Raw genomic sequence first — 56,160 nt, forward strand, 5'->3', positions numbered from 1 at the left:
ATAGCGGACCCAGCGATAGGGGCCGTAGACCGGCGGCAGGCGGTACATCCACGGATCGTCGAGCCAGTACGAGCTGCCGTAGAACAGCGAGCCCAGCGTGAACCCGATGCCGATGCGCCGATAGGCGTAGCCGCGATAGGGCGCATAGTAGGGCCGTCCGCGATAGATATCGCTGTGGGCACTGCGGTAGTCGCGCCAGTCGTAACGCTGGTCGCGGCGCCAGTTGTCGCGATCCCAGTTGCGGTTGCCGCCGTTGTTGCGGTTGTCCCAGCGATGATCGTCGTTGCGATTATCGTTGCGGTTGTTGTTCCAGTGCGGATCGCGCTGGTCGTTGCGGTACGAGGGGCTCTTCCAGGCGCTGGTCCGGTCGGGGCCGCGATCGGGAATGGCGCCCGGACCACCCGGGACACCGCCCGGAACGGGGCGAACCTGTGGCGGTCCACCGGGGCGGTCGTCGCGGCCCTGTGCCCAGTTGGGTGCGCGGTTGCCTTGCGGAGGACGCGGGTCGTCGCGCTGCATCGGCGGGCGGCCCTGCTGGGCGAAGTTCGGTGCCTGCTGGCCCTGAGGGCGCGCGCCCGGATTCCAGAAGGGCACGTGGCCCGGCTGGCGATCGTTCTGCTGCGGGCGTGCCTGTGCCTGCACGGGCGGGCGGCCCTGCATCTGCATCTGCGGTCGAGGCTGGCCCTGCGGCTGAGCCTGTGGCGCCTGCATCTGCGGACGCGACGGACCCTGCTGCACGGCGCCCCGGTTGGCAAAACCGCCACCGTTGCGGCCGCCGCCACCGTCACCGCCGTGATTGCGGGCTTGATTGTCACCACGGGCGTTAGCCGCGCGTTGGTCGTCTCGGGCCATGGCGGGCGCCGAAAGGGCCGTCACTGCCACCGCCATGGCACCAGCAGCACCCACGCCCTTGAGGAACTTCGCCTTCAATGTCGTACCCTTCGTAATCATTTCCGGTCTCCAAACCGGACTTGCCGCACCCTCTCGCGGCTTATCCTAAGACACTGGATACAGGGGATGGGCTGTCGCATCCGTGAACCGGGCGGTTGCCGTTCGTTCATAATTGCATAAACGAAAATGAACGGGCCGCCGCCCCGGTTTCCCGGAACGGCGGCCCGTGCGGTTCGCGAGGAGCGCTCCGGTCAGAGCGTCAGCGCGTCAGCTTCTTGTAAGCCAGACGGGTCGGACGATCGGCCGCATCGCCAAGGCGGCGGCGCTTGTCTTCTTCGTAGGCTTCGAAGTTGCCTTCGAACCATTCGACATGGCTGTCACCCTCGAAGGCGAGGATGTGCGTGGCCAGACGGTCAAGGAAGAAACGGTCGTGGCTGATGACCACGGCGCAGCCTGCGAAGTTTTCGATGGCTTCTTCCAGCGCGCCCAGCGTTTCCACGTCAAGGTCGTTGGTCGGTTCGTCGAGCAGCAGGACGTTGCCGCCAAGCTTCAGCATCTTGGCCATGTGCACGCGGTTGCGTTCACCGCCCGAGAGCTTGCCGACGTTCTTCTGCTGGTCGGCGCCCTTGAAGTTGAACGCGCCGACATAGGCGCGGGTCGACATCTCGTGCTTGTTGACGGTCATGTAGTCATGACCCTCCGAGATTTCTTCCCAGACGTTCTTCTTCGGATCGAGGTGATCGCGGCTCTGGTCCACGAAGCCGAGGTGCACGGTGGAGCCGATTTCGATCGAGCCGGTGTCAGGCGTTTCCTTGCCGGTGAGCAGCTTGAACAGCGTCGACTTACCCGCGCCGTTCGGGCCGATCACGCCGACGATGCCGCCCGGCGGCAGGATGAACGAGAGGTTCTCGAACAGCAGCTTGTCGCCGTAGGCCTTGGAGATGTCCTTGACCTCGATGACCTTGCCGCCAAGACGCTCGGGGACCTGGATGACGATCTGGGCCTTGCCGGGCTTGCGGCCGGCCTGGGCGTCCTGAAGCTGCTCGAACTTGCGGATACGCGCCTTCGACTTGGTCTGGCGGGCGGCGGGCGTCTGCCGCATCCATTCCAGCTCGTCCTTGAGCGCCTTCTGGCGGCCGGATTCCTCGCGGTCCTCCTGCTCCATGCGCTTGGCTTTCTTCTCGAGGTAGGTCGAGTAGTTGCCTTCGTACGGGAAGTACTTTCCGCGGTCGAGTTCGAGGATCCAGTCCACCACGTGGTCAAGGAAGTAGCGGTCGTGGGTGATCATCAGCACCGCGCCCGCGTATTCCTTGAGGTGGTTTTCCAGCCATTCGACGGATTCGGCGTCAAGGTGGTTGGTCGGTTCGTCGAGCAGCAGGATCGACGGCTTCTGAATCAGCAGGCGCGTCAGCGCGACGCGGCGCTTTTCACCGCCCGAGAGCTTGTCCACCGGCCAGTCGCCCGGCGGGCAGCGCAGCGCTTCCATCGCGATTTCGAGCTGGTTGTCGAGCGTCCAGCCATCGACCGCGTCGATCTTGTCCTGCAGTTCGCTCATCTCGGCGCCGAGTGCTTCGAAATCGGCGTCTTCCTCGCCCATTTCCATGCCGATCTGGTTGAAGCGATCGACCATGTCGGCCGTTGCGCGCGCGCCGTCCTTGACGTTCTCAAGCACGGTCTTGCTGGGATCGAGTTCCGGCTCCTGCTCAAGGTAGCCGACTGTGATGTTCTCACCGGCCCAGGCTTCGCCCGTGTAATCGGTGTCGATGCCGGCCATGATCTTGATCAGGGTCGACTTACCGGCACCGTTCGGACCGACGATGCCGATCTTGGCACCCTGGTAGAACTGGAGGTTGATGTCGGAGAGCACCGGCTTCGGAGCGCCGGTGAAGGTCTTGGTCATGCCCTTCATGACGAAGGCGTATTGGGCAGCCATCGGTTTCCTCTGGAATAGGATCTGGGTCTGGAAATTGGGGTTCGCTCTACAGGGGCGCGGCCCCCTTGCCAAGGCCGCCTCCATAAGTGGGGCCTGTATGGCTTCGTGCGTTGTATCGATGTTGGAGATTGTGTCGGTGGGGGCGATTTTCAAGGTGGTCCGAAGCGGCGGATTCTTCGCGCCATTCGGCCCCGCGGCAAAGTGCGAACGCGCCTGGCTGGTCCCGTCGTGCATGGCCGAGATGGACCGGTTGGCACGAGCGGTGGAGCGCGTTACGTCTCTGTCATGCAACGCAGATTCTCTCGCGCGGCGCTTCTTGCCGCATCCGCCGCTTCGCTCATCGCAGCGCCCGCTTTCGCCACGCCTCAGGAAGGTTCGGGCACGGCCTGGGACATCGTCGAGGGCCTGACCACGGAGATCGGTCCGCGCCTTGCCGGTTCGGATGCGGAAGGCCGCGCGCGCGTCTGGGCCGAGGCGAGGCTCAAGGCATTGGGCTTCCAGAACGTCAAGGTCGAGCCTTTCTCCACGCTCGCCTGGACGCGCGGCGAGGAAAAGGCGACGCTGATCGCGCCTTACACGCAGCCGCTGGCAATCGCCGCGCTGGGCATGTCGGTGCCGACTCCGGCGGGCGGGCTCAAGGCCGAGATGGTGTACTTCCCCACGCTCGACGCACTGCGCGCCGCGCCTGACGGCTCGCTCAAGGGCAAGGTTGCCTTCGTGGACCACGCCATGCGCGCGGCGCAGGATGGTTCGGGCTACGGCCCATATGGCGACGTGCGCCGCAAGGGCCCGGCGCTTGCCTCGCAGAAGGGCGCCGCCGCCATCGTCATCCGCTCGGCCGGAACCGACAACCACCGCAATCCGCATACCGGTACGACCATATTCCCCAAGGGTGTGACGGCGATCCCGGCAGGCGCGGTCTCGAACCCCGATGCCGACCTGATCGCCCGCGTCGCCAAGCGCGGTCAGCCGATGAAGATCGATCTGACACTGATGGGCAAGCCGTTCCCCAACGCGCCTTCGGGCAATGTGATTGGCGAACTGCCGGGCCGCGATCCTTCGCTGCCGAAGATCGTGCTGGCCTGCCATCTCGATTCCTGGGACCTCGGCACCGGCGCCATCGACAATGCTTCGGGCTGCGCCATCGTGACCGCCGCCGCACTTGCCGCGCAGAAGGACGGGCAGACCTTGCGCACGATCCGCGTGCTCTGGGCCGGTAACGAGGAAATGGGCCTCAACGACGGTGGCAATGCCGCCTATGTGCGGATGCACGGATCCGAGCCGCATGCACTGGCGATGGAAAGCGACTTCGGCGCGGACAAGGTGTGGCAGGTGAAGTTCTCGGTCGCGTCGCAGAACCAGGCGATGATCGACAAGGTCAAGGCGGCGCTCTGGCCGATGGGCATTACCCCGCACGAAGGCGCGGCCGATGGCGGCGAGGACGTGTCCGGCATCATTCAGGCGCAGAAGCTTGCGGTGATCGACCTCGGGCAGGACGGCACCCATTATTTCGACCTGCACCACACGCCCGACGATACGCTGGACAAGGTCGATCCGGCCGCGCTTCAGCAGAATGTCGATGCCTGGACGGCCGTGCTCAAGGTGATCGCCAACGAGCCCGGCGAGATCGCCAAGGTTCCGGCGCACTCTGAATGAGCCGGATGATCTGAATTAGGGGAAAGGGGCGGGAGATTTTCCGCCCCTTTTCGTATCAACCTGCCGCTGCGATCCGTTCGGCGACGGCAATCAGGCGCTGCGCCTGATCGAGGTGCAGCAGTTCGGTCATTTTGCCATCGACGCGAATGGCGCCCTTGCCCTGGTTTTCGGGCTGGGCGAAAGCCTCGATCACGCTGCGGGCCCATGCCAGATCGGTCTCGCTGGGCGAGAACACCGTGTTGCAGGGCTCGACTTGCGCGGGGTGTATCAGGCTCTTGCCGTCGAAGCCGAACATCAGGCCCTGACGCGCCTCGGCCTCGAAAGCGTCGAGGTCGCGGAACTCGTTGCAGACACCGTCGAGAATGGCGACGCCATGCGCGCGGGCGGCAGCGACCGCCATCGAGAGGAACGGCAGGAACGGTGTGCGGCACGGCGTAAGCTGCGCGCGCATTTCCTTGGCAAGGTCGTTGGTGCCCATGATCCAGAGCGAGAGCCGCGTCGTTTCGGCCATGGCGGCGATGGCGGGCAGGTTGCCCACGCTCGCGCATGTCTCGATCATGGTCCAGAGCTGCATGGCGGGTGCGGCACCGGCCAGCGCTGCGTTGTAGCGGGCGATGTCGTCGGGGTTGTTCACCTTGGGAACGAGCACCGCGTCGGCCTGCGATCCGGCGATGGCGGCAAGGTCAGCAGCGCCCCATTCGGTATCCAGTCCATTGGCGCGGATAACCACTTCGCGGTGGCCGAAACCGCCTTCCGCCACGGCACGTATCGCCGTTTCGCGCGCGGCATCTTTCGCCTCGGGCGCAACGGCGTCCTCAAGGTCCAGAATCACCACGTCGCAGGGCAGGGTGCGGGCCTTGGCGATGGCGCGTTCGTTGGATGCCGGGAGGTAAAGCGCGCTGCGGCGCGGGCGGTCATTGGGGGTAGCGGTCATCCTGTCGGGCTCCTCGGCGGGGGAAGTTCAATGCGTTGGAGAGGGCGCCCGGGTCAAGCGGAGCACCGCGATGCCCGGGCGATACATGACCGGCCCTTGCGGGGTAATCATGGTTGCTAACCCGTTACCCGCCGGATGAGGGCTTATGCATTGGCCTAAAGTCCAGATGTAATCGATTGTTCGGGGGGCTATACTTGCCCTTGTCGTCAGCGATCGTTTTCAGCCTCGGCGGTCGCGAAAGGGCGGGTTCCCCTTCCCGCCGGAACGATACGATAAAATGAGGGTCGCAACTCGCCGCCCCGTGACCGCGCCGAAGCCGATGCCGCCAATGGCATGGGCGAATGGCGCGGACGCGGGGCGGCAACCTTCCCGGCCTACCTCAGGTCAATTCGAGGTTACGAGAATGCGATCGAGCATCCGTTCGCTTTCGCTCCAGAGCTTCCGGGCGGCATCGTCATCGAGCGCCTGCGACGCCGGCTCTTCTTCCTTCAGGTCATGGAAATAGCGGCCGCCCATTCCGCCCAGTTCCTGCGCCGTCGCCAGCCAGACGATCGTGCGCGCGGGCTGCTCGGGCGGCACGCTGTCGTTGTTCGCCATCCAGGCCTGCATCTGCGCGTCGCCGTGGCTGGCGAAGTTGGAGGCAACGCGCCCCGGGTGCATGGCGAGCGAGACCATGCCCTTGTCCCGCACCCGCCTGTCCAGCTCGCGGGCGAACAGCAGGTTGGCAAGCTTGGCCTGGCAGTAGGCGGCGCTGGTATTGAAAGCGGCGTCCATGTTGAGATCGTACCAGCGCATCTCCTGGCACCCGACATGTCCGGAAGAGGAGACCGCGATGACCCGGACCAGCCCGGGCGCGCTGTCTCCGGCCGCGCGTTCCAGCAGCGGCATCAGCGCGCGCGTGAGCAGGAAAGCCGCAAGGTGATTGGCGGCGAATGTCGCCTCCAGCCCTTCGGAGGTGCGGTACTGGCCGTCGCGCACGCCGCCGGCGTTGTTGACCAGCACATCGACCCGGTCGGTCAGTTCGCCGATCTGGCGAGCGACCGAGAGAACGTCGCGCATTTCGGTGAAATCGCCGCGCAGGAAGTCCACCCGTCCGCCGTTTGCGGCCCCGGCGGCCAGTTCCCGGGCCGCTTCTTCGCAGCGGGCCTCGTCGCGGCCGGTGCCGATGACGTGCCAGCCCATGCGCGCGAAAGCCTGCGCGCTCGCCTTGCCGATGCCCGCGCTGGCGCCGGTGATGACGACGCATCGCTGGCGTGATTGTGCCGTTTCGCCCATCTGCTTACTCTCCCATTTTGTTCGGTCTCAGCGCGGTTCCGCGCCCTTGAGGAATAGCCGCACCGCAAAATCCACCCGGCTGCGCACATCCGTCTCGCTGAGGGCGTTGCCCGAGACGAGGAAGCGCACCGGGCCGCTAACCACCATGCTCATGAAGACATTCGCTGCCAGCATCGGGTCTTCGACCGCCAGCCGTCCGGCCGCGGTTTCGTCGGCCAGGATCGCGGCCAGGAACGTCACTGTCGGCAGCGCGGCGATGTCGTAATAGGTCTGGAAGATATCCGGAAAGCGGTAGGCCTCGGTATTGATGAGGCGCTGCATTTTCAGGCCTTCCTCGGTTCCGGCGAGTTCGATGCGCAGCAGGGCGATGTTGACCAGCGTGGCTTCGAGATCGGGCGTCCGCGTCGCCGCGATCCGCTCGGGCCTGGCGGCGCGGCGCTCTGTCCCCCGGCGCAGGGCGGCGCGGAAGAGGGCGGCTTTCTCCGGATAGCGCGCATAGACGGTGCGCTTGGTCATGGAGACTTCGGCGGCGATCGCCTCAATGGTGGTGGGCTCGTAGCCCTTTTCCAGAAAATTCTCGAACGCGCAGTCCAGCAACTGTTTGTGCCGGGCCTGCGCCTGTTCGCGCGTCGGCCGACCAGCGCGCACGCTGGCGGGGGCGGAAGGGGCGGCGGTTTCGATTACGTCGGCAGGCTCGTTCATCGAGCCATAGGAACCGATCTCGCTTGCCCTGCCAAGAGAATCGTGAATAATGATACGCACAAGATGCTATTAATCGAGTCGAGGCCCGGCGTCCAGTCGCGACCTCCGGCCGACAGGGATTTGGGAGAGAACGAATGGGTGAAGCCGCAGACAAGCTCATGGCGCTGGTCGCCGATCCGCAGCGCTTCAGTTTCAGCGCGGAGGAACTGCGCGAAACGCAGGTCGCTGCGCTCGACGAGCGTTTTCAGGAGCGCAAGGACCGCATCAAGCTGCTGAGCCTGCGTGCCCGCGACGCCGGGATCGAGAAGATCGAATCCATCGCGGACGTGGTGCCGCTGCTGTTCCCGCACACCGCCTACAAGTCGTACCCCGAGAGCTTCCTGATGGAGGAGCGGTGGGACAAGCTGACCAAGTGGCTCGGCACGATCTCGCCCTATCCGATCGAAGGGCTGGACCTCGAAGGCGTCGAAGGTATCGACGACTGGATCGAGCGGCTGGCGGCGCTAGGACATTTCATCTCCTGCTCCAGCGGCACCACCGGCAAGTCGGCCATGCTGATCGCCTCGCAGAAGGACATGGACTGGTCGAAGATCGACACCGTCAATGTCTTCGCCTGGGGTTCGGGGGTGGTTCCGGCGCAGGACCGCGTGATCGTGGGCTGCGCGCCGGTCGCCACCGTGCCCAAGAACGCCACGATTGCGCAGGCGCAGTACGAGGCCTTTGCCGATCCTTCGGCACCGCGCTGGCACTATCCGGTGCCGCCGATCACCGTGGGTTCGCTCACTTCGATGGTGGTCATGCGCAAGAAGATTGCCGAGGGCACTGCCCGCCCGGACGAGATCGCCGCTTTCGAGGAAACCTCGGCCGCGCGCGCCAAGGCCGTGGCCGATGCGATCCCGGCGACGGCGCAGTTCATCATCGAGAACCGCCATCGCAAGCTTCAGCTTTCGGGCCTGTGGAGCGGTCTCTGGCAGGTTGCCAAGGCCGTGCGCGATGCGGGGTATGGCCGCGCCGATTTCGATCCGGACAACTCGATCTACGTCGGTGGCGGGTTGAAGCGCGCGCAACTTCCCGATGATTATCAGGAATATGTGTTCGATACCTTCAACATTCCTGAAGATCGGCACTTCCAGAACTATTCGATGCAGGAACTGAACTCGGGCATGCCCAAGTGCCGCGAGGGTGGGCGCTATCACGTGCCGCCGTGGATCGTGCCGGTGCTGCTCGACAAGTCGGGCGACAATGCGCTCGATCACACCTCAGGTGAAATGGAAGGTCGCGCTGCCTTCTTCGATCTCTCGCTCGACGGGCGCTGGGGCGGAGTGATTACCGGCGACAAGATCTCGCTCGATTACAGTCCCTGCAAGTGCGGGAACCACGGTCCTTCGATCCGCGACAACATCGTGCGCTATGCGGATCTGGAAGGTGACGACAAGATCGGCTGTGCAGGCACGGTCGATGCTTATGTGCGAGGTGTGGCATGAACTCCCTGACACAAACCACTGAAACAGAAGAACTTGTTTCGGCCCCGTTCTTCCTGCGCGGTGAGGTGCTGCACGGCACTGACGTGATCCAGACGTCGCGCGACCTTGGCGTGACCTTCGCGACACCTAAGATACCCTTCGACCGCGCCGTGCCGCCGCGCACCGAAGTGCCGCCGCTGCTCAATGTGCCGCTGGCCGAGATCATCGATTTCCTCGTGGAAACCGGCCAGCGCCTGACCGCTTCCGACAACGATCACATGCAGGAATGCATCGAGCGGATGTGCCGCACGCATATCCTGCCGCGTGCCGTCGTCGAGAACACCGCGCGCCATGCTGCCGCCTATCTCGACAAGCGCGTGCTGATGGCCGAGGTGGAGCAGAACTTCCCCGATCCGCGCGCGCTCGATGAGTGGGTGCCGAAGCAGGACTTTACCGGCCGCAAGAGCTTCGTGCGGGCCTTCGCGCCGCGCCTGATCCATGTGCTGCCGGGCAATTCGCCGGGCGTGGCGGTGAAGTCGGTAGCGCAGGGTTCGATGGTGAAGGGCGTGAACCTGTTCAAGATGAGCAGTGCCGATCCCTTCACCATGGTCGCGATCCTGCGGACCATGGCGGATATCGACGCTAACCACCCGATCGTCCGCTCGATGTCGGCCGTCTACTGGCGCGGCGGTGACGATGCGACCGAGCGCGTGCTCTATCGTCCGCAGTACTTCGACAAGATCGTCGCCTGGGGTGGCGGCGATGCGATCAACAACGTTATCAAGTACTTGGGCCCAGGTTTTCAGCTCGTTTCGTTCGATCCCAAGACCTCGATCTCGATGGTCGGGCGCGAGGGGCTGACCGATGACGCCACCATCGACCGCGTGGCAGACCTTTGCTCCACTGACGTCATGACGCTGAACCAGGAAGCCTGCGTCGCCAGTCGCTTCCAGTTCGTCGAAGGCAGCGAGGAGGAAGTGGACCGTTTCTGCGCCCGCCTGCACCACCACATCGCCCGCCGCGCGGCCGAAAGCGGAGACTTCCGCCCGCTCGACCGCGACATGCGCGAGGCGGTCGATACGATGATGTTGATGGACGACGAATACGGCGTCTGGGGCCGGACCGACGGCAAGGGTCTTGTCATCCGTTCCGAGGAGCCAGTCGACTTCCACCCGATCAACAAGACCGCCAACGTCGTGCGCGTCGATAGTCTTGATGAAGCGGTGAAGTGGATCAATGTCGCCACCCAGACGGTGGGCTTCTATCCCTTCGACCGCATGGCCGACTATCGCGACCGGCTGGCTGCGGGCGGCGCCCAGCGCGTGGTCCATCTGGGAGAGGCGGGCCCTTCCACCATCGGCAATCCGCACGACGCGATGTATCCGCTCCACCGCTTCGTCCACTGGATGGCGCATGAGGACGGGAAGGTGCCGGAATGACCCCATTGCCGGGGCGATAACCGGAAAATGCCTCGTTTTCCCGATGGTCAGATGGCTGGGGCCTGCTACGCGAAGCAGGCCCCAAAGGCCAAGATCAAGGGAGAACGGGAATGAAGGCGACGAAGATCGCGGGCGGCAAGGCCGCAACCGGCAAGATCGTAGCAGGCATAGGCGGAGCGTTCCTGCTCGCCGTCTGCGCCGCGAGCGTGGCATCGAGCGAACCGCAGGCCGCGCCGGCCCCGTCGCTTACCCCTCCGGCGGCAACTTCCGATGCCGATGCCCGGAAAGCGGCCATGGCGTCGGTTATGCGCAATGGCAGCTATCTGCCGCGCGGTTCGGCGCCGAACAGCCTGCTGTTCAATCCGCCGCCGCCGGCAGCCGGCTCGGCCGCCATGGCGCGCGACGAGGAGGGCGCCCGGGCCGCGATCGCGATGCAGGGAACCCCGCGTTGGGAACAGGCCAAGATCGACGCTGACCTCTTCACGCCCAAGGTAACCGATACGTTCTCTTGTGCGGCGGGCTTCAAGATCGGCGCGGATACGACGCCCAAGTTGCAAGCGCTGCTGCTGAAGTCGATGATGGACTTCGGGCTGGCCAGCTACCCGACCAAGAACCGCTATCAGCGGGGCCGGCCATTCATGGCCAATGGCAAGCCGACCTGCACGCCCGATCAGGAGGCCATTCTGCGCAAGGACGGCTCCTACCCGTCGGGGCATAGTGCCATCGGCTTCGGCGCGGGCCTGATCCTTGCCAGCGTGGTGCCCGAGCGGGCCGCCGAACTGGTCGCGCGCGGCCGCGCCTTCGGGGATAGCCGCCGGATCTGCAACGTCCACTGGCTGAGTGATATCGAGGAAGGGCGCGTGGTTGCCGCCGCCGTCTTCGCTCGCCTCAACGCCGAACCGGCCTTTGTCGCCGATCTGGCTGCTGCGCGCGCGGAAATCGCGGAAAAGCGCACTTCGCTGCCCGTGCCGGACTGCGCGCGCGAAAACGCGGCACTGGCGATGTAATCGTACCGGCGAAACCTGCGTTCTCCCGTGCTCTTGGTCCTATGCCGGAGCGCGGGCGCGCGATAGGCACCCTTTCAAAGACATTCGTAAAGGATTGGGACTGACCATGGCCGTTGAAATTCTCCTCCCCAAGATCGGCTTCTCGATGCAGGAGGGCCAGGTCGCCGAATGGCTGGCCAAGGACGGCGATCAGGTGTCCGAAGGCCAGCCGCTGTTCTCGCTTGAGGCGGACAAGTCGACCAACGAGGTCGAGGCGCCTGCTTCGGGTACGCTGAAGATCGTCGCTTCGGTGGGCGAGACTTACGAGGTTGGCACCGTTCTCGGCTATATCGAGTAACGACCTGTAATCGCGGTCGATTATGGCGGGTGTGAAGGGGGCTGGACAGGTTCCCTTCCTGGGTCCAGATTGCGCTTCATGCGCAAGACCCTACCCGCCATCGCCGCCGTTCTGGCTCTCGCTTTTTCCGCCGTTGCGGCCGATGCCGCGCTGCCGGTCGGCGCCAAGGCCCCCGCGTTTTCGACGCAGGGCGCCAAGGGCGGCAAGGTCATGGCCTTCGACCTTAAGGCGGCCCTGAAGAAGGGGCCGGTCGTGCTCTACTTCTATCCCAAGGCCTTCACGCAGGGCTGCACGCTTGAAGCGCATGCCTTTGCCGATGCCACCGACGATTTCGCCAAGCTCGGCGCGACCGTGATCGGCATGTCCAACGACGATCTGCCGACGCTTCAGAAGTTCTCGACCGAGGCTTGCCGCGACAAGTTCGCCGTGGCCGTTGCCACGCCTGACATCATCAAGGCCTACGATGTGGCCCTGAAGCGCGAAGGCGCGCCTGCGGGCATGACCGACCGCACCAGCTATGTGATCGGGCAGGACGGGCGGATCGTGATGGTCCATTCCGATCTCGACTATCGCGATCACGTGAAGCTTACGCTTGAAGCGGTGAAGAAGCTCAAGGGCTGAAGATCGGCAGGTGTTGCGCGGGGTGAGAGTCTCGGCGTGGCGCCTATCACTCCAGCCTTGAACAGTACCCCCATCAGCGAGTAATAGCGCCGCTTCCCGCGCCGACGGCGTTGCGCGCGCTTTACTTATGTCGCCGCTGCGCTATGCGCGGCGTTCGTTTCTTGGGAGTTTCATGTCATGCGTGCCGAAGGGCAGGCCCACATTGCGCGTATCGAGAAGGCCCTCGCGCTGGTCCGCAAGTTCCTCGACTGGGACCGCGCCCTGCGCCGGTTTGCCGAGTTGAACGCACGCGTCGAGGATCCCACGCTGTGGGACAAGCCCAAGGAAGCCGAAGCGGTGATGAAGGAACGTCGCCGCCTCGAAGCCTCTATCGGTGCCGTGAACGACATCAGCCGCGAGATGCAGGACGCCATCGAATTCGTCGAACTCGGCGAAATGGAAGATGACGAAGATACCATCAACGAGGGTATCGCGACGCTTGCCGCGCTGGCCGAACGTGCCGATCAGGACAAGGTCACCGCGCTCCTTTCGGGCGAGGCCGACAGCAACGATACCTATCTCGAAGTCCATGCCGGTGCCGGCGGGACCGAGAGCCAGGACTGGGCCGAAATGCTCCAGCGCATGTACACGCGCTGGGCCGAGCGTCATGGCTACAAGGTTGAGCTGGTGGACTATCACGCCGGTGAAGCCGCGGGCATCAAGAGCTGCACGCTGCTGATCAAGGGCGAGAACGCCTATGGCTATGCCAAGACCGAGAGCGGCGTCCACCGTCTGGTCCGCATCAGCCCTTACGATAGCTCGGCACGCCGTCACACCAGCTTTTCGTCGGTCTGGGTTTACCCGGTGATCGACGACAGCTTCGAGATCGACATCAATCCGGCCGATCTGAAGATCGATACCTATCGCGCTTCGGGTGCCGGCGGTCAGCACGTCAACACCACGGACTCGGCGGTGCGCATCACCCACGCGCCTTCGGGCATCGTCGTGGCCAGCCAGATCGACCGTTCGCAGCACAAGAACCGTGAAATCGCGATGGGCATGCTCAAGGCGCGCCTGTTCGAGGAAGAAATGCGCAAGCGTGAAGAGGCCGCCAGCGCCGAACACGCAAGCAAGAGCGATATCGGCTGGGGCCACCAGATCCGTTCCTACGTTCTCCAACCCTATCAGCAGGTGAAGGACCTGCGCACTGGCGTCGTTTCGACCGCGCCGGGTGACGTGCTCGATGGCGCGCTCGACCCCTTCATGGCCGCCGCGCTCTCGCAGCGCGTGACGGGCGAGAAGGTTGAGGTCGAGGACGTCGACTGATCTGCGGCGGTTTCGGCCAGCGCTTTCGGCAGACCGTTTTGCCAAGCGCGGGCCGAACCGCTAAAGGGCCGCATGCGCTTGCCCCGCTTCATTTCCGGTCGAACCGCGACGCTGGCCCTTCTGCTGGCTGTCGGCGCTTGCCACCAGAAGACGCCTGACGACGGGCGCCCCGAAAGCGTGCGCGCTTTCCCGGTGGCGGACCGTCCGGTCAGCAAGGCCAGCGACACCGATTCCTCCACCGAAATCCAGCGCGATTCCCTCCATGAGGCGGAAGTCGTGATGGATCTGGCCCGTATCGAGCCCGGCATGACCGTGGCCGATATCGGCGCGGGCGAGGGCTATTATACGGTGCGCCTCGCCAAGCGCGTGGGGGCAAAGGGCAGGGTGCTGGCCGAGGATATCGACCACGCCGCGAACGAGCGTCTGGGTACCCGCGTGATACGCGAGCAGCTCGACAACGTCTCGATCAAGCTGGGTCAGCCCGACAATCCGAGCCTGCCGGAAAACAGCTTCGACCGCATCTTCCTCGTGCATGTCTATCACGAGGTGAGCGAGCCTTACGCGTTCCTCTGGAACTTGCGCCCGGCGCTGCGGCCGAACGGACGGGTCATCGTGGTCGAGGCGGACCGGGCGAGCGATCGCCACGGCATTCCGCCGCAGTTGCTTTTCTGCGAATTTGGTGCGTTGGGCTTCCGCTTGACCGAATTTGTTCGTAAGCCGGAACTTCAAGGGTATCTCGCACAGTTCGAGGCTGTGGGAGCGCGGCCGGAGCCCGAAAATATCGTGCCGTGCCGGCTCTCCGGCAAAACCGCGACGCAAAACAGGTGAGCGTCAGTAACACAGGGCGTATAAGGCAGGTCTGATCGACCCGCCGCGCCGGGGGAAAGTTGAAAGAGAAGATGGGTTTCAAGGGTCTCAAGCCGATTGTTTATGGTGGACGCGAAGTCTGGCCGCTCGTTGAGGGCGGCAAGGGCGTTGCCGCGACCAATCACATGAGCTCGGGCGCCTGGGCGGCGGCCGGCGGCATCGGCACCGTCAGCGCGGTCAATGCGGACAGCTATGATGCCGAGGGCAAGATCGTTCCCCAGATCTACCGTGCGCTCACCCGCAAGGAACGCCATCAGGAACTGATCGACTACGCCATCGACGGCGCTGTCGAACAGGTGCAGCGCGCGTACGAGATCTCGAACGGCAACGGCGCGATCAACATCAACGTGCTGTGGGAAATGGGCGGCGCGCAAGCCGTTCTGGAAGGCGTGCTGGAGAAGACCAAGGGCATGGTCACCGGCGTGACCTGCGGCGCGGGCATGCCTTACAAGCTGTCCGAGATCGCGGCTCGCTTCAATGTGAACTACCTGCCGATCGTCAGCTCCGCCCGCGCATTCCGCGCCCTGTGGAAGCGTGCCTACCACAAGGTTTCCGACCTGATGGCGGCGGTGGTCTATGAAGATCCCTGGCTGGCCGGTGGTCACAACGGCCTGTCGAACGCCGAAGACCCGCTCAAGCCGGAGGATCCCTATCCCCGCGTCAAGGCGCTGCGCGAAACCATGCGCGCCGAGGGTATCTCTGATGCCGTGCCGATCGTCATGGCCGGCGGCGTCTGGTTCCTGCGGGACTGGAACGAGTGGATCGACAATCCCGAACTCGGCACGATCGCCTTCCAGTACGGCACGCGCCCGCTGCTGACGCAGGAAAGCCCGATTCCGCAGCAGTGGAAGGACCATCTGCGCACGCTCGAACCGGGCGACGTGCTGCTCCACCGCTTCTCGCCGACCGGGTTCTATTCCTCGGCTGTCCGCAATCCGTTCCTGCGCAACCTCGAAGCGCGCTCGGAGCGTCAGATTCCCTACTCGAAGGTCGAAGCGGGCGAGCACACCGTGCGGCTCGACGTCGGCGTGAAGGGCAAGAACTTCTGGGTCACGCCGCGCGATCTCGACCGCGCGCGTGCCTGGTCGGCACAGGGCTTCACCGACGGCCTGCGCACGCCGGACGACACGATCATCTTCGTGAACCCCGCCGAACGCGACGTGATCCGCCAGGATCAGGCCGATTGCATGGGCTGCCTGTCGCACTGCGGCTTCTCGTCGTGGAAGGACCACGACGACTACACCACCGGTCGCCTCGCCGATCCGCGCAGCTTCTGCATCCAGAAGACCTTGCAGGACATCGCCCATGGCGGTCCGATCGACGAAAACCTGATGTTTGCAGGCCACGCCGCCTACAAGTTCAAGCAGGATCCGTTCTACTCGAACGGCTTCACGCCGACCGTGAAGGAACTCGTCGACCGCATCCTGACCGGCGACTGATCGCTATTGGGCAGAATTCAAGAAAAGGGCGGTCCTCGGGCCGCCCTTTTCGTTTGTGCGGGCGGGCCGGTCAGCGGTTGTAGACGCGGGTGACGGTAACTGAAAACTGCGGAACCAGCGCGCAGTCCGCGGGCGGCTTGCCGAGCGCGGTATGGTCAAGGCAGTAGGCGGCGGAGGCGAAGTTCGATGCGATGGCCGCGCGGACGATTCCATTGTCGCGCATGCCGGCATCTCCATTGCCCGAGCCTTTCATCGACGTGGTGATGTCACGCTCGAACAGGATGTGGCCGTTGTCGATCCGCACCAGTCGATAATGCAGCGTCGCCGTGGCTGCGTTGGAGGTGGCGATCCGAAACGGCGTATGGCTCCCGCCCCAGCTAACGATGAGCCGTCCGCGCGCCTTGCTATCCTTCGGGGCCAGCATGTTCATGCGCTCGAAGCTTTCGCGCAGCCCGGCGTTGATGCTGGAGCGCTTGGCAGCGGCTATGAAGTTGAGCGCCGAACTGCCGACCGTCGAGGGAAGGCCCTCGATCTCACCGATCTCGATGCTGTGGTATAGCGGATGCGTCGGTGCCACGGGCCTTGGCGACTCCGGCGCAAAGGGCAGTCCGATTGCCACCAGCGGAATATCTCCCGGCCCGGCCTGCAAAGGCACGGTGGTCAGGGCAAGGGCGGCGGCGATGAACACGTAGCGCATGCCGCGTTTCTGTACGGGCTCTGGTATGGATTGAATTAACGCCGGGCGCGCGGGAGTGTGTGATGAAGCGGTTGTGGACGATCATTGGCGTCGCGGACGTCGTCAGCAGTTTCGGCTGGTACCGGCACTTGCTGGGCCTGCCGGAAGCATCGCCCGCCCATGACTGGTTCGGCCAGATCGTGGACCCGGACGGCACCGTGCTGCTGTGCCTCCACCGATGGGGCGATCATGAGCATCCCTCGCTGATCGGGCCAGAACCGTCACCGGGCAACGGTCTGTTGCTGTTCTTCCGGGTCGACGATTTCGAACAGGCGCTGGAGCGCGCGCGTTCGCTCGCGCCGGAACTCGACGAAGAGCCGCATCACAACCCGGCCACGGGCACGCTGGAATTCGCCTTGCGCGATCCGGACGGTTATCGGGTGATGGTGAGCGCGCTGGAAGCCTGAGCGCCACTCGAGGGAAGCGCAGGGGGCACGAGGCCCCCTGTCGCAAAAAGTCAGGGACGCGCGGCGTTGGCGGCGCTGAGCACGGCGCGGACCGAGGCCGTGGCCACGTCCTCGTCGATGCCGACGCCCCAGATCGTGCGGCCATCCGGCGTCACGCATTCGACGTAGGCGGCGGCGCGCGCGTCGGTGCTCTTGCCCATCGAGTGCTCGGCATAGTCGCGCACGTCGAGGGTGACGCCGAAGCTTTCGGCCAGCGTTGCCGTGACCGACGAGATCAGGCCATTGCCGCGACCCGAAACGGTCTGTTCCTTGCCGTCGACACCGATCTTGCCCGCGAAGACGCGGGTGCCGTCGGCCGCCTTGGCTTCTTCCCAGTCGATCAGCGCGAAGTGCTGCGGATCGTCGAGGCGGTAGGCCTTGCGGAAGACTTCCCAGATGTCAGCGGCCTGCAGTTCGCGGCCCAGTTCGTCGGCCAGTTCCTGCACGTGCTTCGAGAAGTGGGCCTGCATGCGCTTGGGCAGCTTGAGGCCCTGATCCTGCTCGATCACCCAGGCGAAACCGCCCTTGCCGGACTGCGAGTTGACGCGGATCACCGCCTCGTAATCGCGGCCCAGATCGGCCGGATCGATGGGCAGGTAGGGCACTGCCCAAATCTGGTCGTTGCGCTTTTCCTGCGCCGCGAAGCCCTTCTTGATGGCGTCCTGATGGCTGCCCGAGAAGGCGGTGAAGACCAGTTCGCCGCCATAGGGATGGCGCTCGGCAACCTTGAGCTGGTTGCAGTACTCGACGGTCTGGATCACTTCGTCGATGTCCGAGAAGTCCAGCTCGGGATTGACGCCCTGCGTGTACATGTTCAGCGCCACGGTCACGAGGCAGCAGTTGCCGGTGCGCTCGCCATTGCCGAACAGGCAGCCTTCGACGCGGTCGGCGCCGGCCATCAGGCCCAGCTCGGCCGCCGCGACGCCGGTGCCGCGATCGTTATGGGTGTGCAGCGAGATCACTGCCGATTCGCGGTTCGGCAGGTTGCGGCAGAAGTACTCGATCTGGTCGGCATAGACGTTGGGCGTTGCCGCCTCGACCGTGGCCGGCAGGTTGAGGATGATCGGGTTTTCCGGCGTCGGCTGGAGGATGTTCATCACGGCTTCGCAGCACTCGATCGAGAAATCGAGTTCGGCGGTGGAGAACGTCTCCGGCGAATATTCGAAGTGCCACTTGGTCTGCGGATACTTGGCGGCCTGATCGCGCAGGATCTTCGCACCGTTCTCGGCAATGCCGCGGATTTCGTGCGGTTCCATGCCGAAGACCACCGTGCGCCACAGCGGCGAGACGGCGTTGTAGAGGTGGACGATCGCGGCGGGCACGCCTTCCAGGCTCTCGAACGAGCGGGTGATCAGGTCTTCGCGCGACTGGGTCAGCACCTGCACCAGCACGTCTTCGGGAATGCGGTCGTTCTCGACCAAACCGCGAATGAAATCGAACTCGGTGGCGCCGGCGCTCGGGAAACCGACCTCGATTTCCTTGATGCCCACTTTGACCAGCAGATCGAAGAAGCGGTTCTTCTTCTCCGCGCCCATGGGATCGATCAGCGCCTGATTGCCGTCGCGCAAGTCGGTCGAAAGCCAGCGCGGCGCCTTGGTGATGACCTGCGAAGGCCACTGGCGGTTCGGCAGGTCGATCTGCGGGAAGGGGCGGTACTTGACCGAGGGGTCTGTCAACATGGTCATGGGTAATCTCGCTCGGATTTTCGTCTTCGTCGGATAAGGCCGAAATTTCGGCCTGTTCTGGCAGGGTCCCCTTGAGCGCCGAGCGCGCCGCAGGACCGACGCGTCATCTCACGCCCAAGGGCGTGTAAGTCGCAGAATAAGGCCAAGACGAAGGGTCATATCGGTGCCTATGAGCATTGACCGGCCGCTTGTAAAGCGAAAAGGCATAAAGTCTTGCAGGCGCAGCATTGCCTCGCGCAAGAAACTTGCCCGGCGATAATCTCGGTCCGGTCAGTCCTCGCAGGCGAGGAAGAGTCGGTCCAGACGGCTCCATGGCAGCATCCAGAACACGGCCACCAGTGCCGCGCAGGCGACGCCGAGCCAGGGCGTGATGAAGCTCAGCGGAATGCCGAGTGCATAGACCGCCGAGGCGGCAAGGCCCTTGCGGCGCGAGGCGCGGTGATAGACCCGGCTTGCCCTGTTGCGCGCACCGGTGGCGGCGACGCGGCCTTGCAGCGTTACGTAGGCGAGGGCCGGGACGAACATCGTCACGAGGTAGATCACCGTCGCTTCACGGCTGAAATGATGCTCGCCGAGGTAGGCGGTGGAGATGGGGATCAGCGAGAGCGTGAAGAGCAGCAGCATGTTGGCCCAGACGAGGCCGCTGGTGATGACGCGGGCATGGCTGAACAGGCGGTGGTGGTTCACCCAGTAGATCGCGACATAGGCATAACTGAGCGCATAGGCGAGGAACACCGGCCAGAGCGGCCAGAATGCTGCCAGTCCCTCGGCCGTGGGGGCCTTCAGTTCGAGCACCATGATGGTGATGATGATGGCGAGGACGCCGTCGGAAAAGGCCTCGACCCGGGCGACGCCGTCCTCGCGCTCGATATCGTCCACGTCGTTCATTCGCCGGTCCTCGTCATTGAGGAACCACCGTGGCGGTGCGCGCGGGACCGATCAAGGGGTCAGGTGCAGTTGAAGCCCTTGATCTTGCCGTCTTCCCCAACCTGGACGTTCAGACGTTCCGGCATGTAGTCCATGGTGACGCCCATGCCGGGCTTGATCACGCGCATCGGCTTGTCGCCCCGGGTTGCGGCGATGGCGGCGATCACTTCGTCGCTGGCGGGCTGGCCGACATAGGACCCGAGCTTGTCGGCGCCGCAATCGGGCTCCATCGAAGGCGGCGGCGCGGGCGGAGGCGCGGCTTCGGCGACTTTCTCCTTGCCGGTGCCGGCACCCGTGCCGGAGCAGGCGGAAAGGGCCAGAAGGCCAGCGGTGAGGGCGGTCATCGTGGTCGATCTGCGGATCATGCCATTCTCCCTTCGCGATTTTACCGGAGAGGAGGATGCACGAAAATGCTTGAACAGTCGATGACAGCCCGCACCTCGCGCGGGGTTACTGCTTCTCGAACGCGGCGTTGATGACCAGCACCGTCTCGTCGGACACCATCGGCACGTACTTGGTGATGCCGAAGTCCGAACGCTTGATCATGGCGCGGGCGAGGAAACCGATCGATTCCTTCTTGCTCATCGGGTTCTGCGCGGCGCCGAAGAAGTGCGCCATGATCGTGATCGGCTTGCTGACGCCGTGGAGCGTGAGCGTGCCGTCGATCGCGGCGTTGTCAGGCCCGCGTGGGGTGACCGAGGTGGCGACGAAGGTCGCTGTGGGGAAGCGGGCGGCGTCGAACCAGTCGGCGCTGACCAGTTCCTGCGAGAGCTTGGCGCTCGTCGTCTGCACCGATGAGATGGGGATGGTGACGCTCAGCTTGGTGGCGCCAAGGTTCTTGGGATCGATCGTCATCGAGCCGCTGGCGCCCGAGAACGTGCCGGCGAAGGGGGAAATACCCAAATGGGCGACGCTGAAGGTGACTTGCGTATGCGCGGGTTCGACCGCGTAAGTGCCGGCCTTCACATCGGCCGGGGTGCCTGCACCGTGAAGCGTCTCCATCCGGCCGCCGGGACCGCCGGGGCCGGGCTGCGCGATGACGGGGGCCGCGAGGGCAGCGGCAAGGGCGAGCGGAACCGCAAAATAGGAAAGACGCGTCGGCAACTCCCGTCGGGACAAAGGAAAAGGCGGCGCATTTCTGCGCCGCCTTCGCTTCACCGTCAAACGGGGAATTGCTTAACCGGATTAAATTCCGATCAGTTCTTTTCCTTGTCCACCAGCGCGTTGGCACCGATCCACGGCATCATCGCGCGCAGCTTCGAACCGGTCTCTTCGATCGGGTGACGCTGGGCGGCCTTGCGCGAGGCCTTCAGTTCGGGCTGGCCGGCGCGGTTGTCGAGCACGAAGTCCTTCACGAAACGGCCCGACTGGATGTCTTCCAGAACGCGCTTCATTTCCTTCTTGGTCTCATCGGTGATGATGCGCGGACCGGTCTTGATGTCGCCGTATTCGGCGGTGTTCGAGATCGAGTAGCGCATGTTGGCGATGCCGCCTTCATACATCAGGTCGACGATCAGCTTCAGCTCGTGGAGGCATTCGAAGTAGGCCATTTCCGGCGCGTAGCCGGCTTCCACCAGCGTTTCGAAACCAGCCTGGACCAGCGCGGTTGCGCCGCCGCAAAGCACGGCCTGCTCACCGAACAGGTCGGTTTCGCATTCCTCGCGGAAGTTGGTTTCGATGATACCCGAACGGCCGCCGCCGACGCCCGAAGCGTAGGCCAGAGCCACGTCCTGCGCGTTGCCGGTCACGTCCTGATGGATCGCGACGAGGCAGGGCACGCCGCCGCCCTTGGTGTATTCGCCGCGCACGGTGTGACCCGGGCCCTTCGGCGCGATCATGATCACGTCGATGTCGGCGCGGGGTTCGATCAGGCCGAAGTGGACGTTGAGGCCGTGGGCGAAGGCGAGCGCCGCGCCGGGCTTCAGGTTCTCATGGATGTCGGCGGCGTAGATCGCGGCCTGGTGCTCGTCGGGCGCGAGGATCATGAGCACGTCGGCCCATGCGGCGGCGTCCTTGTTCGAAAGCACCTTGAAGCCGGCGCCTTCGGCCTTCTTGGCCGAGGCCGAACCTTCGCGGAGCGCGATGGCCACGTTCTTGACGCCCGAATCGCGCAGGTTCTGGGCATGGGCATGGCCCTGGCTGCCGTAACCGAGGATCGCGACCTTCTTGTCCGTGATCAGGTTGATGTCGCAGTCGGCGTCGTAATAGACCTTCATTGTACTACCCTTTCGAGGGCCCGGTGGCGGGGCCGGATGTTGTCTGCGCGCGGGGGCGCGGGGATTTCAGGTTCCGGCCGCGGGGCCGGGAAAATGGCTTTGCGTCAGGCCTCTTCGGCGCCGCGGATCATCGCGACGATGCCGGTGCGGCCCACTTCGACAAGGCCCAGTTCGCGCATCAGCGCCACGAAGCTGTCGATCTTGTCCGGCGCGCCGGTCAGTTCGAAGATGAAGCTGCCGGTGGTGGTGTCCACCGGGCGGGCGCGGAATACGCCGGCAATGCGCAGCGCCTCGACGCGCTTTTCACCGACGCCGGTCACCTTCACGAGCGCCAGTTCGCGCTGCACGTAAGGACCCACTTCGGTAAGGTCGATCACCTTGTGCACCGGCACCAGCCGTTCAAGCTGGGCGCGGATCTGGTCGATCTGGCTCGGCGGGCCGTGGGTGACGATGGTGATGCGGCTGAGCGCGTGGTTTTCGGTGATGTCCGCCACGGTCAGGCTGTCGATGTTGTAGCCGCGCGCGGTGAACAGGCCCGCGATCTTCGCAAGAATGCCCGCCTCGTTGTCGACCGTAACGGTCAGGACGTGCCGTTCCTCGGCTTCGTGCTGGATGTGCATCATAAGTACTCTCGGATCTCGTGCGGTCTCAGACCAGCGCCTTGGCGGCATCGTCCATCGTGCCGGCGACAGTGTCGCCGTAGAGGATCATCTCGACATGCGATGCGCCCGAGGGGATCATCGGGAAGCAGTTCGATTCCTTGGCCACCAGGCAGTCGACGATGACGGGGCCGTCATAGTCGATCATCGCCTGGATACCGGCGTCGAGATCGGCTTCGTTCTCGATGCGGATGCCCTTCCAGCCATAGGCCTCGGCCAGCTTCACGAAGTCCGGCAGGCTGTCCGAATAGGACTGCGAGTAGCGGCTCTCGTACGTGAGTTCCTGCCACTGGCGAACCATGCCCATCCACTCGTTGTTGAGGATGAAGATCTTCACCGGCAGGCGGTACTGCGTGGCGGTGCCGAGTTCCTGGATGTTCATCTGGATCGAGGCATCGCCCGCGATATCGATGACAAGACTGTCCGGATTGCCGAGCTGCGCGCCGATCGCGGCGGGCAGGCCGTAACCCATCGTGCCGAGACCACCCGAGGTCAGCCACTTGTTCGGACCGAAGAAGTGGAAGTGCTGCGCCGCCCACATCTGGTGCTGGCCCACCTCGGTCGAGATGATCGGGTCCTTGTCCTTGCTCAGTTCGAACAGGCGCTGGATCGCCAGCTGCGGCATGATCGCGTTGCGGTTCTCCGGGAAGGAGAGGCTCTTCTTTTCGCGCCAGTCCTCGATACGGGCCTTCCACGGCGCGAGATCCTGCGGCGCGCGGTTGCCCCAGCCTTCGAGGATCTGGGCCAGCACGTTCGCGCAGTCGCCGATGACCGGCAGATCGACGCGCACGGTCTTGTTGATCGAGGCGCGGTCGATATCGATGTGGATCTTCTTCGAATTCGGCGCGAAGGCGTCGAGGCGGCCGGTCACGCGGTCGTCGAAGCGGGCGCCGACGCAGATGATCAGGTCGGCCTGGTTCATCGCCAGGTTGGCCTCATAGGTCCCGTGCATGCCCAGCATGCCCAGCCAGTCCGGATGGTCGGCGGGGAAGGCACCAAGGCCCATCAGCGTGGAGGTGACCGGCGCGCCGGTCTTTTCCTGCAGCTCGCGCAGCAGCTCCGTGGCGCGCGGGCCCGAATTGATGACGCCGCCGCCGGTGTAGAACACCGGAGTCTTGGCCTTGGCAATCATCTCGACGGCCTGTGCGATCTCGTCGGCCGTGCCCATGGTGCGCGGGTCGTAGCGCTTGCGGCGCTGGACCGGCGCTTCGTGCCAGGGCGCCATCGCGATCTGGACGTCCTTGGGAATGTCGATCAGCACCGGGCCGGGGCGGCCGGTGGTGGCGATCTCGAACGCCTCGTCGATGATCGCGGCAAGGTCCGCCGGATCCTTCACGAGGTAATTGTGCTTGGTGCAGTGGCGCGAGATGCCGACGGTATCGGCTTCCTGGAAGGCGTCCGAGCCGATCAGGCCGGTCGGAACCTGCCCGGTGATGACGACCAGCGGAATCGAATCCATGAAGGCATCGGCAATGCCGGTGACCGCATTGGTCGCGCCCGGGCCGGAAGTGACCAGCACGACGCCGGGCTTGCCGGTCGAACGGGCATAGCCTTCGGCAGCGTGAGCCGCACCGGCTTCGTGACGCACAAGAATGTGCCGAAGTCGCTCGTCGCCGAATAGAGCATCGTAGATCGGTAGCACGGCGCCGCCGGGATAACCGAATACGAATTCGACTCCCTGCTTGACCAGGCTTTCGACCAGGATGTTCGCGCCGCTGCGCTCTTCAGTCACAATACATTCCTTTTTGACTCTTGGACGGGCCCCGGGGGTAGGGTCGTCTTCGAATATTGCGGCTCGATACGAATCTTGCCGCCTGAAACAACCATAGCGCGCCTGTTGACGCACTATAATGAAACCGACCCGACACGACGGACGCCGTGCCGGGTCTCCCTCTCCTCCTGCTTCACTTCCACGGCAGGACTTGAAGCGGGCTCTAGGGGGACGAAAATGTTACGTCAACCCCATAACCTGAAACAATCTATCTTCAAGTGTTTTTTGCTCGAAATTATCGTACGCGATCCTTGTCCAATCTTGCGGAGGCTGGTGCCGGAGCCAAGTGAACTGGCGTTTCGCGTAATTGCGGGTGGCCTGCGCGCCGCGCGCGGCGGCTTCCGCGAGTCCCCAGTCCCCGCGAACGACTCCGGCAAGTTCGGGAACGCCGATGGCGCGCATGACCGGAAGGTCCGGATCGAGCTTGCGGGCAAGCAGCGCCTCGACCTCGCCCAGCGCGCCGCGTTCGATCATGCGGTCGAAGCGCAAGTCACAGCGGCGGTAGAGCGCCTGACGCTCGGGCAAGAGTACGGCGGGGAACAGCGAGACGGCATGGCCGATCCCGCCGGAGGTCATGGTCTGCCAATGGGCGATCGGCTTGCCGGTGGAGCGGACCACTTCAAGCGCGCGGGCAATGCGTGCCGAGTCGGCCGGGGCGAGCCGGGCGGCGCGTTCGGGGTCCTCGGCCTGAAGCGCGGCATAGGCTTCGGAGACGGGCAGGGCGCGCACCGCCTCGCGCACGGCGGGGTCTATCTGGGGCACCGGGGCGATGCCGTCGAGCAGGGTGCGGATATAGAGGCCGGTGCCGCCGACCAGGATCGGCACGGCGCCCTCGGCATGGATGGCGGAAATCGTCTCGCGCGCGGTACGGGCCCAGTCGGCAGCGGAGCAGCTTGTCGCGCCGTCCCACGCGCCGAACAGGCGGTGCTCGATCCCGCCCATTTCCTCGGGCAGGGGGCGGGCGCTCAGGACCGCCAGATCGGCATAGACCTGCGAGCTGTCGGCATTGACCACGACCGCGCGGCGGCTGCGCCGCTCCAGCTCCTGCGCAAGGGCAACGGCACAATCGCTCTTGCCGCTCGCGGTCGGCCCTGCGATGAGCGCGAGCGGTGGCTTGTGTCCGGACGGATCGCCGCCAGTGGAATTTTCATACGTAGCTTCAAGGGAATTCGCAGTGCTCATTGCGCGGCTGATAGCAGAACCGGACCACCTCTCGGCAAGAATCGATGCCGCCCGTGCCGAAATGCAGGAAGGGGGCGTGCGCCTCGCTTCCGCCGCCATGCTCGATTTCTGCGAACAGACCATGCAGATCGCCTCGCCGGACGACAATGCGGCCACGCTCCGCAAGGCGCTGGACGATCACTTCGCGCCGACCGACGGGCTTGTCTGCGATCATGAGCCGATCGTGCCCGGCCTGTTCATCTCGGACATGGATTCGACCATGATCGGGCAGGAGTGCATTGACGAACTGGGCGATTTCGCGGGTATCAAGGACCGCATCGCCGAGATCACCGAGCGGGCCATGCAGGGCGAACTCGATTTCGAACAGGCGCTGCGTGAGCGCGTGGGGCTGCTCAAGGGTCTCGCTGTCGGTGCGATCGACGAATGCCTTGCCACCCGCATCCGGCCGGTCGCGGGTGCGCGCACTTTGGTTGAGACGCTCAAGAAGCTGGGCTGCCGCACCGTTTTGGTGACCGGCGGTTTCCATCACTTCGCGGATCCGGTCGCTGCCTCGCTGGGCTTCGAGCATGTGGTCGGCAACCGGCTTGAGGTTGCGGACGGCAAGCTGACCGGCGGCCTTGCCGGTCCGATCGTCGACAGCTCGGTGAAGAAGGCGACCCTGCTGGCCGAATTGGCGGCGCTGGGCGGCGATGTCACCACGCTTGCCACTGGCGACGGCGCCAACGACATTCCGATGCTGGAAGCGGCGACGTATGGCATTGCCTACCGCGCCAAGCCCAAGGCGCGCGCGGCAGCCAACGGCTGGATCGACCGGGGCGACCTGACCAGTGTGCTGCGCCTGCTCGGCATCGACGAGCAGGAATGGGTTCGGGTCTGAGAGGGGACAAGCGATGGCCGGTGAACGAGATCCGATCCTGAGCCGGCTGTCGCACCCGCGCTACCTGCTGTTTCTCGCGGTGATGGCGCTTTCCGTGCTGCCATTGCTGTCCGTAGCGCCTGCGGTGGAGGCCGTTGTCACGGCCTTCGACCTTGGGGTGATCGCTTTCACGCTGTCCTGCGTGCCGCTGTGGTGCAATGGCAATGCCACGGTCATGCGCCAGCAGGCCAAGCGCGACGATGCCGGGCAGATCATGCTGCTCGTGCTGACGGGGGTGGTCACTTCGGTGATCCTTGCCGCGCTAGGCACCCTAGTTCTCGACAACAAGAGTCTGAAAACCGGCGAGATTGCGCTGCTGGTGGTGACGCTGCTGTCCTGCTGGACCTTCGCCAACCTCATCTACGCCTTCCACTATGCGCGGCTGTTCTATTCCTCGCGCGATGGCGGAGATAGCCGGGGGCTCGATTTTCCGGGCGACTGTGTGCCGGACTTCTCGGATTTCGTGAACTTCGCCTTCGTGATCGGCATGACCTGCCAGACTGCGGATATCGAGATCACCGATTCGAGCATGCGGCGCGTGTCCACATTCCACGGGCTCTTCGCGTTTGCATTTAATCTCGGGATTTTGGCGCTGACGGTTAATGTGTTGGCGTCTTCGACGGGCGGCTGAGGCTGGCTACTAGCCACCGTTGTTGGGTTATCTTTTTAGGCATCTATCCCTCGTCGCCCCCGCGAAGGCGGGGGCCCCGCTTTCTTACGCCACGCAACAAGTTTAGCGGGATCCCCGCCTTCGCGGGGATGACGGATCTTTTTGAGGACTCGGTGCTCTGGTGTCGCAAGTTTGCTTGCCGAATGCGCAGGCTTTTCGTCCTGCCCATCGGAAGGTGGATTTCGCCAAGCGCGTTTTCGGTGATGTCGGTGGAGATCTTGGCGGCCAGCGCGACCTGCAAACCCTGAGCGGATTCGCTAAGTTCCTCAAGCCCGGCCTCACACGCAGTCGGTAAGGCCGGGCTTGAGCGATAATTCTTGATCAGCGGGCTACCGCAGCAGCCCGCCGCTATGAAATCAGGCTTCCATCCAGTCCTTGAAGAAGGCCTCGTTGGCCTGCTTCAGGGCGGCGATTTCGACGCCGGAAACGGTAGTACCGCCGACCGTGCCGATCTTCACGGCGCCGGGCAGGGTAGTGCCAGCCGGAGCCGTCACGACATAGCGCGACTGGTCTTCACCGAATGCCTCGGCCGTGGTCAGCGCGCCGTCGAGTTCAACGCCAAAGCCGCTGGCCAGCGCCATTTCGGCCAGCGCGACGAGCAGGCCGCCGTCGCTGACGTCGTGAACGGCGGTAACCTTGCCCGCGCCGATCCATTCACGGATCGAGGCGCCGTTCTCGGCTTCGGCCTTGAGGTCGACCTTCGGGGCTTCACCGGCTTCCTGACCTGCGATCTCGCGCAGCCAGATCGACTGGCCAAGGTGCGTCCCCTTGCCGCCAAGAACGAAGATTTCATCGCCGGCGTTCTTGAACGCCACGGTCGCCATCTTCTCATGATCGGCGAGGATGCCGACGCCGCCGATAGCCGGGGTCGGCAGGATCGCCGAGCCGCCGCCGGTGGCCTTCGATTCGTTGTAGAGCGAGACGTTGCCCGAAACGATCGGATAGTCGAGCGCGCGGCAGGCATCGCCCATGCCGTTCAGGCAGCCGACGATCTGCGCCATGATCTCGGGGCGCTGCGGGTTCGCGAAGTTCAGGCAGTTGGTGATGGCGAGCGGAAGGCCGCCCACTGCGCTGATGTTGCGATAAGTCTCGGCCACGGCCTGCTTGCCGCCCTCGTAGGGGTCTGCGTAGCAGTAACGGGGCGAGCAGTCGGTGCTGATCGCCAGCGCCTTTTCGGTGTTGTGGATGCGCACCACGGCCGCGTCGCCGCCGGACTTCTGCATCGTGTCGCCGCCGACCTGGCTGTCGTACTGTTCCCAGATCCACTTGCGCGAGGCGAGATCGACCGTGCCCATCAGCTTGAGCAGGTCCGCGCCCACGTCGGCGCTTTCCGCCACGTCGCCCATGGCCGGAACCTTGGCCCAGGCCTTGTATTCCTCAGGGGTGACGTAGGGGCGCTCGTATTCCGGCGCGTCGTCGGCGAGCGGGCCGAGCGGAATGTCGCAGACCACTTCGCCATTGAATTCGAGAACCATGTGGCCGGTGTCGGTCACTTCGCCGATTACGGCGAAATCGAGTTCCCACTTCTTGAAGATCGCCTCGGCCATGGCTTCCTTGCCGGGCTGAAGTACCATGAGCATGCGCTCCTGGCTCTCCGAGAGCATCATCTCGTAAGGCGTCATCGCCTCTTCGCGGCAAGGCACCTTGTTCATGTCGAGACGGATGCCGGCGCCGCCCTTGCTGGCCATTTCGACCGACGAGGAGGTGAGGCCGGCCGCGCCCATGTCCTGGATCGCGACAATCGCGTCGGTGGCCATGAGTTCGAGGCAGGCCTCGATCAGCAGCTTTTCGGTGAAGGGATCGCCAACCTGCACGGTCGGGCGCTTCTCGTCCGAATGCTCGTCGAAGTCCGCCGAAGCCATGGTGGCGCCGTGGATGCCGTCGCGGCCGGTCTTGGAGCCGACGTAGACGATCGGGTTACCCAGGCCGGTTGCGGCCGAGTAGAAGATCTTGTCGGTATCGGCGACGCCCACGGTCATGGCGTTGACGAGGATGTTGCCGTCGTACGCCTTGTGGAAGTTGGTCTCGCCGCCGACGGTGGGCACGCCCACGCAGTTGCCGTAGGAGCCGATGCCCTCGACCACGCCCTGAACGAGATGCTTCATCTTCGGATGATCGGGGCGGCCGAAACGCAGCGCATTCATGTTGGCGACCGGGCGGGCGCCCATGGTGAAGACGTCGCGCAGAATGCCGCCGACGCCGGTGGCTGCGCCCTGGAAAGGCTCGATGTAGCTGGGGTGGTTGTGGCTTTCCATCTTGAAGATGGCGGCCTGTCCATCGCCGATGTCGATCACGCCGGCGTTCTCGCCGGGGCCGCAAATGACCCAGGGGGCCTTGGTCGGCAGCTTCTTCAGGTGGAAGCGGCTCGACTTGTACGAGCAGTGCTCAGACCACATGACCGAGAATATGCCGAGTTCGACTAGGTTCGGCTCTCGGCCAAGGGCGTGCAGGACGCGCTCGTATTCCGCGGGATTGAGGCCATGCGCCTCGACGACGTCAGGGGTGATTCCGGTCATGCGAGGCGCCTTAGCCATGTCCGTCGCCGTGCGCTAGACGGCACGCGCCCTGAGATGAACTTTCGCTTTCGAGGCCCGGGCCGATGTGCCACACGATCATGCTGCGATTGTCCGAATAATTCAGGGGGTTTATGCGTAAAATCGTTGCAGCTTTGGCCATTGTCATGGGGCTGATGGTGGCTGGTTCCGCGCAGGCGCAGATGGTGACGGCAAAATCGCCGGCCACTATCGTCTCGGCCTTGCAGGACGCGGGCTACCGTGCGGAGCTGTCCAAGGATTCGGTGGGAGACCCGCTGATCCGGAGCGCATCGTCGGGATCGCGTTTCACGATCACCTTCTATGGCTGCACCGATGGCGCCGATTGTTCGAGTGTCCAGTTCTATGCCGGCTGGACCGAAGCGACGCATTGCAGTCTGGAGGCGATGAACACCTTCGCGCAGAAGTACCGCTTCGTCACGCCGCAGGTGGACGACGACAAGGACTGCGTGATCCAGTACGATCTCGATCTCGACAAGGGCGGGATGAGCAAGGAACTGTTCCTCGATACGCTGGAATTCTGGACCGATACGATGGCGACCTTCAAGGACTATATCTATCAGGAATGACGGAGAATTGCGCTCTTGCAGCGGCTTCGGTGCGGATCGTCGGCGGCGCATGGCATATGGGCGCGACGAAACCGGGGAAGCGCGGATTGCTCCCTTGACCGGCTGGTGCGGCAAGGCCATTGCTGCACCATGGTAGATGAGACAGAAACCATCGAAAGCCTGAGCTTCGAAGACGCACTGCGCGAACTCGAAGGCATCGTGCGAAGGCTTGAGAGCGGCGATGTGCCGCTTGAGGATTCCATCACGCTTTACGAGAAGGGTGAGCGTCTGCGCCAGCATTGCCAGAAGCGGCTCGATGCCGCGCAGGCCCGGATCGAGCGAATCGTCGCCGGACCGGACGGGGTGCCCACCGGCACCCAGCCGTTCGACGCGGACCGCTGATCACATGACTGAGGTCGGGGTGAGCGATCCGCTGCTCGCCGAAGGGCTGGCGAAGATCGCCGACGAGGTCGACCGTGCCTTCGACGCGCTGTTGCCGGTGCCCGAAGACGCGCGCGCACGCTTGATCGAGGCGATGCGCTATGCGGCGATCGGCGGCGGCAAGCGCCTGCGACCGCTGCTGCTGACAGCCGTGGCCGAGATGTACGGCGTCGTTCGCGAGGCGGCGATCCGTGCGGCCATCGCCATCGAATCGATCCATGTCTACTCGCTGATCCACGACGATCTGCCGTGCATGGATGACGATTCTCTGCGTCACGGCAAGCCGACCGTTCACAAGGCTTTCGACGAGGCGACGGCCGTACTCGCGGGCGATTCGCTGCTGTCCTTCGCGTTCGAGGTGCTGGGCGATCCGGCCGTCAGTGCCGATCCCTTCACGCGCATCGAACTGGTGCAGGCGCTTGGCCATGCCAGCGGCGCACAGGGCATGGCGGGCGGCCAGATGATGGACCTCGTGGCCGAGACCAGCGAGTTCGATCTGCAGACCGTCACGCGCCTCCAGCAGCTCAAGACCGGCGCCCTGCTGGGTGCGGCGGTGGAGATGGGCGCGATTCTCGGGCGTGTTCAGCCCGAAGGCCGCGCCCACTTGCGCGGCTATGCGCGCGACATCGGCCTTGCCTTCCAGATCGCGGACGACCTCATCGATCATGAGGGCAATGCCGAAGTCGCCGGCAAGGCCGTGGGTAAGGACGCGGCCGCCGGCAAGGAAACGTTCGTGTCCCTGCTTGGCCCGGACCGCGCGCGCGAACAGGCGCGCATGCTGGTTGAACAGGCCATCGGGCACCTTTCGCAGCACGGCAAGGAAGCCGACCTGCTGCGCGCGGTCGCGCGCTACATCATCGAGAGGGATCATTGATGAGTCTGGGAGAGCGTATCGGGGTCTATCCCGGCACTTTCGATCCGATTACGCTGGGCCATGCCGATATCATCCGGCGCGGCGCCAAGCTGGTGGATCGGCTGATCATCGGGGTGACGACCAACCCTTCCAAGGACCCGCTGTTCACGCCCGAAGAGCGCATGGCCATGGTGGAGCGTGAAGCTGCGGCCCTGGGCATCGACAATGTCACCGTCGTCGGATTCAACGCACTGCTGATGAAGTTTGCGCAGAAGCAGGGGGCCAACGTCATCGTGCGGGGCCTGCGCGCTGTCGCCGATTTCGAATACGAATATCAGATGGCGGGCATGAACCAGCAGCTAAACCCTAGCATCGAGACGATTTTCCTGATGGCCGATGTCGGCCTTCAGCCGATCGCTTCCAAGCTGGTCAAGGAAATCGCCACCTTCGGCGGCGACATCTCCCGCTTCGTCAGCCCGGCGGTGCGTGACGATGTTGTCAGCCGGATCGCCGCGAAAGGCCTTCAGGGCGACTACTGAGCCTATCTGCGACAAAATCATTCATTGTCACGTCAGCACCGGGGCTCTATCGCCCCACGCCTGAACGGCTTCCTTGTGAGTATTCGATGAAGTTTCGCCTGAACCTTACTGCGACTATGATCGGCCTCGCGCTTGTCGCCACGCCTGCGATGGCCAAGAAGAAGGAAGCGCCTGCACCGGCTACGGCGGCTGAGCCTGCCGCGCCGCCGCTCTCCGTCGTCGTCGATCCCGACGTGACGCACGATCCCGAAAACGTGCTGCTGCTTGACCTGTCGGACGGCGGCCGCGTTGCCATTCGTCTCATGCCGAAGTGGGCGCCGCACCATGTCGAGCGGATCAAGACGCTGGCCGCGCAGGGCTTTTACAACGGCATCATCTTCCACCGCGTGATCGACGGCTTCATGGCCCAGACGGGCGATCCGACGGGCACCGGGCAGGGCGGTTCGAAGCTTCCCGACCTCCAAGCCGAGTTCAACTCGATGCCGCACTTGCGTGGCATGGTCTCGATGGCGCGCACCAACGATCCGAACAGCGCGAACAGCCAGTTCTTCATCGTGCTCTATCCGCGCTTCTCGCTCGATCACAAGTACACGGTGTTCGGCCGCGTGATCTCGGGCATGCAGTACGTGGACGCGATCCAGCGCGGCGAGCCGCCCGCGAACCCGACCAAGATCGTCCAGGCCTCGCTCGCCTCGGACAACAAGGCACCGCCGCCGGCAGCGCCTGCGACGGCAGCGCCTGCCAAGATCACGGCGGATCAGCTCAGCAATTCGAAGTCGAACTGAATTTCTTCGAAAGGGGATGACGCGGCGATGGCGCGCGCCTAGAGGCGCGCCATGCGCGTTGACCTTTTCGACTTCGATCTGCCACCCGAAAATATCGCCCTGAGACCGGCGCGTCCGCGCGATTCGGCACGGATGCTGATCGTGGATGGCCGCGGTGACGAGACTGGCGAAGGCCCGCTCGTCGACCGCCATGTCCACGATCTGCCGGACATCCTGAGGGCGGGCGACGTGCTGGTCTTCAACGATACGCGCGTGATCCCGGCCCAGCTTGAGGGCCGCCGGGGCGAGGCGCGGATCGGCGCCACGCTGCACAAGCGCGTCGACCTCCGCCGCTGGCAGGCCTTCGTGCGCAACGCCAAGCGCCTGCGCCCCGGCGACCGTGTGGAATTTCCGGCCGATGTCACGGCTATCGCCGAGGAACGGCTGGACGATGGCAGCTGGGTCCTGCTGTTCGAAGGCGAGGAACCGGTCGAAGTGCTGCTGGAGCGGGCAGGGCGCATGCCGCTGCCCCCCTACATCGCCGGCAAGCGCGAGACCGACGAGGCCGACCGCCGCGATTACCAGACCATGTTCGCCGAGAAGGACGGCGCCGTCGCCGCGCCGACCGCTTCGCTCCATTTCACGCCGGAACTGATGGCGCGGCTCGAAGCCGCCGGGGTTCTGCGTGAGACGCTGACGCTGCACGTCGGCGCGGGCACGTTCCTGCCGGTCAAGGCGGACGATACCCAGGACCACAAGATGCACGCCGAATGGGGCAGCATCGACGCGGCCACCGCAGATCGCCTCAACGCGGCGCGCGCAGCCGGCAATCGGGTGATCGCGGTCGGTACCACCAGCCTGCGCCTGCTCGAAAGCGCGACCGGCGAGGACGGCGTGATCCGCCCCTTCGAGGGTGATACGGCGATCTTCATCACACCCGGCTATCGCTTCAAGGCGATCGACGGCCTGATGACGAACTTCCACTTGCCCAAGTCCACGCTGTTCATGCTCGTCTCCGCCCTAATGGGGCTGGAGCGGATGCAAGCCGTTTACCGGCATGCCATCTCCACGGGTTATCGCTTCTACAGCTACGGCGATTCCAGCCTGCTGATTCGAGAATAGGGGGAACTTCCATGACATGTCCGAAATGGTCGGGAGCGGCCGCGATGGCGCTCGCGCTCGCGACCATGCTGCCTGGCGTGGCCGTCGCAGCCGCGCCGCCGGCGGCATCTGCGCCGCCCACGCCAACGCCGCTCTCGCCGGAAGTCGAACACACTCTCGCCGCCAAGCTGGGCGAATGCTTTGTGATGAAGTCCACCGGCGAGGATCGGGTCGCGTTCGCGCGCTGGTTCGTCGCTGCGCTCGGCAGCGCGCCGCAAGTCGCGGATATCGCTAAGATCGATCCGGCACAGAAGGACGGGCTGGATCGTCAGGTCGCGACCATTTTTACGCGGCTGATCGCTGTGGACTGTGCCGAACAGGCGCGCCCGCTCTATCAAGTCCACAGCAGTGCCGGATTCAGCACGGCCGGTGAAGCACTGGGGCGCATTGCCATGCAGGAACTGATGAGCAATCCCGATGCGTCCGCCAAGATGTTCGGCGGCTACACGGCATACATTCGCGACGACGATTTCAAGAACCTCGAGAAATAATCCCTTCGGTCTGGCCGGCTGGTGGCAGATTTCCCCGGCCGGCCTGATATTTCGGTCTTGGAACCGTCATCGGTTTCGCGCATCACGCACAGATGCAAGGCATTCTTGAAATCAGCGGTCTGACAAAGACCTACGACAGCGGCCTTACGGCGCTGGACGGGGTCGACCTTTCGATCAACAAGGGCGAGATCTTTGCCCTGCTCGGTCCCAATGGGGCGGGCAAGACCACGCTGATCGGCGCCGTCTGCGGGCTGGTGCGGCCGACCGGCGGCACGATCCATGCGTTCGGCGAGAACATGGACCGCCACTGGCGCCGCCTGCGCGCGCGCATCGGCCTGGTGCCGCAGGAGCTGGCGACCGACATGTTCGAGACCGTGATCCACTCGGTCAATTATTCGCGCGGGCTGTTCGGCCTCGCGCCAGATGCGGCGCGGGTGGAAGAGATCCTGCGTGCGCTTAGCCTCTGGGAAAAGCGCAACGACCAGATCCGTGCTCTCTCCGGCGGCATGAAGCGTCGCGTGCTGATCGCCAAGGCCCTCGCGCATGAGCCCGAACTGCTGTTCCTCGATGAGCCGACTGCCGGTGTCGATGTCGAGTTGCGGCGTGACATGTGGGCGCAGATCTCGCTTCTGCGCGACCGGGGCACGACGATTATCCTCACCACCCACTACATCGAAGAGGCCGAGGAAATGGCCGACCGCGTGGGAATCATCCAGGCCGGCCGCATCCGCATGGTCGATGAAACGCGCGCGCTGATGAAGCGGCTGGGGCGGACGGAAGCGCATTTCCCCCTGTCTTCGCCGCTCGCGGCGGTGCCGGCGGTGTTGGAGGGGCTCAATGTCAGCCTGTCCGAAGACGGGATGGAACTGGTCTATCGCGGCGGCGACGGTTCGGGACGGGGCAAGGCCGAAGTGGCCGAACTTACCAAGCGTCTTGTGACGGCGGGTATCGACTACACGTCGATCGACATCCGCGAATCGAGCCTTGAAGACATCTTCGTCGATCTTCTGGAAGGAGCGGCGGCATGATCGCCTTCAACGCGCGCAGCACCTGGACCATCTATAAGCGCGAGGTCATGCGGGCCATGCGCACCGCGATGCAGTCGATCCTCGGGCCGGTGCTGACGACGGTGCTTTACTTCGTCGTCTTTGGCGCGGCGATCGGTGGCCGGATGCATTCGGGGCAGGAGGGTGTCAGCTACGGTGCCTTCATCGTGCCCGGCCTGCTGCTGCTGACGCTCATTGCGGAGAGCGTGTCGAACGGCAGTTTCGGCATCTACATGCCGCGCTTCACCGGGGCGATCTACGAATTGCTTTCCGCGCCGGTGGGCGTGGCCGAAACGCTGATCGGCTTCGTCGGCGCGGCGGCGACCAAGTCGCTGATCCTTGCTGCCATCATCCTCACCACGGCGACGTTCTTCGTCGACTACACGATCGTCCACCCGGTCTACACGCTGGGATTCATCCTGCTGGTATCGGCGACATTCTCGCTGTTCGGGTTCATCCTCGGCATTTGGGCGGACAGTTTCGAAAAGCTGGGGATCGTGCCGGTGCTCTTCGTGGTGCCGCTGACGTTCCTGGGCGGCACGTTCTATTCGATCGGCATGCTGCCCGAGCCGTGGCGCTCGGTGGCGATGGTCAATCCGGTGGTCTATCTGGTGAACGGCCTGCGCTGGTGCTTCTATGGAAAGTCGGACTTCCCGATCGGCATTTCCCTGATCATGACGCTGGCGTTCCTCGCGATCTGCATTGCGCTCATCGCATGGATCTTCCGCACCGGCTGGCGCCTGCGCGCCTAAGGCGTTAACGCTTTGGTCGTTAACTTCTTGGGCCGCTAACTTTCTGGTATGTCGATGCGTTTGTTGGGTCTGCCGCTGCTGCTTGTTGCCGTTCCTGCACAGGCACAGAGTCCCCTTACTTTGCCTGTAGCCCCCGGAAATCCGGCGGAAGCGGCCCCGGTCATCGTGCCGGTGGAGCCGCTTGCGCTCGCATTGCCGGCTTATCCGTGGCCCACGCCGTTCGTGCCGTGCGGCCCGCCGCGCCTGCCCGAGAACGTGCGCGCCATGCTCGAATCGGCGATCCGCACCGGCGATTCGGCCACGGTGGCCGCTGTCGTAAGAGTTGCGCTGGATACCGAGCCTTACGACAAGGACGAGATCCGGGCGATGAAGAAGAGCTACGACGACGAGGCTGCCCGCCAGCTCGCCGCCAAGGCCAACGCGGAAACGCAGCGCATCCGCCAGTCGGCCATCCTTGAGCTGTGGACCGGCAAGGTCGAACTGGGTGCATTCCGCGCCACCGGCAACACCAGCAACTTCGGCTTCTCCGGCGCGCTCAATCTCGATCGCAAGGGGATCGACTGGCAGCACACCGTCCAGCTGACGGCGGACTACCAGAAGGATTCGGGCACGGTTACGCGTGAGCAGTACCTTGCCAGCTATCAGGCCCGCTACACGCTGAACGACGGCCTGTTCACGTTCGGTCGTACCCAGTGGGAAAGCAACGAAATCCAGGGCTTCCGCGATCGTTACTCGCTGTCGGGCGGGCTTGGTTACCGGGTTATCAAGCGCAGTGATCTGGCGCTGTCGGTGGAAGTCGGACCGGCGGTGCGCCGCACGCGGTTTGTGGTGGATCCTTCCGAGACGACATGGTCGACGCTGACCTCGCTCGATTTCAGCTGGAAAGTCGACAACACGCTGAAGCTCACGCAGACGGCGTCGTCGTATATCGAGACCGGCAACAGCACCTTCACCACCAATACCGGTATCGAGGCCGGGATGTCGAAAAGCCTGAAGGCCAAGCTGTCCTATTCGTTCTCCCACGAGTCCTCGCCGCCCGACGGTACGCTCAGGACGGATACCATTTCGCGGTTCTCGCTGGTCTACGGCTTCTGAATTGGATAACGGGCGGGGCATGAACCCCCGTTTCGAATTCTCCATCCACGCCACCGACGGCAAGGCCCGCACCGGCGTCATCAAGATGCGTCGCGGCGAAATCCGCACGCCCGCCTTCATGCCGGTCGGCACCGCCGCCACGGTGAAAGCGATGAAGCCGCAGGATGTGCGCGCCACCGGCGCCGACATCCTGCTGGGCAATACCTATCACCTGATGCTGCGCCCGGGCGCCGAGCGCGTCGCGCGGTTGGGCGGGCTGCACAAGTTCATGAACTGGGACCGCCCGATCCTGACGGACAGCGGCGGCTATCAGGTGATGAGCCTGTCGGACTTGCGCAAGATCACCGAGGAAGGCGTGACGTTCGCCAGCCACCTCGACGGTTCGCGCCATCTGCTGACGCCGGAACGCTCGATGGAGATCCAGCGGCTGCTCGGCTCCGACATCGTCATGTGCTTCGACGAATGCCCGAAGATCGACCAGCCGCGCGACGTGATCGCGCGTTCGATGGAGATGTCGATGCGCTGGGCGAAGCGCAGCCGCGAGGCTTTCGACAGCGGCGGCGAGCATGCCGCCAACTCGGCGTTGTTCGGCATCCAGCAGGGCGCGCTCGACGAGGGGCTGCGCAAGACTTCGGCCGATGCGCTGAGCGAGATCGGCTTCGACGGCTACGCGATCGGCGGCCTTGCCGTGGGCGAGGGGCAGGAGGCGATGTTCGCCACGCTGGAATTCGCGCCGCAGCAGCTTCCCGCGGATCGTCCGCGCTACCTGATGGGCGTCGGCAAGCCCGACGACCTGGTGGGCGCGGTGGAGCGCGGGGTAGACATGTTCGATTGCGTGCTGCCCACCCGCTCGGGCCGCAATGGGCAGGCCTTCACCTGGAATGGCCCGCTCAACATGCGCAATGCCCGCCATGCCGAGGACAGTGCGCCCATCGACGAGCGCTGCAAGTGCCCGACTTGCGGCACTTATAGCCGCTCCTATCTGCACCATCTCGTGAAGTCGGGAGAGATGCTCGGTGCGATATTGATGACGGAGCATAATATCTCTTTCTATCAGCAACTTATGCAAGGTATGCGCGATGCTATCGCCGAGAGCCGGTTCGCGGCTTTCGCGGCCGATTTCCGGCGCGATTATTTCGGCTGATATGTCGGCATTTTAACTTCCTCCCCCGATTGGGCCGGCTTTAACGGTCAGGTTTTGATTTGGGGGATTTCATGAAAAGGTTTGTTGCCTCGGCATCGCTGGCGGCGCTTGCCTGTGCCGGTCTTGCGACGACCGCGCAGGCGGCACCGACGGCACAGGCTGAGAGCGTGGAGGCCGTGGCGGCGCTCTTCGGTACGCGTGAAGCGGTGGACGGCGTCAGCATGTCGCCAAGCGGCATGAAGATCGCGATGATCCAGTCGATCGGTCGGAACGGTACCGCGGTTGCCGTGGCCGAATACGACAAGGATGCGAAGCTGCGTACGCTGGTGGTTTCCAACACCGCGGCCGAAAGGATTCGGCATTGCTCCTGGCCATCCGACAATGAGCTGGTTTGCAGCGTCTCGGTGGCGACCAGCGATTTGACGTCGTTCACGCGGCTCGTGGCGCTCTATCTGGACGGTAAGCCGCTCAAGGTAGTTACCCCGGCCGAGAGTTCGCGCGCTGTCGGCTTCGCATGGTACGGCGGCGACATCATCGACTGGACCGGCGCGCGGCCGGGCGAAGTGCTGATGCTGCGCCAGTTCGTGCCCGAGCAACAGATCGGAACTCACCTTGCCAGTTCCCTTGAGGGGCTGGGCGTCGAGAGCGTGGACGTTCGAACGCTGCGCCGCACCACGATCGAAAAGCCCAACATCGATGCGACGGATTACATCACCGACGGTCGGGGTTCGGTGCGGATCAGAGGTCTGAATCCCACCACCAGCGGCGGGTACGACACCAATGTCATCAATTACTTCTATCGAACGAAGGATTCGCATTCGTGGGATCTGTTGAGCCGGGTCACGCTCAATGCTTCCGGTTCGGACAGCGGTTTCCAGCCGGTGGCGGTCGATCCCACGCTGGATGCCGCCTACGGCTTCGAGCGCAAGGACGGCTATCTGGCGCTCTATCGAGAGAAGCTGGACGGCAGCAAGGCGCGCGAGCTGGTGTTCAGCAAGCCCGGGATAGAGGTGGACGATCTCGTCCGTCTGGGGCGCACGCAGCGGGTGGTCGGCGTGTCCTATGCCGGCGACTATCGAAAAGCCGAATATTTCGACCCCGAACTGGCGAAACTGCGCAGCGCCCTCGGCAAGGCGCTGCCGGGATCGCCCTTGGTGGATTTCGTCTCGTCCAGCGAGGATGAGAGCAAGCTGGTGATGTTCGCCGGTAGCGATGTCGATCCGGGGCGTTACTATCTTTATGACAAGGCAACCCGCCATCTCGAAGAAATCCTGCCGCTGCGGCCGGCGCTTGCGGGGCGCAAGCTGGCCGAGATGAAGCCGGTCCAGTTCCCGGCCGCCGACGGGACGATGATCCCCGGCTATCTGACTCTTCCGCCGGGCAGTGATGGCAAGAACCTTCCGGCGATCGTCATGCCGCACGGCGGTCCTTCGTCGCGTGACGAGTGGGGTTTCGACTGGTTGGTGCAGTTCTTCGCGGCACGCGGGTTTGCCGTGCTTCAGCCGAATTTCCGGGGCTCGGCCGGGTTCGGGGAAGCCTGGTTCGAGAAGAACGGTTTCCAGTCATGGCGGACGGCCATCGGCGATGTCGATGACGCAGGCCGCTGGCTGGTGTCGAGCGGGATTGCCGCGAAGGACAAGCTGGCAATCGTCGGCTGGTCCTACGGCGGCTATGCCGCGCTTCAGTCAGGCGTGCTCGATCCGGGGCTCTTCAAGGCGATCGTGGCGATTGCGCCGGTAACCGATCTCAGCGTTTTGCGGCAGGATCACCTGAATCGCACGGACTACCGGCTGGTCGATCAGCAAATCGGCAACGGCCCCCACGTTGCACAAGGTTCGCCTGCGCAGAACGTCGGCGCGATCCAGGTGCCGGTGCTGATGTTCCACGGCGATTGGGACCTGAACGTCAATGTTCATCAGTCGCAGATCATGGAGCGGCGCTTGCGCGATGCCGGCAAGCAAGTGGAACTGGTGACGTTCCCGGGGCTTGCCCACTCGCTGGACGACAGCGCGGCGCGCACGAAGGTCCTGGAGCAGAGCGACGGTTTCCTGCGCAAGGCACTGGCCCTGCCGACTACCGTAGCCAGTAACTAGTGCGGTTAGTCGCGTTTTTCCGGGTTATCAGGTGACTTCGCCTGATAACCCGAAAAACGCCCTAGCAGCAGGAAACTTCCAGCCGGGTTCCGGGGTAAGCGACGAAGCGGCCGCTTCGCAGATCCAGGAATCCGGCGCCGATCTTGCTTGCGAAGCGCTGGGCGAGATCGAGGGTCGTGTACCATTTGCCGGTGCGGTGGGGGGTGATGAAACGGAATCGAGACATAGTGCTGGTTCAATGCCCGCGAACCATGTCGGTTCCCTGACAAGTCCGTCGATTCACCGCGTTTTCCGGCACTTCGTCGCCTCGCGAAGATGCAGGGCAAAAGAAAAGGGCGGCTCCGAAGAGCCGCCCTTCCTAATCCTGGTCCGAAGACCCGAAACTCTTAGCGCGAGTAGAACTCGACGACCAGGTTCGGTTCCATCTTCACCGGGTAGGGCACTTCGTCGAGCGTCGGAACGCGAACGAAGGTCACCTTGTCGGTGCCGTCCTGAGCGACGTAGTCAGGAACGTCACGCTCGGGCAGAGCCTGCGCTTCGACGATCAGAGCCATTTCCTTGGCCTTGTTGCCGAGGCTGACAATGTCACCGACCTTCACGCGACGCGAAGCGATGTTGCACTTCACGCCGTTGACGCGGATGTGGCCGTGCGAAACGATCTGGCGAGCCGCGAAGATGGTGGGCGCGAACTTGGAACGGTACACAACCATGTCCAGACGCTGCTCAAGCAGGCCGATCAGGTTCTGGCCGGTGTCACCCTTCATGCGGGCGGCTTCCTGGTAGGTGGCCTTGAACTGCTTCTCGGTCACGTCGCCGTAGTAGCCCTTGAGCTTCTGCTTGGCGCGCAGCTGCAGACCGTAGTCCGACAGCTTGCCCTTGCGGCGCTGGCCGTGCTGGCCGGGGCCGTAGCTGCGGCGGTTGACCGAGCTCTTGGGACGGCCCCAGATGTTCTCGCCCATGCGGCGGTCGAGTTTATACTTGGCGCTTTTACGCTTCGACATAAGTCGTCTCCTTTTCTGCTGCCGTTTCCACTGTGGAAACGGTCCATGTTTTCCCGGGGCGCACCATCCAGCCTAATGCGCTGGATGCGGCCGCCGCTTCACCGGGGTGCGGGGCCGAATGGACAGACCTGTCAAGAAGGCAGGCGCCATGTGAAGGGGTGCCCCATACGGGCTCGGGGGTGAAAGTCAAGCGGATAAGCCGAAAAACGGCTCAACTACGCGGGCGACGCTCGTTTCCGAGGGCAGAGAGCACACCGCGAAGGGTGCGCACTTCGAGGTGATTCCAGGCCGGCTTCGTGAGAAGATTGCGCAAGGTCAGCCGATTGGCTGCCGCACGCGTTTCGGGCCAGAAATAGTTTTTGGGTTCGAGCAGTTGCTCGAAGTGGCCGATAAGGCCTTCCAATTCTTCCTGCGGGGCAGGGGGGAGCAGGTCCTCCACGGTCGGCTGCGCCAGTTCGCCAGAGGCGGTGACGCCTTTCGACCACTCGTAGGAGCAGAGGATCACGGCCTGCGCCAGATTGAGTGAGGCGAACTCCGGGTTGATCGGCACCGTCAGGATCGCGCGGGCAAGCGCGACGTCCTCGGTTTCCAGACCCGAACGCTCCGGGCCGAACACATAGGCCGAACGACCTTGCGCCTCATGCACTTCGCGCGCGGCCTGTTCCGGCGTGACAACCGGCTTGGTCACGCCGCGCTTGCGGACGGTGGTGGCGTAGACATTGGCGCAATCGGCAACGGCTTCGGCCAGCGTTTCGTAAACTTTCGCGTGTTCCAGCACCGTGTCGGCGCCGGCGGCGGCGGGACCGGCCGAGGGGTTGGGCCAGCCATCGCGCGGGGCGACGAGGCGCATCTCGGTCAGGCCGAAGTTGAGCATGGCCCGCGCGGCCTTGCCGATGTTTTCGCCCAGTTGCGGGCGGACCAGCACGATGACCGGCTTGTTCACGTCAGCCATTGTCGCCGTCCTTTGCTGCGCCCTTGGTGGCGCCTTGCCCGGCCACATCGCGTACGGTGCCGGCGAATGCCTCGAAATCGCGCGCTTCGTTGAACGCGCGGTAGACCGAGGCGAAGCGGATGTAAGCGACCGAATCGAGCTGGCGCAGGCCCTCCATCACCATCTCGCCGATCTCGCGCGAGGGGACTTCGGATTCGCCCAGGGTTTCGACCTGACGCTGAACGCCGGAGACAAGCTGGTCGATCTTCTCGCGCTCGATCCCGCGCTTGCGGCAGGCGAGGGTGACCGATTGCTCGATCTTGGCCCGGTCGAACGGCTCGCGGGCATCGTCGCTCTTCACCACGGTGATTTCGCGAAGCTGGACGCGTTCGAACGTGGTGAAGCGCGCGCCGCAGCTGGAACACTGGCGGCGGCGGCGGATCGACGTGTTGTCCTCGGTCGGGCGACTGTCCTTGACCTGGGAATCATCGTGGGCGCAGAAAGGACAGCGCATTCAGTCAGTTACTTTCAATTTCCAAGGATGGCCTCAGGGCCGCACGCGCTTGTAGAACTGGTATCCGGCGCCGACCGCAAGGCCGAGCGGGATCGAGACAAACGGCAGCACGGCACCGGCGACCGCCCCCGCCGCGCCCCAGAGCAACACGGGCTTGGTAGACGGATGGTCGAGGCCATCCTGCAACATTCCGGCAAGCTCGTGGCGAGCGTCCGAGATGAAATCACCGGTGTCGTTGGGGCGTTCGGGGTCGGTCATGGCACTGGGGCTCCTGGATCAGTCCTCGTAGATCGGGAAACGATCGCACAGCGCTTCAACGCGCGCGCGCACGTTCTGCTCCACCTGAGCGTCGCCTGCTTCGCCGCACTTGGCAAGGCCGTCGAGCACGTCGGCGACCATGTTGCCGATTTCGCGGAATTCAGCCGGGCCGAAACCGCGGGTGGTGCCGGCGGGCGAGCCCACGCGGATGCCGCTGGTCTTCATCGGCGGCAGCGGATCGAAGGGGATGCCGTTCTTGTTGCAGGTGATGCCCGCACGTTCCAGCGCCTCGTCAGCGTCCTTGCCCGTCACGCCCAGCGGCGAGAGGTCGATCAGCGCGAGGTGGGTGTCGGTGCCGCCCGAAACGATCGCGGCGCCGCGCTCCTTGAGCGTGTCGGCGAGGACCTTGGCGTTCTCGATCACGCGCGCGGCGTAGTCCTTGAACTCGGGACGCAGCGCTTCGCCGAAGGCGACGGCCTTGGCGGCGACGACGTGCATCAGCGGACCGCCCTGAAGGCCAGGGAACACCGCCGAGTTGATCTTCTTGGCCAGCGCCTCGTCATTGGTGAGGATCATGCCGCCACGGGGGCCGCGTAGCGTCTTGTGCGTGGTGGTGGTGGCGATGTGCGCGTGCGGGAAGGGCGAGGGGTGGAGCCCTGCAGCCACGAGGCCGGCGAAGTGCGCCATGTCGACCTGGAACAGCGCGCCCACGGCGTCGGCGATTTCGCGCATGCGCTTGAAGTCGATCACGCGCGGATAGGCGGAGCCGCCGGCGATGATCAGCTTGGGCTGGTGCTCCTTGGCAAGGGCCTCGACCTCATCGTAGTCGATCAGGTGGGTGTCCTTGGTCACACCGTACTGCACGGCCTTGAACCACTTGCCCGAAAGCGCGGCGCGGGCGCCGTGCGTGAGGTGGCCGCCGGCATCGAGGCTCATGCCCATGATGGTGTCGCCGGGCTTCACGGTGGCGAGCAGCACGGCACCGTTGGCCTGCGCGCCCGAGTGGGGCTGCACATTGGCGAAGCCGCAGTCGAACAGCTGCTTGGCGCGTTCGATGGCCAGCGTTTCGACTTCGTCCGAAGGCTCGCAGCCCTGGTAGTAGCGCTTGCCCGGATAGCCTTCGGCGTACTTGTTGGTCAGCACCGAACCCTGCGCTTCGAGCACGGCCTTGGAGACGATGTTCTCCGAGGCGATCAGCTCGATCTGCTTGCGTTCGCGCTTGAGTTCGTGGCCGATGGCCTTGGCGACGGCGGGGTCGCTCTGGGCCACGCTGTCAGTGAAGAAGCCCGGGGAACGGATGGCGGTTTCGACGGTCATGTTCTGAAAGCCCCTTCAGAAGGACGGATTGGAAAGCTTTTCGACGCGGCCCGCGTGGCGTCCGCCACCGAACTCGGTCGAGAGGAATGCGTCGAGGCAGGCCTTGGCCATGTCGATGCCGGTCAGGCGGGCGCCCATGGCGATGACATTGGCGTCGTTGTGCTCACGCGCGAGCGCGGCCGAGAGCGGCTCGGAAACGAGCGCGCAGCGGCAGGCCGGATCGCGGTTCACGGCGATCGAAATGCCGATGCCGGAGCCGCAAAGAGCGACGCCGAACTGGGCAATGCCGTCTGCGACGACCGAAGCCAGCTTGTAGCCGTAGTCGGGGTAATCGACACGGTCGGCGGTTTCGGGGCCGAGATCGGCAACTTCGTGGCCGAGTTCGATGAGGTATTCGCGCAGTTCGGCCTTGAGGTCGACGGCGGCGTGGTCAGATGCAATCGCAATGCGCATGGGAGCGGTGTGCCTGTCCTGATGCGGGGATTCGTTTGCGCATCCCCTTAGTCGTGACTTCGTCGCAATGCCACCATTGTCCGCCCCATGGGGGCGCAATTAACGGGAATGGGCATAATAGCGCCGATTTACAGTGCCGAAAGCCTCTTGTCCGGCGCGATTGACAGGGGTGGCGGCGGGAAGGATGTTCTCCGTTTCTCGAAAGGGGTTAGCGGTGAAGTCGGCAAAGCCATTTGTTCTTGCGCTCCTTCTTGCCGTGATCCTGGCCGTGTTGGGGACGACACCGCCGCGCTCGGCATCTGTCAGCGCGCCTGCCGATGCGTTTTCCGCCGGACGGGCGATGACGGACATTACCCGCATTGCCCGCGCGCCGCATCCCAGTGGGTCGCCGGAGCATGCGGCTCTGCGCGGCTATCTGATGAACCGGCTCGGTGCCTTCGGCATGACCGTACGCACGCAGCAGGCCCTGTTTCCGGCAGACGTGCGCGACCAGCTGAACCGGCGCAGCGGCGAAAATCGGGCGGAAATCCCGCTCGTCAACATCGTGGCCGTGCTGCCCGGCAAGGATCGCGATCTGCCGGCGGTGGCGCTGATGGCGCATTACGATAGCGTCTGGGGCTCGCCTGCCGCAGCCGACGACGGGGCGGGCGTTGCCTCGATACTGGAAACCGTGCGGGCGCTTGCACAGGATCGCGAACGTCGCCGCGACGTGATGGTGATCCTCACCGATGGCGAGGAAGCGAACCTCAATGGCGCGAGGCTGTTCTTCGGTCAGGCGCCGGAAGCGCGGCAGATCGGCGCAATCATCAATCTTGAGACGCGCGGAGGCGGGGGCAAGGCCAACCTGTTCCAGACTTCGGCCATGAATGGCGATGTGGCGCGGCTCTGGGCCTCGTCCGTGCCGCACCCGGCGGGAACGTCGCTGGCGACCTTCATTTACAGCGTGCTGCCCAACGACACTGACCTCACCGTGGCACTGCCGCATGGCTATCCGGCGTGGAACTTCGCGTTCATCGGCAGGCCGGCGTTCTATCATTCACCGCTGGCGACCGCCGCCAATCTCGATCAGGGCTCGCTCCAGCAGATGGGCGAACAAGCGCTGGAGCTGGCGCGGGCGATGGCCAATGCGCCGGAACTGCCCGGCAAGTCACCCGACATCGTGTTCTTCGACGTGTTCGGACTTTTCGCGGTGCACTACGCGGCCTGGTGGGGGTGGGTGATGCTGGCGGTTGGTTTCGCCGGCTATGCGGTGCATGCCCTCCGGCGTTTCGAGGGGCGGGCGTTCGTGGGCGGGCTGGGGCGCATGCTCGGGCTCGTCATCGTGACCGGTGCTGCGCTTTACTTGCTCAACCTGCTGTCGGGCGCGGATGGGCCGGTGAACTATTATGACCGGCTCGCGGCGATCCCCCGCCTCCAGATCATGACCTTCTGCACCAGCCTTGCCGCGGCGCTGCTGGTGGCTGGCCGGAAGCCGGACAGGCCCGCCGGAGAGGCTGGTCTCGTCCTGCCACTGTGGCTGGCCGGCGCGGCGTTCCAGATTTTCGCGCCGACGGCCGCCTATGTGCTGACGATACCGCTGTTGCTGGGCGGCGTTGTCGCTCTGCTGCGAGCGTTCGAGTTCGGCAGCGTGGTTCGTACGGCCGAAATGATCGTGGCGGGCGTGGTCACGGGCTATATGCTGATGCTCGGCTATTTGCTGATGCAGGCGGTGGGTCCGACCATGCCGATGGTGGCAGTACTGCCGCTCGCGGTCACCGTTTGCGCGCTGGTGCCGCTGCGTGGGCCGGTTTCGCTGAGGGGGTCGCAGGTATTGACCGTTCTCCTCCTGCTGGCGGCGGTGGGTGTTGCGCTCTGGGTTCGGCTTGACGCCCCGGCGCTGAGCATCGCGGTCTACGCGCCGAGGTAAGAAAACCCGCGCAGGCAAAGAAAAACGCCCGCAACCGGAGTTGCGGGCGTTTCTGAAGTGTCCGGCTTTCGACCGTTACTGGTCGAGGAACGAGCGCATCTTGCGGCTGCGGCTCGGGTGCTTGAGCTTGCGTAGCGCCTTGGCCTCGATTTGGCGGATACGTTCGCGGGTGACCGAGAACTGCTGGCCCACTTCCTCAAGCGTATGGTCGGTGTTCATGCCGATGCCGAAGCGCATGCGCAGCACGCGCTCTTCACGCGGTGTGAGCGAGGCAAGGACGCGGGTGACCGTTTCCTTGAGGTTCGCCTGAATCGCTGCGTCGACCGGGATGATCGCGTTCTTGTCCTCGATGAAGTCGCCCAGGTGCGAATCTTCCTCGTCGCCGATCGGCGTTTCGAGGGAGATCGGCTCCTTGGCGATCTTCATCACCTTGCGCACCTTCTCGAGCGGCATCGAAAGACGCTCGGCCATTTCTTCCGGCGTGGGCTCACGGCCCTGCTCGTGAAGGAACTGGCGGCTGGTGCGGACCAGCTTGTTGATCGTTTCGATCATGTGAACCGGGATACGGATCGTGCGCGCCTGATCCGCGATCGAGCGCGTGATCGCCTGCCGGATCCACCAGGTGGCATAAGTCGAGAACTTGTAGCCGCGGCGGTACTCGAACTTGTCGACCGCCTTCATCAGGCCGATGTTGCCTTCCTGAATGAGGTCCAGGAACTGCAGGCCGCGGTTCGTGTACTTCTTGGCGATCGAGATCACCAGGCGCAGGTTCGCCTCGACCATTTCCTTCTTGGCGATGCGCGCCTCGCGCTCGCCCTTCTGGACCATGTTGACGATGCGGCGGAACTCGGGAAGCGCCATGCCGGTGGCGGCGGCGATGTCAGAGACTTCCGCGCGGATGCGCTCGACCGGATCGGCTTCAGCTTCGGCGAAGGCGGCCCACTTCTTGTCCTTCTTGGACATGTCCGACAGCCACGCGTCGTCCAACTCGCGACCCACGTAGGTCTCAAGGAAGTCCGCGCGCTTCACCTTGTGGCGCTCGGCCAGACGCAGCATCTGGCCGCCAAGGGCGGTCAGGCGGCGGTTGAAGGCGTAGAGGTTGTCGACGAGGTATTCGATCTTCGTCGCGTGGAACTTCACCGATTCGACTTGCGCGGTCAGTTCCTCGCGCAGCGACTGGTACTGTTCTTCCTTGGCGGCCGGGAAGTCGATGCCCAGCGCCAGCGCGTCGAGACGCTCGGACTGGAGGCGTTCGAAGGCCCGGAACAGCTCGGTGATGAGGATGAACTTTTCAAGCGCTTCCGGCTTGAGGGCCGCTTCCATCTGCGCGAGGCTGAGGGTGTTGTCTTCCTCCTCCTCTTCAACCGGACGCTTGGCACGGGGCTCGCCGTCCTCGTCCAGTTCGTCGACGGTTTCCTCTTCCTCGGCTTCGTCGTCCTCCTTGAAGGAGGGGCCGGCGGTCTTTTCGCTGATCTCGCCGTCGTCATCGCCTTCACCGTCTTCGGACAGGCTTTCGGGCGCAGGCTCCTTCGAGAGCATGGCGTCGAGATCGAGGATCTCGCGCAGCTGCATCTCGCCGTTGTTGAGGGCTTCGGACCACTGGATGATGGCGTGGAAAGTAATCGGGCTCTCGCAGAGGCCCAGGATCATCATGTCGCGGCCGGCTTCGATCCGCTTGGCGATGGCGATTTCGCCCTCGCGGCTGAGCAGTTCGACCGCGCCCATTTCGCGCAAGTACATGCGCACTGGATCGTCGGTGCGCTCGACCGTTTCTTTCTTCTTGGCGTCGACCACCATGCGCGGCGAAATCTCGTCGCCATCGGCCTCTTCCGACTCGCGGTCGTCGTCCTGGCTATTGTCGGCGTCTTCGTCACTCTCGACGATATTGACGCCCATTTCCGAGATCGCGGCCATAATGTCCTCGATCTGGTCGGTGGACATCTGGTCCTGCGGGAGGGCCTCGTTCAGCTCGTCAACGGTGATGACACCCCGGCGCTTGGCGCGGGCGATCAGCTTCTTGATCGAGGCCTCGTTGAGGTCGATCAGCGGCGCATCGTCGTTGGTATCGCCGGTGTTGTCGTTTTTGCTCATCTATCCGCCGTTTTCCCCGTGCCTACGCCCTGATTCTAAACAATCATGACGAAGCCGCCTGCCTAGTAGCCATTTGCCTTAGGCGACTATCGAATTCCAGCTTTCTCTTGAGAAGACGTTGCTGTTCGGCAAAAGCCTCATCCGATAGTTCGCTTTCGAAGCGGGATGTTGCCTGCGCCAAAGCCGCTTCCAGTACCGGACGCTCCACCAAGAGATCGACGGCCTGCACAAGATCCTCTGCCGCCTGATCCGCGCTTGCGTCAGGATTCAAGAACCCGAAGCGCAATCCGGAGTATTCTGCGGTGCCGGGGATCTCCAGGCCACTGTTCGACAATATGGTGGCAAGAGCCTCGCTTACAAGCGGTTCCTTCGCATGATGGTTCACGTCGTAGCAATCGAGCAGCAAGGAAAAGCGCGGATCGAGGCCGGGGGTGCGGGCCAACGCTTCGGCATGGCGCGCGATCTGGTCGGGCCATCGGATCAGCCCGGCCAGCACGGCGGCGGAAAGCCCGTCCCGCGCGCCGCCCGAGGCGGCCTTGCGCAGGCGTTCAAGCGATTCGGGATCCGATTCGGGCAGGGGGCTCCAGCGGCCTTTCTGGAAGTTGCCCCGCCCACCGCCGCCGCCACGCTGGTTCCATTGGCCGGGGCGGGACTGGCCGCGATCCCCTTGTTGCCAGCGGCTTTCGCGCTTGGGAAAGGCGAACTCCGAATAGCGGTCCTGAAGCTCGCGGCGATAGAGGCTGGCGATATCCGGATGCTGGATCGCGTCGACATGCTCCATCAGGCGGGCCTTCAACCCGGCCTTGTCCTCAGGCGTCGTGAGCGGCTGGGCATCGCGTTCGACTTCCCAGAGCACGTCGACAAGGCTTTTCGCGGTGCCGAGGATGTCCTCCATGGCCCGCGCGCCCTTGGCCTTGATGAGGTCGTCGGGGTCCATCCCTTCCGGCAGGCGCACGATTCGCAGGGAGTGGGCAGGGCGCAGCAGCGGAAGTGCCCGCGTGACCGCACGCATGGCCGCGCGCTGACCGGCGGCGTCACCATCGAAGCAGAGGACCGGCATTTCGACATGACGCCACAGCATCTCGATCTGATGCTCGGTCAGTGCGGTGCCGAGCGGGGCGACGCATTCGCCGATTCCCGCCGCCGCCATGGCGACAACGTCCATGTAGCCTTCGACCACCACCATCCGGCCCGACTGGCGCGCGGCGGGCGCGGCGCGGTGCAGATTGTAGAGCGTGCGGCCCTTGTCGAACAGCGGCGTATCCGGAGAATTCAGATACTTGGGGGCCTCAGTTTTCTCCTTTGTGAGGATACGGCCGCCAAAGGCGATGACCCGGCCGCGCGCATCCTCGATCGGTAGCATGAGGCGGCCGCGAAAGCGGTCGTAGGGATCGCGATTCTCGACCTCGATCCTCAGGCCCGCCTCGATCAGCATGGCCTCAGGGAACTTGCCGAGCGCTTCCTTCATCGCCTGCCGCCCCTCCGGCGCGTAGCCGAAGCCGAAGCGCTGGAGGGTGTGGGCGTCGAATCCGCGCGTTGCGAGATAGCCGCGCGCCGCTTCGCCGCCGGGCGAGGATAGGTTGCTCACGAACCATGCTTGCGCATCGGCCATGACATCGTGAAGCGTATCGCGCTTTTCCGCCGCCTTGGCCGCGCGCGGATCGGGGGCAGGGACATCCATCCCTGCTTCGGCTGCCAGTTCCTTGACCGCATCCATGAAGGACAGGCCTTGATGGTCGGTCATCCAGCGGATCGCATCTCCATGTGCGCCGCAGCCAAAGCAGTGATAGAAGCCCTTTTCATCGTTGACGGTGAAGCTGGGAGACTTCTCGTTGTGGAACGGGCAGCAGGCCTTGAACTCGCGCCCCGCCTTCTGGAGGCGGGTGGAGCGACCAATCAGCGCCGACAGCGTGGTGCGGGCGCGAAGCTGGTCAAGCCATTGAGGGGTAAGCACGGTCCTGCCGCCGTTCCGTCAGGTTCAGGCCAGCGCCGCCTTCACCCAGCCCGAGGCCTTGCCCATGTCGAGCTCGGCGCCGTGGCGCGCCTTCAGCGCGGCGACGACCTTGCCCATGTCCTTCATGCTCTCGGCACCGACTTCGACCTTGATGGCCTCGATAATGGCCTTGGTCTCTTCCTCGGACAGCTGCGCGGGCAGGAAGGTTTCGATGACTTCCAGTTCGGCTTTCTCTTCGGCGGCCTTTTCGGGACGGCCACCTTCCTCGAAGAGCTGGATCGATTCGCGGCGCTGCTTCACCATCTTCTGGAGCACGTCGATCACCATGGCATCGTCGTCCGGCAGAGAATCGGCCGTGCGCAGTTCGATGTCGCGGTCCTTGATCTTGGCAAGGATGAGTCGGACTGCGGCCAGGCGCGGCTTGTCGCCGGCTTTCATCGCAGTGATCTGGGCGGCCTTGATCGAATCACGAAGCATTGGTTTCCTGCTGTTCTGATAGGTTTGGGGAATTGTCGTGGCGCAAAAGTAGCAAGCCGCGCGCCAAATTGCACCTCTCGCGCCTTGACGCGGTGCACAACCCTGTCTAGCGGGCGGGCCTTAGCACACATAGTCAGAAACGCCGTAAACGGAGCGACCCACCATGGCCGACGCCGCATATACGCTTGCGCCCAAACCTGAAGGGGCGACAGGCGTTCTCGTCCTGAGCGATGGACACGTGGTCTGGGGCCGCGGCTTTGGAGCCGTCGGCGAAGCAGTCGGCGAAGTCTGCTTCAACACCGCGATGACCGGATATCAGGAAGTGATGACTGATCCGTCCTACGCGGGCCAGATCGTCACTTTCACTTTCCCCCACATCGGCAACGTCGGTGTCAACGACGAGGATCTCGAATCCAAGGTCGATGGCGCTGTCGGCTGCGTCGTCCGCGAGGACGTGACGCTGCCTTCGAACTTCCGCTCTGCCGGTGAGTTCGGCGATTGGCTTGCCGCCAAGGGCAAGGTCGGTCTCGCCGGGGTCGATACCCGCGCGCTGACCCGCCGCATCCGCCTGCAGGGCGCGCCCAATGCGGTGATCGCCCATAACCCGGAAGGCGAATTCGACATTCCCGCGCTGATCAAGCGTGCGCAGGAATGGCCGGGCCTTGAAGGCATGGACCTTGCCAAGATCGTCAGCCGCGAAATCCAGGAGGGCTGGGAAGGCTCGACCTGGGAACTCGGCCAGGGCTTCGGTAACGGCGAGGGCGATGCGCGCCCGCATGTGGTCGCCATCGACTACGGCGCCAAGGACAACATCTTCCGCAATCTGGTGAAGGCCGGTGCGCGCGTGACGGTGGTTCCCGCCGAAACGTCGCTCGACGCGATCCTCGCGCTGGAGCCGGCGGGCGTGTTCCTCTCGAATGGTCCGGGCGATCCGGCGGCGACCGGCGAATATGCCGTGCCCGTCATCAAGTCGCTGCTCGACCGTGACGTGCCGATCTTCGGTATCTGCCTCGGTCACCAGATGCTCGGCATCGCAGCCGGCGCCAAGACCTCGAAGATGCACCAGGGCCATCGCGGCGCAAACCACCCGGTGAAGCGCCTGGACGACTCCGTCGTCGAGATCACCTCGATGAACCACGGTTTCGCGGTTGATAACCAGTCGCTGCCCGAGAACGTCGAAGAGACGCACGTCTCGCTGTTCGACGGTTCGAACTGCGGCATTGCGATCAAGGGCAAGAAGGCCTTCGGTGTGCAGTATCACCCCGAAGCCAGCCCCGGACCGCAGGACAGCTTCTATCTCTTCGAAAAGTTCGTGGGGATGCTGGCCTGATGGGCGTCACGGGTCGGTTTCTTGCTGGGGCGCTGGCGCCGTATCCCGCATCGGCGATCATTGCCGGTGCGGACCAGCGAGATTTCGACCCGGCATGTCGCTTTGCCTATGCACTGGGGTTCCCGGCCTTCGCGCCGGCAACCCGTGCAAAGCAAGGTGCCATATAATGACCGCTCTTATCGACCACATGATCGCTTACTATATTGCCGGACAGGCTGCCGAACTCTCGGTTGCGCCGCGTTTTTACCCTTACGGTGAATTGCAGCTCATCTTCGAGGACAAGATCTCGGTAGCCGTCCGCAAGTTCGGCCCCAAGGTGCGCAAGCATTCGAAGGAAGCCGGCCAGGCCTTCATCGACCGGATGCTCGAAACGGGCGCCTGGTCGACCACTGAAGGCGAGTACGGCGGTTCGATGCATCAGTTTCAGGCTGACCGGTTCAAGGCGGTGATCCGCGAGGAACAGGACAGCAACCCGATCATTCTCAAAGCCAAAGCCGAAGGCCCGGATTACTGGGACAAGGCGTTTGGCGAACTGGTGGCCTAGGCCGCCAGTCCGACATACAAGACACACAGGACACCCCAGGACAGCCCATGCCCAAGCGCACAGACATCTCCTCGATCCTCGTCATCGGCGCCGGCCCGATCATCATCGGCCAGGCCTGCGAATTCGACTATTCGGGGACGCAGGCGATCAAGGCGCTGAAGGAAGAGGGCTACCGGGTCATCCTGGTGAACTCTAACCCGGCGACGATCATGACCGATCCGGACATGGCCGACGCCACTTATGTCGAGCCGATCACGCCGGAAGTGGTCGCCAAGATCATCGAGAAGGAGCGCCCGGATGCGGTGCTCCCGACGATGGGCGGCCAGACCGCGTTGAACTGCGCGCTGGCGCTTTTCAACGACGGCACGCTGGAGAAGTTCGGCGTGCAGATGATCGGCGCCGACGCCGACGCCATCGACAAGGCCGAGGATCGCCAGCGCTTCCGCGACGCGATGGACAAGATCGGCCTCAATTCGGCCCGTTCGGGCGTGGCCCACACCATGGACGAAGCTTTCGCCGTGCTCGAACGCACGGGCCTGCCTTCGATCATCCGCCCCAGCTTCACGATGGGCGGCACCGGTGGCGGCATCGCCTACAACAAGGCCGAGTTCGAGGCGATCGTCCGCTCGGGCCTCGATGCCTCGCCCACCACCGAAGTGCTGATCGAGGAATCGCTGCTCGGCTGGAAGGAATATGAGATGGAGGTCGTGCGCGACAAGCACGACAACTGCATCATCATCTGCTCGATCGAGAACGTCGATCCGATGGGCGTCCACACGGGCGACTCCATCACTGTCGCTCCGGCGCTGACGCTGACCGACAAGGAATACCAGATCATGCGCAACGCCTCGATCGAGGTGCTGCGTGAGATCGGCGTCGAAACCGGCGGTTCGAACGTGCAGTTCGCGGTCAATCCGAAGGACGGCCGCCTGATCGTCATCGAAATGAACCCGCGCGTTTCGCGCTCCTCGGCGCTGGCTTCGAAGGCCACCGGCTTCCCGATCGCGCGCGTCGCGGCGAAGCTGGCCGTGGGCTACACGCTCGACGAGATCATGAACGAGATCACCGGCGCCACGCCGGCCGCGTTCGAGCCGACCATCGACTACGTCGTCACCAAGATCCCGCGCTTCGCATTCGAGAAGTTCAAGGGCGCCAAGAACGACCTCACCACCGCGATGAAGTCGGTGGGCGAAGTCATGGCGATCGGCCGTAACATCAAGGAATCGATGCAGAAGGCCCTGCGCGGCCTTGAAACCGGCCTGGACGGTTTCAACCGCGTGGTCGAACTGGAAGGTGCGGGCCGCGACGTCATCACCGCCGCGCTGTCGCGCGCGACGCCGGAGCGCCTGCTGCATGTCGCGCAGGCCTTCCGCGAAGGCTTCACGGTGGATGAAGTCCACGCCATCGCCCACTACGACAAGTGGTTCCTGCGCCACATCGAAGAGATCATCGCCGAAGAGGCGCAGATCATGAAGCACGGCCTGCCGGTGGATGCGCAGGGTCTGCGCCGCCTGAAGGCCATGGGCTTCTCGGACAAGCGCCTTGCCACGCTGGCCGTGCGTTCGGTCGGCGTTGCCGGCGGCATGGGCGAGACCCAGGCCAAGCGCTCGGGCCTGCTGCACGACACCCTGCTCGCTATGACCGGCGCCACCAGCGAAGAGGAAGTGCGCAAGCTGCGCACGAAGCTGGGCGTGCACCCGGTGTTCAAGCGCATCGACTCCTGCGCGGCCGAGTTCGAGGCGGTGACGCCTTACATGTACTCGACCTACGAAGCCCCGATCTTCGGTGAGCCCGAGAACGAGGCCAATCCGTCCGACCGCAAGAAGATCGTGATCCTCGGCGGCGGTCCCAACCGCATCGGTCAGGGCATCGAGTTCGACTATTGCTGCGTCCACGCCTGCTTCGCGCTTTCTGAGGCTGGCTATGAGACCATCATGGTCAACTGCAACCCCGAGACCGTCTCGACCGACTACGACACCTCGGATCGCCTCTATTTCGAGCCGCTGACCGGCGAGGACGTGCTGGAAATCCTGCGCGTTGAACAGTCGAAGGGCGAGCTTGTCGGCGTGATCGTGCAGTTCGGTGGCCAGACGCCGCTCAAGCTGGCACAGACGCTGGAAGACGCCGGGATCCCGATCCTTGGTACGTCGCCCGACGCCATCGACCTTGCCGAAGACCGCGAGCGTTTCTCGGCGCTCGTCGAAAAGCTTGGCCTCAAGCAGCCGGCCAACGGCATTGCCCGCAGCCGTGACGAGGCAGTGAACGTCGCCAACCGCATCGGCTACCCCGTGCTGATGCGCCCCAGCTATGTGCTTGGTGGCCGCGCGATGGAAATCGTCGACAGCGAACAGCAGCTCGACAACTACATTGCCACTGCCGTTCAGGTTTCCGGCGACAGCCCGGTGCTGATCGACCAGTACCTGCGCGACGCCATCGAATGCGACGTCGATGCGCTTTGCGATGGCGATCAGGTCGTCGTTGCCGGTGTCATGCAGCACATCGAGGAAGCGGGCATCCACTCGGGCGACAGCGCCTGCACCCTGCCGCCGTACAGCCTGTCGGCCGAGATCATCGCCGAGATGGAGCGTCAGGCTGAAGCACTGGCCTTTGGCCTCAACGTGCGCGGCCTGATGAACATCCAGTTCGCGGTGAAGGACGGCGAGGTCTACCTGATCGAGGTCAACCCGCGTGCCTCGCGCACCGTGCCCTTCGTCGCCAAGGCGCTTGGGCAGCCGGTCGCCAAGATCGCCTCGCGCGTGATGGCGGGCGAAAAGCTGGCCGACTTCCCGCCGTTCAAGCGCGATCTGCCGTATATGGCGGTCAAGGAA

Annotated in this window: 54 protein-coding genes (2 of these 54 only partly in view); 28 read left to right on the forward strand and 26 right to left on the reverse strand. The window is 64.2% G+C overall.

Annotation, left to right across the window (positions count from 1 at the left end; all coding sequences use genetic code 11):
- Positions 1 to 951, reverse strand: partial view of an RcnB family protein gene (locus EDF56_RS26205; protein ID WP_243652354.1) — the 5' portion only. It extends 72 nt beyond the left edge of the window; 951 of the gene's 1,023 nt are visible here — the first part of the coding sequence; its start codon is at positions 949 to 951; its stop codon lies off the left edge, out of view.
- A gap of 199 nt (positions 952 to 1,150) precedes the next feature.
- Positions 1,151 to 2,824, reverse strand: a complete 1,674-nt coding sequence (gene ettA / locus EDF56_RS03020) for an energy-dependent translational throttle protein EttA (RefSeq protein ID WP_132385235.1) — start codon at positions 2,822 to 2,824, stop codon at positions 1,151 to 1,153.
- 285 nt (positions 2,825 to 3,109) lie between these two features.
- Between ettA and EDF56_RS03025 the strand changes: the two genes are divergently transcribed.
- Entirely contained in the window at positions 3,110 to 4,480 is a 1,371-nt protein-coding gene (locus tag EDF56_RS03025) for a M20/M25/M40 family metallo-hydrolase (protein ID WP_132385236.1), read from the forward strand.
- A 55-nt stretch (positions 4,481 to 4,535) separates the two neighbouring features.
- On the opposite strand, the gene EDF56_RS03030 is transcribed toward EDF56_RS03025, so the two are convergent.
- From EDF56_RS03030 to EDF56_RS03040, 3 genes are all read right to left on the reverse strand, one after another.
- Positions 4,536 to 5,414, reverse strand: a complete 879-nt coding sequence (locus tag EDF56_RS03030) for a CoA ester lyase (RefSeq protein WP_132385237.1) — start codon at positions 5,412 to 5,414, stop codon at positions 4,536 to 4,538.
- 384 nt (positions 5,415 to 5,798) lie between these two features.
- On the reverse strand, positions 5,799 to 6,689 hold the full coding sequence (locus EDF56_RS03035) for an SDR family NAD(P)-dependent oxidoreductase (RefSeq protein ID WP_132385238.1): 891 nt from the start codon (positions 6,687 to 6,689) through the stop codon (positions 5,799 to 5,801).
- A gap of 27 nt (positions 6,690 to 6,716) precedes the next feature.
- Entirely contained in the window at positions 6,717 to 7,451 is a 735-nt protein-coding gene (locus EDF56_RS03040) for a TetR/AcrR family transcriptional regulator (RefSeq protein ID WP_243652355.1), read from the reverse strand.
- Between the two features lie 74 nt (positions 7,452 to 7,525).
- On the opposite strand from EDF56_RS03040, the gene EDF56_RS03045 reads away from it, so the two are divergent.
- From EDF56_RS03045 to EDF56_RS03080, 8 genes are all read left to right on the forward strand, one after another.
- Complete coding sequence (locus EDF56_RS03045) at positions 7,526 to 8,875, forward strand: hypothetical protein (protein ID WP_132385239.1); 1,350 nt, start codon at positions 7,526 to 7,528, stop codon at positions 8,873 to 8,875.
- Positions 8,872 to 10,293 carry an acyl-CoA reductase gene (locus EDF56_RS03050; protein WP_132385240.1) on the forward strand — a complete coding sequence of 474 codons (1,422 nt, stop codon included), beginning with the start codon at positions 8,872 to 8,874 and terminating at the stop codon, positions 10,291 to 10,293. The genes EDF56_RS03045 and EDF56_RS03050 overlap by 4 nt, the downstream gene beginning before the upstream one ends.
- 110 nt (positions 10,294 to 10,403) lie before the next feature.
- Positions 10,404 to 11,300 carry a phosphatase PAP2 family protein gene (locus EDF56_RS03055; protein WP_132385241.1) on the forward strand — a complete coding sequence of 299 codons (897 nt, stop codon included), beginning with the start codon at positions 10,404 to 10,406 and terminating at the stop codon, positions 11,298 to 11,300.
- Positions 11,301 to 11,406: 106 nt separating this feature from the next.
- A complete protein-coding gene (locus tag EDF56_RS03060; RefSeq protein ID WP_132385242.1) occupies positions 11,407 to 11,637 on the forward strand; it encodes a lipoyl domain-containing protein in 231 nt (76 codons plus the stop codon).
- A 78-nt stretch (positions 11,638 to 11,715) separates the two neighbouring features.
- The gene (locus EDF56_RS03065) at positions 11,716 to 12,258 is read left to right on the forward strand and encodes a peroxiredoxin (RefSeq protein ID WP_132385243.1); all 543 of its coding nucleotides are present in this window, start codon (positions 11,716 to 11,718) and stop codon (positions 12,256 to 12,258) included.
- Positions 12,259 to 12,435: 177 nt separating this feature from the next.
- Positions 12,436 to 13,563, forward strand: a complete 1,128-nt coding sequence (gene prfB, locus EDF56_RS03070; protein ID WP_132385244.1) for a peptide chain release factor 2 — start codon at positions 12,436 to 12,438, stop codon at positions 13,561 to 13,563.
- A gap of 72 nt (positions 13,564 to 13,635) precedes the next feature.
- Positions 13,636 to 14,391, forward strand: coding sequence for a class I SAM-dependent methyltransferase (locus EDF56_RS03075; protein WP_132385245.1), 756 nt, complete (start codon positions 13,636 to 13,638; stop codon positions 14,389 to 14,391).
- A 71-nt stretch (positions 14,392 to 14,462) separates the two neighbouring features.
- Complete coding sequence (locus EDF56_RS03080; RefSeq protein ID WP_132385246.1) at positions 14,463 to 15,869, forward strand: nitronate monooxygenase; 1,407 nt, start codon at positions 14,463 to 14,465, stop codon at positions 15,867 to 15,869.
- A gap of 70 nt (positions 15,870 to 15,939) precedes the next feature.
- On the opposite strand, the gene EDF56_RS03085 is transcribed toward EDF56_RS03080, so the two are convergent.
- Positions 15,940 to 16,566 (reverse strand): hypothetical protein, encoded by a 627-nt coding sequence (locus EDF56_RS03085; protein ID WP_132385247.1) that lies wholly within the window; start codon positions 16,564 to 16,566, stop codon positions 15,940 to 15,942.
- 62 nt (positions 16,567 to 16,628) lie between these two features.
- Between EDF56_RS03085 and EDF56_RS03090 the strand changes: the two genes are divergently transcribed.
- The gene (locus EDF56_RS03090) at positions 16,629 to 17,012 is read left to right on the forward strand and encodes a VOC family protein (RefSeq protein WP_132385248.1); all 384 of its coding nucleotides are present in this window, start codon (positions 16,629 to 16,631) and stop codon (positions 17,010 to 17,012) included.
- Positions 17,013 to 17,062: 50 nt separating this feature from the next.
- Here EDF56_RS03090 and leuA read toward each other — a convergent pair whose 3' ends face one another.
- From leuA to miaA, 8 genes are all read right to left on the reverse strand, one after another.
- Positions 17,063 to 18,736, reverse strand: a complete 1,674-nt coding sequence (leuA, locus tag EDF56_RS03095; RefSeq protein ID WP_132385249.1) for a 2-isopropylmalate synthase — start codon at positions 18,734 to 18,736, stop codon at positions 17,063 to 17,065.
- 270 nt (positions 18,737 to 19,006) lie between these two features.
- On the reverse strand, positions 19,007 to 19,624 hold the full coding sequence (locus tag EDF56_RS03100) for a TMEM175 family protein (protein WP_132385250.1): 618 nt from the start codon (positions 19,622 to 19,624) through the stop codon (positions 19,007 to 19,009).
- 59 nt (positions 19,625 to 19,683) lie between these two features.
- Positions 19,684 to 20,028, reverse strand: coding sequence for an I78 family peptidase inhibitor (locus EDF56_RS03105; RefSeq protein ID WP_243652356.1), 345 nt, complete (start codon positions 20,026 to 20,028; stop codon positions 19,684 to 19,686).
- 85 nt (positions 20,029 to 20,113) lie between these two features.
- On the reverse strand, positions 20,114 to 20,767 hold the full coding sequence (locus tag EDF56_RS03110; protein ID WP_243652357.1) for a YceI family protein: 654 nt from the start codon (positions 20,765 to 20,767) through the stop codon (positions 20,114 to 20,116).
- A gap of 92 nt (positions 20,768 to 20,859) precedes the next feature.
- Positions 20,860 to 21,879, reverse strand: a complete 1,020-nt coding sequence (gene ilvC, locus EDF56_RS03115; RefSeq protein ID WP_132385251.1) for a ketol-acid reductoisomerase — start codon at positions 21,877 to 21,879, stop codon at positions 20,860 to 20,862.
- A 104-nt stretch (positions 21,880 to 21,983) separates the two neighbouring features.
- Complete coding sequence (ilvN, locus tag EDF56_RS03120; RefSeq protein WP_132385252.1) at positions 21,984 to 22,502, reverse strand: acetolactate synthase small subunit; 519 nt, start codon at positions 22,500 to 22,502, stop codon at positions 21,984 to 21,986.
- Between the two features lie 25 nt (positions 22,503 to 22,527).
- Positions 22,528 to 24,270 (reverse strand): biosynthetic-type acetolactate synthase large subunit, encoded by a 1,743-nt coding sequence (gene ilvB, locus EDF56_RS03125; RefSeq protein WP_132385253.1) that lies wholly within the window; start codon positions 24,268 to 24,270, stop codon positions 22,528 to 22,530.
- A 219-nt stretch (positions 24,271 to 24,489) separates the two neighbouring features.
- Positions 24,490 to 25,491 (reverse strand): tRNA (adenosine(37)-N6)-dimethylallyltransferase MiaA, encoded by a 1,002-nt coding sequence (gene miaA, locus EDF56_RS03130; protein WP_132385254.1) that lies wholly within the window; start codon positions 25,489 to 25,491, stop codon positions 24,490 to 24,492.
- Here miaA and serB point away from each other — a divergent pair.
- Positions 25,484 to 26,368, forward strand: a complete 885-nt coding sequence (serB, locus tag EDF56_RS03135; RefSeq protein ID WP_132385255.1) for a phosphoserine phosphatase SerB — start codon at positions 25,484 to 25,486, stop codon at positions 26,366 to 26,368. The two genes, miaA and serB, sit on opposite strands and share 8 nt — an antisense overlap.
- 13 nt (positions 26,369 to 26,381) lie before the next feature.
- Positions 26,382 to 27,038 (forward strand): DUF1345 domain-containing protein, encoded by a 657-nt coding sequence (locus EDF56_RS03140; protein ID WP_243652358.1) that lies wholly within the window; start codon positions 26,382 to 26,384, stop codon positions 27,036 to 27,038.
- Positions 27,039 to 27,433: 395 nt separating this feature from the next.
- On the opposite strand, the gene purL is transcribed toward EDF56_RS03140, so the two are convergent.
- Positions 27,434 to 29,593 (reverse strand): phosphoribosylformylglycinamidine synthase subunit PurL, encoded by a 2,160-nt coding sequence (gene purL / locus EDF56_RS03145; RefSeq protein ID WP_132385256.1) that lies wholly within the window; start codon positions 29,591 to 29,593, stop codon positions 27,434 to 27,436.
- A 131-nt stretch (positions 29,594 to 29,724) separates the two neighbouring features.
- On the opposite strand from purL, the gene EDF56_RS03150 reads away from it, so the two are divergent.
- From EDF56_RS03150 to EDF56_RS03205, 12 genes are all read left to right on the forward strand, one after another.
- Positions 29,725 to 30,198 (forward strand): YbjN domain-containing protein, encoded by a 474-nt coding sequence (locus EDF56_RS03150; RefSeq protein WP_132385257.1) that lies wholly within the window; start codon positions 29,725 to 29,727, stop codon positions 30,196 to 30,198.
- A 129-nt stretch (positions 30,199 to 30,327) separates the two neighbouring features.
- A complete protein-coding gene (locus EDF56_RS03155; RefSeq protein ID WP_132385258.1) occupies positions 30,328 to 30,579 on the forward strand; it encodes an exodeoxyribonuclease VII small subunit in 252 nt (83 codons plus the stop codon).
- A gap of 4 nt (positions 30,580 to 30,583) precedes the next feature.
- On the forward strand, positions 30,584 to 31,492 hold the full coding sequence (locus tag EDF56_RS03160; protein WP_132385259.1) for a polyprenyl synthetase family protein: 909 nt from the start codon (positions 30,584 to 30,586) through the stop codon (positions 31,490 to 31,492).
- Entirely contained in the window at positions 31,492 to 32,010 is a 519-nt protein-coding gene (coaD, locus tag EDF56_RS03165; protein ID WP_207904606.1) for a pantetheine-phosphate adenylyltransferase, read from the forward strand. Before EDF56_RS03160 ends, coaD begins: the two co-directional genes overlap by 1 nt.
- A gap of 86 nt (positions 32,011 to 32,096) precedes the next feature.
- A complete protein-coding gene (locus EDF56_RS03170; protein ID WP_132385260.1) occupies positions 32,097 to 32,795 on the forward strand; it encodes a peptidylprolyl isomerase in 699 nt (232 codons plus the stop codon).
- Between the two features lie 51 nt (positions 32,796 to 32,846).
- Positions 32,847 to 33,896, forward strand: coding sequence for a tRNA preQ1(34) S-adenosylmethionine ribosyltransferase-isomerase QueA (gene queA / locus EDF56_RS03175; protein WP_132385261.1), 1,050 nt, complete (start codon positions 32,847 to 32,849; stop codon positions 33,894 to 33,896).
- 44 nt (positions 33,897 to 33,940) lie between these two features.
- Complete coding sequence (locus tag EDF56_RS03180; RefSeq protein WP_132385262.1) at positions 33,941 to 34,426, forward strand: hypothetical protein; 486 nt, start codon at positions 33,941 to 33,943, stop codon at positions 34,424 to 34,426.
- 92 nt (positions 34,427 to 34,518) lie between these two features.
- Positions 34,519 to 35,454, forward strand: coding sequence for an ABC transporter ATP-binding protein (locus tag EDF56_RS03185; RefSeq protein WP_132385263.1), 936 nt, complete (start codon positions 34,519 to 34,521; stop codon positions 35,452 to 35,454).
- The gene (locus EDF56_RS03190; RefSeq protein ID WP_132385264.1) at positions 35,451 to 36,224 is read left to right on the forward strand and encodes an ABC transporter permease; all 774 of its coding nucleotides are present in this window, start codon (positions 35,451 to 35,453) and stop codon (positions 36,222 to 36,224) included. Before EDF56_RS03185 ends, EDF56_RS03190 begins: the two co-directional genes overlap by 4 nt.
- Positions 36,225 to 36,344: 120 nt before the next feature.
- Positions 36,345 to 37,319, forward strand: a complete 975-nt coding sequence (locus EDF56_RS03195; protein WP_243652359.1) for a DUF481 domain-containing protein — start codon at positions 36,345 to 36,347, stop codon at positions 37,317 to 37,319.
- A gap of 19 nt (positions 37,320 to 37,338) precedes the next feature.
- Positions 37,339 to 38,463 (forward strand): tRNA guanosine(34) transglycosylase Tgt, encoded by a 1,125-nt coding sequence (gene tgt, locus EDF56_RS03200; protein WP_132385266.1) that lies wholly within the window; start codon positions 37,339 to 37,341, stop codon positions 38,461 to 38,463.
- Positions 38,464 to 38,534: 71 nt separating this feature from the next.
- Complete coding sequence (locus EDF56_RS03205; RefSeq protein WP_132385267.1) at positions 38,535 to 40,556, forward strand: S9 family peptidase; 2,022 nt, start codon at positions 38,535 to 38,537, stop codon at positions 40,554 to 40,556.
- Positions 40,557 to 40,617: 61 nt separating this feature from the next.
- On the opposite strand, the gene EDF56_RS25825 is transcribed toward EDF56_RS03205, so the two are convergent.
- The 8 genes from EDF56_RS25825 to EDF56_RS25830 all read right to left on the reverse strand — a co-directional run bounded on the left by EDF56_RS25825 (position 40,618) and on the right by EDF56_RS25830 (position 45,381).
- Entirely contained in the window at positions 40,618 to 40,782 is a 165-nt protein-coding gene (locus EDF56_RS25825; protein WP_165912065.1) for a hypothetical protein, read from the reverse strand.
- A 160-nt stretch (positions 40,783 to 40,942) separates the two neighbouring features.
- Positions 40,943 to 41,557 carry a 30S ribosomal protein S4 gene (gene rpsD, locus EDF56_RS03210; RefSeq protein WP_132385268.1) on the reverse strand — a complete coding sequence of 205 codons (615 nt, stop codon included), beginning with the start codon at positions 41,555 to 41,557 and terminating at the stop codon, positions 40,943 to 40,945.
- 211 nt (positions 41,558 to 41,768) lie between these two features.
- A complete protein-coding gene (locus EDF56_RS03215) occupies positions 41,769 to 42,509 on the reverse strand; it encodes an RNA methyltransferase (protein ID WP_132385269.1) in 741 nt (246 codons plus the stop codon).
- A complete protein-coding gene (gene nrdR, locus EDF56_RS03220; protein WP_132385270.1) occupies positions 42,502 to 43,002 on the reverse strand; it encodes a transcriptional regulator NrdR in 501 nt (166 codons plus the stop codon). Before nrdR ends, EDF56_RS03215 begins: the two co-directional genes overlap by 8 nt.
- Before the next feature lie 33 nt (positions 43,003 to 43,035).
- Complete coding sequence (locus EDF56_RS03225) at positions 43,036 to 43,260, reverse strand: hypothetical protein (RefSeq protein WP_132385271.1); 225 nt, start codon at positions 43,258 to 43,260, stop codon at positions 43,036 to 43,038.
- 18 nt (positions 43,261 to 43,278) lie between these two features.
- A complete protein-coding gene (gene glyA, locus EDF56_RS03230) occupies positions 43,279 to 44,577 on the reverse strand; it encodes a serine hydroxymethyltransferase (protein ID WP_132385272.1) in 1,299 nt (432 codons plus the stop codon).
- A gap of 15 nt (positions 44,578 to 44,592) precedes the next feature.
- Entirely contained in the window at positions 44,593 to 45,030 is a 438-nt protein-coding gene (rpiB, locus tag EDF56_RS03235; protein ID WP_132385273.1) for a ribose 5-phosphate isomerase B, read from the reverse strand.
- Positions 45,031 to 45,129: 99 nt separating this feature from the next.
- The gene (locus tag EDF56_RS25830) at positions 45,130 to 45,381 is read right to left on the reverse strand and encodes a hypothetical protein (RefSeq protein WP_165912066.1); all 252 of its coding nucleotides are present in this window, start codon (positions 45,379 to 45,381) and stop codon (positions 45,130 to 45,132) included.
- Between EDF56_RS25830 and EDF56_RS03240 the strand changes: the two genes are divergently transcribed.
- A complete protein-coding gene (locus EDF56_RS03240; protein WP_165912067.1) occupies positions 45,371 to 46,936 on the forward strand; it encodes a M28 family peptidase in 1,566 nt (521 codons plus the stop codon). The genes EDF56_RS25830 and EDF56_RS03240 overlap by 11 nt on opposite strands.
- A 75-nt stretch (positions 46,937 to 47,011) precedes the next feature.
- On the opposite strand, the gene rpoD is transcribed toward EDF56_RS03240, so the two are convergent.
- The 3 genes from rpoD to EDF56_RS03255 are packed head-to-tail and all read right to left on the reverse strand — an operon-like array spanning position 47,012 to position 51,458.
- Positions 47,012 to 49,027 carry an RNA polymerase sigma factor RpoD gene (gene rpoD, locus EDF56_RS03245; protein ID WP_132385275.1) on the reverse strand — a complete coding sequence of 672 codons (2,016 nt, stop codon included), beginning with the start codon at positions 49,025 to 49,027 and terminating at the stop codon, positions 47,012 to 47,014.
- Between the two features lie 43 nt (positions 49,028 to 49,070).
- Positions 49,071 to 50,981 (reverse strand): DNA primase, encoded by a 1,911-nt coding sequence (gene dnaG / locus EDF56_RS03250; RefSeq protein ID WP_132385276.1) that lies wholly within the window; start codon positions 50,979 to 50,981, stop codon positions 49,071 to 49,073.
- Between the two features lie 24 nt (positions 50,982 to 51,005).
- Positions 51,006 to 51,458 carry a GatB/YqeY domain-containing protein gene (locus EDF56_RS03255; RefSeq protein ID WP_132385277.1) on the reverse strand — a complete coding sequence of 151 codons (453 nt, stop codon included), beginning with the start codon at positions 51,456 to 51,458 and terminating at the stop codon, positions 51,006 to 51,008.
- Positions 51,459 to 51,621: 163 nt separating this feature from the next.
- On the opposite strand from EDF56_RS03255, the gene carA reads away from it, so the two are divergent.
- The 3 genes from carA to carB form a co-directional block, all read left to right on the forward strand.
- Positions 51,622 to 52,788, forward strand: coding sequence for a glutamine-hydrolyzing carbamoyl-phosphate synthase small subunit (gene carA, locus EDF56_RS03260; RefSeq protein ID WP_132385278.1), 1,167 nt, complete (start codon positions 51,622 to 51,624; stop codon positions 52,786 to 52,788).
- Positions 52,789 to 52,954: 166 nt separating this feature from the next.
- Positions 52,955 to 53,332, forward strand: a complete 378-nt coding sequence (locus EDF56_RS03265; RefSeq protein ID WP_132385279.1) for a hypothetical protein — start codon at positions 52,955 to 52,957, stop codon at positions 53,330 to 53,332.
- Between the two features lie 47 nt (positions 53,333 to 53,379).
- Positions 53,380 to 56,160, forward strand: the 5' portion of a protein-coding gene (gene carB / locus EDF56_RS03270; protein WP_132385280.1) for a carbamoyl-phosphate synthase large subunit. Its footprint extends 543 nt past the window's final position; the window shows 2,781 of its 3,324 coding nt (coding positions 1-2,781); the start codon lies at positions 53,380 to 53,382; its stop codon lies off the right edge, out of view.

Origin of the sequence: Novosphingobium sp. PhB165, assembly GCF_004341845.1 — a bacterium.
GTDB lineage: Bacteria > Pseudomonadota > Alphaproteobacteria > Sphingomonadales > Sphingomonadaceae > Novosphingobium.

What these genes read in the sequence shown, in the direction of transcription:
- ettA (WP_132385235.1), bottom strand. Translation starts at nt 2,824, where the DNA reads ATGGCTGCCCAATACGCCTTCGTCATGAAGGGCATGACCAAGACCTTC.
- EDF56_RS03025 (WP_132385236.1), top strand. Translation starts at nt 3,110, where the DNA reads ATGCAACGCAGATTCTCTCGCGCGGCGCTTCTTGCCGCATCCGCCGCT.
- EDF56_RS03030 (WP_132385237.1), bottom strand. Translation starts at nt 5,414, where the DNA reads ATGACCGCTACCCCCAATGACCGCCCGCGCCGCAGCGCGCTTTACCTC.
- EDF56_RS03035 (WP_132385238.1), bottom strand. Translation starts at nt 6,689, where the DNA reads ATGGGCGAAACGGCACAATCACGCCAGCGATGCGTCGTCATCACCGGC.
- EDF56_RS03045 (WP_132385239.1), top strand. Translation starts at nt 7,526, where the DNA reads ATGGGTGAAGCCGCAGACAAGCTCATGGCGCTGGTCGCCGATCCGCAG.
- EDF56_RS03050 (WP_132385240.1), top strand. Translation starts at nt 8,872, where the DNA reads ATGAACTCCCTGACACAAACCACTGAAACAGAAGAACTTGTTTCGGCC.
- EDF56_RS03055 (WP_132385241.1), top strand. Translation starts at nt 10,404, where the DNA reads ATGAAGGCGACGAAGATCGCGGGCGGCAAGGCCGCAACCGGCAAGATC.
- EDF56_RS03060 (WP_132385242.1), top strand. Translation starts at nt 11,407, where the DNA reads ATGGCCGTTGAAATTCTCCTCCCCAAGATCGGCTTCTCGATGCAGGAG.
- EDF56_RS03065 (WP_132385243.1), top strand. Translation starts at nt 11,716, where the DNA reads ATGCGCAAGACCCTACCCGCCATCGCCGCCGTTCTGGCTCTCGCTTTT.
- prfB (WP_132385244.1), top strand. Translation starts at nt 12,436, where the DNA reads ATGCGTGCCGAAGGGCAGGCCCACATTGCGCGTATCGAGAAGGCCCTC.
- EDF56_RS03075 (WP_132385245.1), top strand. Translation starts at nt 13,636, where the DNA reads ATGCGCTTGCCCCGCTTCATTTCCGGTCGAACCGCGACGCTGGCCCTT.
- EDF56_RS03080 (WP_132385246.1), top strand. Translation starts at nt 14,463, where the DNA reads ATGGGTTTCAAGGGTCTCAAGCCGATTGTTTATGGTGGACGCGAAGTC.
- EDF56_RS03085 (WP_132385247.1), bottom strand. Translation starts at nt 16,566, where the DNA reads ATGCGCTACGTGTTCATCGCCGCCGCCCTTGCCCTGACCACCGTGCCT.
- EDF56_RS03090 (WP_132385248.1), top strand. Translation starts at nt 16,629, where the DNA reads ATGAAGCGGTTGTGGACGATCATTGGCGTCGCGGACGTCGTCAGCAGT.
- leuA (WP_132385249.1), bottom strand. Translation starts at nt 18,736, where the DNA reads ATGACCATGTTGACAGACCCCTCGGTCAAGTACCGCCCCTTCCCGCAG.
- EDF56_RS03100 (WP_132385250.1), bottom strand. Translation starts at nt 19,624, where the DNA reads ATGAACGACGTGGACGATATCGAGCGCGAGGACGGCGTCGCCCGGGTC.
- EDF56_RS03105 (WP_243652356.1), bottom strand. Translation starts at nt 20,028, where the DNA reads ATGATCCGCAGATCGACCACGATGACCGCCCTCACCGCTGGCCTTCTG.
- ilvC (WP_132385251.1), bottom strand. Translation starts at nt 21,879, where the DNA reads ATGAAGGTCTATTACGACGCCGACTGCGACATCAACCTGATCACGGAC.
- ilvN (WP_132385252.1), bottom strand. Translation starts at nt 22,502, where the DNA reads ATGATGCACATCCAGCACGAAGCCGAGGAACGGCACGTCCTGACCGTT.
- miaA (WP_132385254.1), bottom strand. Translation starts at nt 25,491, where the DNA reads ATGAGCACTGCGAATTCCCTTGAAGCTACGTATGAAAATTCCACTGGC.
- EDF56_RS03140 (WP_243652358.1), top strand. Translation starts at nt 26,382, where the DNA reads ATGGCCGGTGAACGAGATCCGATCCTGAGCCGGCTGTCGCACCCGCGC.
- purL (WP_132385256.1), bottom strand. Translation starts at nt 29,593, where the DNA reads ATGACCGGAATCACCCCTGACGTCGTCGAGGCGCATGGCCTCAATCCC.
- EDF56_RS03150 (WP_132385257.1), top strand. Translation starts at nt 29,725, where the DNA reads ATGCGTAAAATCGTTGCAGCTTTGGCCATTGTCATGGGGCTGATGGTG.
- EDF56_RS03155 (WP_132385258.1), top strand. Translation starts at nt 30,328, where the DNA reads ATGGTAGATGAGACAGAAACCATCGAAAGCCTGAGCTTCGAAGACGCA.
- EDF56_RS03160 (WP_132385259.1), top strand. Translation starts at nt 30,584, where the DNA reads ATGACTGAGGTCGGGGTGAGCGATCCGCTGCTCGCCGAAGGGCTGGCG.
- coaD (WP_207904606.1), top strand. Translation starts at nt 31,492, where the DNA reads ATGAGTCTGGGAGAGCGTATCGGGGTCTATCCCGGCACTTTCGATCCG.
- EDF56_RS03170 (WP_132385260.1), top strand. Translation starts at nt 32,097, where the DNA reads ATGAAGTTTCGCCTGAACCTTACTGCGACTATGATCGGCCTCGCGCTT.
- queA (WP_132385261.1), top strand. Translation starts at nt 32,847, where the DNA reads ATGCGCGTTGACCTTTTCGACTTCGATCTGCCACCCGAAAATATCGCC.
- EDF56_RS03180 (WP_132385262.1), top strand. Translation starts at nt 33,941, where the DNA reads ATGGCGCTCGCGCTCGCGACCATGCTGCCTGGCGTGGCCGTCGCAGCC.
- EDF56_RS03185 (WP_132385263.1), top strand. Translation starts at nt 34,519, where the DNA reads ATGCAAGGCATTCTTGAAATCAGCGGTCTGACAAAGACCTACGACAGC.
- EDF56_RS03190 (WP_132385264.1), top strand. Translation starts at nt 35,451, where the DNA reads ATGATCGCCTTCAACGCGCGCAGCACCTGGACCATCTATAAGCGCGAG.
- tgt (WP_132385266.1), top strand. Translation starts at nt 37,339, where the DNA reads ATGAACCCCCGTTTCGAATTCTCCATCCACGCCACCGACGGCAAGGCC.
- EDF56_RS03205 (WP_132385267.1), top strand. Translation starts at nt 38,535, where the DNA reads ATGAAAAGGTTTGTTGCCTCGGCATCGCTGGCGGCGCTTGCCTGTGCC.
- EDF56_RS25825 (WP_165912065.1), bottom strand. Translation starts at nt 40,782, where the DNA reads ATGTCTCGATTCCGTTTCATCACCCCCCACCGCACCGGCAAATGGTAC.
- rpsD (WP_132385268.1), bottom strand. Translation starts at nt 41,557, where the DNA reads ATGTCGAAGCGTAAAAGCGCCAAGTATAAACTCGACCGCCGCATGGGC.
- EDF56_RS03215 (WP_132385269.1), bottom strand. Translation starts at nt 42,509, where the DNA reads ATGGCTGACGTGAACAAGCCGGTCATCGTGCTGGTCCGCCCGCAACTG.
- nrdR (WP_132385270.1), bottom strand. Translation starts at nt 43,002, where the DNA reads ATGCGCTGTCCTTTCTGCGCCCACGATGATTCCCAGGTCAAGGACAGT.
- EDF56_RS03225 (WP_132385271.1), bottom strand. Translation starts at nt 43,260, where the DNA reads ATGACCGACCCCGAACGCCCCAACGACACCGGTGATTTCATCTCGGAC.
- glyA (WP_132385272.1), bottom strand. Translation starts at nt 44,577, where the DNA reads ATGACCGTCGAAACCGCCATCCGTTCCCCGGGCTTCTTCACTGACAGC.
- rpiB (WP_132385273.1), bottom strand. Translation starts at nt 45,030, where the DNA reads ATGCGCATTGCGATTGCATCTGACCACGCCGCCGTCGACCTCAAGGCC.
- EDF56_RS03240 (WP_165912067.1), top strand. Translation starts at nt 45,371, where the DNA reads ATGACGGACATTACCCGCATTGCCCGCGCGCCGCATCCCAGTGGGTCG.
- EDF56_RS25830 (WP_165912066.1), bottom strand. Translation starts at nt 45,381, where the DNA reads ATGTCCGTCATCGCCCGTCCGGCGGAAAACGCATCGGCAGGCGCGCTG.
- rpoD (WP_132385275.1), bottom strand. Translation starts at nt 49,027, where the DNA reads ATGAGCAAAAACGACAACACCGGCGATACCAACGACGATGCGCCGCTG.
- EDF56_RS03255 (WP_132385277.1), bottom strand. Translation starts at nt 51,458, where the DNA reads ATGCTTCGTGATTCGATCAAGGCCGCCCAGATCACTGCGATGAAAGCC.
- carA (WP_132385278.1), top strand. Translation starts at nt 51,622, where the DNA reads ATGGCCGACGCCGCATATACGCTTGCGCCCAAACCTGAAGGGGCGACA.
- EDF56_RS03265 (WP_132385279.1), top strand. Translation starts at nt 52,955, where the DNA reads ATGACCGCTCTTATCGACCACATGATCGCTTACTATATTGCCGGACAG.